The sequence below is a fragment of the Nocardia anocheti genome, from assembly GCF_029675105.1.
Taxonomy (GTDB): domain Bacteria; phylum Actinomycetota; class Actinomycetes; order Mycobacteriales; family Mycobacteriaceae; genus Nocardia.
In genome coordinates this window covers 398,834-456,014 of sequence record NZ_JAQQFV010000003.1, presented here as the reverse complement: position 1 = coordinate 456,014, position 57,181 = coordinate 398,834, and the positions used below count along the sequence as shown (strand labels likewise).

At 69.7% G+C, this 57,181-nt stretch carries 53 protein-coding genes (2 of these 53 cut by a window edge); 29 read left to right on the top strand and 24 right to left on the bottom strand.

The annotated features are described in order from the left end of the window. The 5 genes in view from nuoK to QC180_RS09610 are tightly spaced (at most 1 nt apart) and all read left to right on the top strand, a layout consistent with a single transcriptional unit that may run on beyond the window. Positions 1-65: the 3' end of an NADH-quinone oxidoreductase subunit NuoK gene (gene nuoK, locus QC180_RS09630; RefSeq protein ID WP_278262294.1), read on the top strand. The gene continues 235 nt to the left of window position 1, outside the view; 65 of the gene's 300 nt are visible here — the last part of the coding sequence; its start codon lies off the left edge, out of view; it ends in the stop codon at positions 63-65. 1 nt (position 66) lies between these two features. Then, entirely contained in the window at positions 67-1,953 is a 1,887-nt protein-coding gene (gene nuoL, locus QC180_RS09625; protein ID WP_278262293.1) for an NADH-quinone oxidoreductase subunit L, read from the top strand. Next, a complete protein-coding gene (locus tag QC180_RS09620) occupies positions 1,950-3,563 on the top strand; it encodes an NADH-quinone oxidoreductase subunit M (RefSeq protein WP_278262292.1) in 1,614 nt (537 codons plus the stop codon). Before nuoL ends, QC180_RS09620 begins: the two co-directional genes overlap by 4 nt. Continuing rightward, entirely contained in the window at positions 3,560-5,182 is a 1,623-nt protein-coding gene (gene nuoN / locus QC180_RS09615) for an NADH-quinone oxidoreductase subunit NuoN (protein WP_278262291.1), read from the top strand. Before QC180_RS09620 ends, nuoN begins: the two co-directional genes overlap by 4 nt. Beyond that, positions 5,182-5,808: a class I SAM-dependent methyltransferase gene (locus QC180_RS09610; protein ID WP_278262290.1), complete on the top strand. Its 627-nt coding sequence runs from the start codon at positions 5,182-5,184 to the stop codon at positions 5,806-5,808. The genes nuoN and QC180_RS09610 overlap by 1 nt, the downstream gene beginning before the upstream one ends. A gap of 16 nt (positions 5,809-5,824) precedes the next feature. On the opposite strand, the gene QC180_RS09605 is transcribed toward QC180_RS09610, so the two are convergent. The 5 genes from QC180_RS09605 to QC180_RS09585 form a co-directional block, all read right to left on the bottom strand. Continuing rightward, positions 5,825-7,300 carry a three-helix bundle dimerization domain-containing protein gene (locus tag QC180_RS09605; protein ID WP_278262289.1) on the bottom strand — a complete coding sequence of 492 codons (1,476 nt, stop codon included), beginning with the start codon at positions 7,298-7,300 and terminating at the stop codon, positions 5,825-5,827. Positions 7,301-7,522: 222 nt separating this feature from the next. Continuing rightward, complete coding sequence (locus QC180_RS09600; protein WP_278262288.1) at positions 7,523-8,062, bottom strand: DUF308 domain-containing protein; 540 nt, start codon at positions 8,060-8,062, stop codon at positions 7,523-7,525. After that, positions 8,059-10,488: an excinuclease ABC subunit UvrA gene (locus tag QC180_RS09595; protein ID WP_278262287.1), complete on the bottom strand. Its 2,430-nt coding sequence runs from the start codon at positions 10,486-10,488 to the stop codon at positions 8,059-8,061. Before QC180_RS09595 ends, QC180_RS09600 begins: the two co-directional genes overlap by 4 nt. Before the next feature lie 14 nt (positions 10,489-10,502). After that, entirely contained in the window at positions 10,503-11,702 is a 1,200-nt protein-coding gene (locus tag QC180_RS09590) for a GNAT family N-acetyltransferase (protein WP_278262286.1), read from the bottom strand. Between the two features lie 51 nt (positions 11,703-11,753). Beyond that, complete coding sequence (locus QC180_RS09585) at positions 11,754-13,217, bottom strand: S8 family peptidase (RefSeq protein WP_278262285.1); 1,464 nt, start codon at positions 13,215-13,217, stop codon at positions 11,754-11,756. Positions 13,218-13,460: 243 nt separating this feature from the next. Here QC180_RS09585 and QC180_RS09580 point away from each other — a divergent pair, with 243 nt between their 5' ends. Further along, positions 13,461-15,170, top strand: coding sequence for a glycoside hydrolase domain-containing protein (locus tag QC180_RS09580; RefSeq protein ID WP_278262284.1), 1,710 nt, complete (start codon positions 13,461-13,463; stop codon positions 15,168-15,170). Position 15,171: 1 nt separating this feature from the next. On the opposite strand, the gene QC180_RS09575 is transcribed toward QC180_RS09580, so the two are convergent. The 4 genes from QC180_RS09575 to QC180_RS09560 form a co-directional block, all read right to left on the bottom strand. Beyond that, entirely contained in the window at positions 15,172-15,357 is a 186-nt protein-coding gene (locus tag QC180_RS09575; protein WP_278262283.1) for a hypothetical protein, read from the bottom strand. 49 nt (positions 15,358-15,406) lie between these two features. After that, a complete protein-coding gene (locus QC180_RS09570; protein WP_278262282.1) occupies positions 15,407-16,042 on the bottom strand; it encodes a hypothetical protein in 636 nt (211 codons plus the stop codon). 67 nt (positions 16,043-16,109) lie between these two features. Next, the gene (locus QC180_RS09565; protein WP_278262281.1) at positions 16,110-17,042 is read right to left on the bottom strand and encodes a coiled-coil domain-containing protein; all 933 of its coding nucleotides are present in this window, start codon (positions 17,040-17,042) and stop codon (positions 16,110-16,112) included. A gap of 506 nt (positions 17,043-17,548) precedes the next feature. Next, positions 17,549-18,130, bottom strand: coding sequence for a VOC family protein (locus tag QC180_RS09560; RefSeq protein ID WP_278262280.1), 582 nt, complete (start codon positions 18,128-18,130; stop codon positions 17,549-17,551). Between the two features lie 80 nt (positions 18,131-18,210). On the opposite strand from QC180_RS09560, the gene QC180_RS09555 reads away from it, so the two are divergent. Then, the gene (locus tag QC180_RS09555; protein ID WP_278262279.1) at positions 18,211-19,194 is read left to right on the top strand and encodes a helix-turn-helix transcriptional regulator; all 984 of its coding nucleotides are present in this window, start codon (positions 18,211-18,213) and stop codon (positions 19,192-19,194) included. 60 nt (positions 19,195-19,254) lie between these two features. Continuing rightward, the gene (locus tag QC180_RS09550; protein WP_278262278.1) at positions 19,255-19,710 is read left to right on the top strand and encodes a tautomerase family protein; all 456 of its coding nucleotides are present in this window, start codon (positions 19,255-19,257) and stop codon (positions 19,708-19,710) included. A 13-nt stretch (positions 19,711-19,723) separates the two neighbouring features. Here the strand turns inward: QC180_RS09550 and QC180_RS09545 are convergent, their stop codons facing one another. Further along, positions 19,724-20,518 (bottom strand): amidohydrolase family protein, encoded by a 795-nt coding sequence (locus QC180_RS09545; protein WP_474646413.1) that lies wholly within the window; start codon positions 20,516-20,518, stop codon positions 19,724-19,726. Between the two features lie 73 nt (positions 20,519-20,591). Between QC180_RS09545 and QC180_RS09540 the strand changes: the two genes are divergently transcribed. From QC180_RS09540 to QC180_RS09525, 4 genes are all read left to right on the top strand, one after another. Continuing rightward, positions 20,592-21,167 carry a TetR/AcrR family transcriptional regulator gene (locus QC180_RS09540; protein ID WP_278262276.1) on the top strand — a complete coding sequence of 192 codons (576 nt, stop codon included), beginning with the start codon at positions 20,592-20,594 and terminating at the stop codon, positions 21,165-21,167. 71 nt (positions 21,168-21,238) lie between these two features. Then, entirely contained in the window at positions 21,239-22,768 is a 1,530-nt protein-coding gene (locus QC180_RS09535; RefSeq protein ID WP_278262275.1) for a MutS-related protein, read from the top strand. Further along, a complete protein-coding gene (locus QC180_RS09530) occupies positions 22,759-24,237 on the top strand; it encodes a MutS-related protein (protein ID WP_278262274.1) in 1,479 nt (492 codons plus the stop codon). The genes QC180_RS09535 and QC180_RS09530 overlap by 10 nt, the downstream gene beginning before the upstream one ends. Positions 24,238-24,374: 137 nt before the next feature. Continuing rightward, on the top strand, positions 24,375-24,881 hold the full coding sequence (locus QC180_RS09525; protein ID WP_278262273.1) for a DUF6183 family protein: 507 nt from the start codon (positions 24,375-24,377) through the stop codon (positions 24,879-24,881). A 231-nt stretch (positions 24,882-25,112) separates the two neighbouring features. Here QC180_RS09525 and QC180_RS09520 read toward each other — a convergent pair whose 3' ends face one another. The 3 genes from QC180_RS09520 to QC180_RS09510 form a co-directional block, all read right to left on the bottom strand. Next, entirely contained in the window at positions 25,113-25,487 is a 375-nt protein-coding gene (locus QC180_RS09520) for a squamosa promoter-binding protein 15 (RefSeq protein ID WP_278262272.1), read from the bottom strand. Beyond that, the gene (locus tag QC180_RS09515) at positions 25,484-29,017 is read right to left on the bottom strand and encodes a carboxylesterase family protein (RefSeq protein WP_278262271.1); all 3,534 of its coding nucleotides are present in this window, start codon (positions 29,015-29,017) and stop codon (positions 25,484-25,486) included. Before QC180_RS09515 ends, QC180_RS09520 begins: the two co-directional genes overlap by 4 nt. A 75-nt stretch (positions 29,018-29,092) precedes the next feature. After that, positions 29,093-30,046, bottom strand: a complete 954-nt coding sequence (locus QC180_RS09510) for a TauD/TfdA dioxygenase family protein (protein ID WP_278262270.1) — start codon at positions 30,044-30,046, stop codon at positions 29,093-29,095. Positions 30,047-30,107: 61 nt separating this feature from the next. On the opposite strand from QC180_RS09510, the gene QC180_RS09505 reads away from it, so the two are divergent. Both QC180_RS09505 and QC180_RS09500 read left to right on the top strand, forming a co-directional pair. Next, the gene (locus QC180_RS09505) at positions 30,108-30,692 is read left to right on the top strand and encodes a helix-turn-helix domain-containing protein (RefSeq protein ID WP_278262269.1); all 585 of its coding nucleotides are present in this window, start codon (positions 30,108-30,110) and stop codon (positions 30,690-30,692) included. A gap of 33 nt (positions 30,693-30,725) precedes the next feature. Beyond that, entirely contained in the window at positions 30,726-31,670 is a 945-nt protein-coding gene (locus QC180_RS09500) for an aminoglycoside phosphotransferase family protein (protein WP_347567314.1), read from the top strand. Here QC180_RS09500 and QC180_RS09495 read toward each other — a convergent pair whose 3' ends face one another. Next, positions 31,671-32,792, bottom strand: coding sequence for an acyl-CoA dehydrogenase family protein (locus QC180_RS09495; protein ID WP_278262268.1), 1,122 nt, complete (start codon positions 32,790-32,792; stop codon positions 31,671-31,673). 90 nt (positions 32,793-32,882) lie between these two features. Between QC180_RS09495 and QC180_RS09490 the strand changes: the two genes are divergently transcribed. Then, complete coding sequence (locus tag QC180_RS09490; protein ID WP_278262267.1) at positions 32,883-33,581, top strand: winged helix-turn-helix transcriptional regulator; 699 nt, start codon at positions 32,883-32,885, stop codon at positions 33,579-33,581. 4 nt (positions 33,582-33,585) lie between these two features. Here QC180_RS09490 and QC180_RS09485 read toward each other — a convergent pair whose 3' ends face one another. Continuing rightward, a complete protein-coding gene (locus QC180_RS09485; protein ID WP_278262266.1) occupies positions 33,586-34,143 on the bottom strand; it encodes a hypothetical protein in 558 nt (185 codons plus the stop codon). Between the two features lie 103 nt (positions 34,144-34,246). On the opposite strand from QC180_RS09485, the gene QC180_RS09480 reads away from it, so the two are divergent. The 3 genes from QC180_RS09480 to QC180_RS09470 are packed head-to-tail and all read left to right on the top strand — an operon-like array spanning position 34,247 to position 36,277. Further along, positions 34,247-34,474: a hypothetical protein gene (locus QC180_RS09480; RefSeq protein ID WP_278262265.1), complete on the top strand. Its 228-nt coding sequence runs from the start codon at positions 34,247-34,249 to the stop codon at positions 34,472-34,474. Positions 34,475-34,531: 57 nt separating this feature from the next. Beyond that, complete coding sequence (locus QC180_RS09475) at positions 34,532-35,737, top strand: site-specific integrase (protein WP_278262264.1); 1,206 nt, start codon at positions 34,532-34,534, stop codon at positions 35,735-35,737. A gap of 45 nt (positions 35,738-35,782) precedes the next feature. Continuing rightward, on the top strand, positions 35,783-36,277 hold the full coding sequence (locus QC180_RS09470; protein ID WP_278262263.1) for a GNAT family N-acetyltransferase: 495 nt from the start codon (positions 35,783-35,785) through the stop codon (positions 36,275-36,277). Between the two features lie 9 nt (positions 36,278-36,286). Here the strand turns inward: QC180_RS09470 and QC180_RS09465 are convergent, their stop codons facing one another. Then, a complete protein-coding gene (locus QC180_RS09465; RefSeq protein WP_278262262.1) occupies positions 36,287-36,769 on the bottom strand; it encodes a nitroreductase family deazaflavin-dependent oxidoreductase in 483 nt (160 codons plus the stop codon). Positions 36,770-37,060: 291 nt separating this feature from the next. On the opposite strand from QC180_RS09465, the gene QC180_RS09460 reads away from it, so the two are divergent. Both QC180_RS09460 and QC180_RS09455 read left to right on the top strand, forming a co-directional pair. After that, positions 37,061-38,383 (top strand): family 1 glycosylhydrolase, encoded by a 1,323-nt coding sequence (locus QC180_RS09460; protein WP_278262261.1) that lies wholly within the window; start codon positions 37,061-37,063, stop codon positions 38,381-38,383. 68 nt (positions 38,384-38,451) lie between these two features. Further along, positions 38,452-39,174: a TetR/AcrR family transcriptional regulator gene (locus tag QC180_RS09455; RefSeq protein ID WP_278262260.1), complete on the top strand. Its 723-nt coding sequence runs from the start codon at positions 38,452-38,454 to the stop codon at positions 39,172-39,174. 7 nt (positions 39,175-39,181) lie between these two features. Here QC180_RS09455 and QC180_RS09450 read toward each other — a convergent pair whose 3' ends face one another. The 4 genes from QC180_RS09450 to QC180_RS09435 all read right to left on the bottom strand — a co-directional run bounded on the left by QC180_RS09450 (position 39,182) and on the right by QC180_RS09435 (position 42,482). After that, complete coding sequence (locus tag QC180_RS09450; protein WP_278262259.1) at positions 39,182-40,180, bottom strand: AurF N-oxygenase family protein; 999 nt, start codon at positions 40,178-40,180, stop codon at positions 39,182-39,184. Positions 40,181-40,310: 130 nt separating this feature from the next. Then, positions 40,311-40,904: a hypothetical protein gene (locus tag QC180_RS09445; RefSeq protein WP_278262258.1), complete on the bottom strand. Its 594-nt coding sequence runs from the start codon at positions 40,902-40,904 to the stop codon at positions 40,311-40,313. Between the two features lie 113 nt (positions 40,905-41,017). Continuing rightward, entirely contained in the window at positions 41,018-41,749 is a 732-nt protein-coding gene (locus tag QC180_RS09440) for a TetR/AcrR family transcriptional regulator (RefSeq protein WP_278262257.1), read from the bottom strand. A 10-nt stretch (positions 41,750-41,759) separates the two neighbouring features. Continuing rightward, positions 41,760-42,482, bottom strand: a complete 723-nt coding sequence (locus QC180_RS09435; protein WP_278262256.1) for a MerR family transcriptional regulator — start codon at positions 42,480-42,482, stop codon at positions 41,760-41,762. Positions 42,483-42,582: 100 nt separating this feature from the next. Here QC180_RS09435 and QC180_RS09430 point away from each other — a divergent pair, with 100 nt between their 5' ends. Then, positions 42,583-44,310 (top strand): GMC oxidoreductase, encoded by a 1,728-nt coding sequence (locus QC180_RS09430; RefSeq protein ID WP_278262255.1) that lies wholly within the window; start codon positions 42,583-42,585, stop codon positions 44,308-44,310. A 68-nt stretch (positions 44,311-44,378) separates the two neighbouring features. Here QC180_RS09430 and QC180_RS09425 read toward each other — a convergent pair whose 3' ends face one another. Then, complete coding sequence (locus QC180_RS09425) at positions 44,379-46,463, bottom strand: MMPL family transporter (protein WP_278262570.1); 2,085 nt, start codon at positions 46,461-46,463, stop codon at positions 44,379-44,381. A 92-nt stretch (positions 46,464-46,555) separates the two neighbouring features. On the opposite strand from QC180_RS09425, the gene QC180_RS09420 reads away from it, so the two are divergent. Next, on the top strand, positions 46,556-47,062 hold the full coding sequence (locus tag QC180_RS09420; protein WP_278262254.1) for a MarR family winged helix-turn-helix transcriptional regulator: 507 nt from the start codon (positions 46,556-46,558) through the stop codon (positions 47,060-47,062). Positions 47,063-47,075: 13 nt separating this feature from the next. On the opposite strand, the gene QC180_RS09415 is transcribed toward QC180_RS09420, so the two are convergent. Together QC180_RS09415 and QC180_RS09410 are read right to left on the bottom strand one after the other, a co-directional pair. Further along, on the bottom strand, positions 47,076-48,218 hold the full coding sequence (locus QC180_RS09415; protein ID WP_278262253.1) for a DUF8017 domain-containing protein: 1,143 nt from the start codon (positions 48,216-48,218) through the stop codon (positions 47,076-47,078). 302 nt (positions 48,219-48,520) lie between these two features. Further along, positions 48,521-49,465, bottom strand: coding sequence for an IclR family transcriptional regulator (locus tag QC180_RS09410; protein ID WP_278262252.1), 945 nt, complete (start codon positions 49,463-49,465; stop codon positions 48,521-48,523). An 84-nt stretch (positions 49,466-49,549) separates the two neighbouring features. Between QC180_RS09410 and cysD the strand changes: the two genes are divergently transcribed. The 6 genes from cysD (at position 49,550) to QC180_RS09380 (ending at position 56,164) form a co-directional block, all read left to right on the top strand. Then, the gene (gene cysD, locus QC180_RS09405; RefSeq protein ID WP_278262251.1) at positions 49,550-50,455 is read left to right on the top strand and encodes a sulfate adenylyltransferase subunit CysD; all 906 of its coding nucleotides are present in this window, start codon (positions 49,550-49,552) and stop codon (positions 50,453-50,455) included. Further along, the gene (gene cysC / locus QC180_RS09400; RefSeq protein ID WP_278262250.1) at positions 50,455-52,308 is read left to right on the top strand and encodes an adenylyl-sulfate kinase; all 1,854 of its coding nucleotides are present in this window, start codon (positions 50,455-50,457) and stop codon (positions 52,306-52,308) included. Before cysD ends, cysC begins: the two co-directional genes overlap by 1 nt. Then, on the top strand, positions 52,305-53,522 hold the full coding sequence (locus tag QC180_RS09395) for a hypothetical protein (RefSeq protein WP_278262249.1): 1,218 nt from the start codon (positions 52,305-52,307) through the stop codon (positions 53,520-53,522). The genes cysC and QC180_RS09395 overlap by 4 nt, the downstream gene beginning before the upstream one ends. After that, complete coding sequence (locus QC180_RS09390; RefSeq protein ID WP_278262248.1) at positions 53,519-54,304, top strand: SDR family oxidoreductase; 786 nt, start codon at positions 53,519-53,521, stop codon at positions 54,302-54,304. Before QC180_RS09395 ends, QC180_RS09390 begins: the two co-directional genes overlap by 4 nt. Positions 54,305-54,315: 11 nt before the next feature. After that, entirely contained in the window at positions 54,316-55,449 is a 1,134-nt protein-coding gene (locus QC180_RS09385; RefSeq protein ID WP_278262247.1) for a sulfotransferase family protein, read from the top strand. Positions 55,450-55,543: 94 nt separating this feature from the next. After that, on the top strand, positions 55,544-56,164 hold the full coding sequence (locus QC180_RS09380) for an HD domain-containing protein (protein ID WP_278262246.1): 621 nt from the start codon (positions 55,544-55,546) through the stop codon (positions 56,162-56,164). Positions 56,165-56,168: 4 nt separating this feature from the next. Here QC180_RS09380 and QC180_RS09375 read toward each other — a convergent pair whose 3' ends face one another. After that, entirely contained in the window at positions 56,169-57,056 is an 888-nt protein-coding gene (locus QC180_RS09375; RefSeq protein ID WP_278262245.1) for an alpha/beta fold hydrolase, read from the bottom strand. 81 nt (positions 57,057-57,137) lie between these two features. Between QC180_RS09375 and QC180_RS09370 the strand changes: the two genes are divergently transcribed. Further along, a protein-coding gene (locus QC180_RS09370; RefSeq protein ID WP_278262244.1) for a winged helix-turn-helix transcriptional regulator crosses the window boundary here: on the top strand, positions 57,138-57,181 show its beginning. Its footprint extends 586 nt past the window's final position; the window shows 44 of its 630 coding nt (coding positions 1-44); it begins with the start codon at positions 57,138-57,140; its stop codon lies off the right edge, out of view.

Here is a 57,181-nt window from a genome sequence, read left to right as displayed (position 1 = left end):
TCATGACGATCTTCCGTGCCCGCCGGTCGACCTCGGTCGACACCGCCAACCTGCTGAAGTTCTGACATGGGTACCGCAACGTTGTGGCTGCTGCCCGCCCTGCCGCTCGCGGGCGCGATCGTGCTGTTGCTGCTCGGGCACCGCGCCGACCGCTGGGGCCACTACCTGGGCACCGTGGCCTCGCTGGCCTCGTTCGCGATCGCCGTGGTCGCCTTCACCGAGATGCTCGGCCGCGCCGACGCCGACCGCGCGATCCACCTGCAACTGTTCGAATGGGTGCCGACCGGGGCGCTACGGGTCGGTTTCGGCCTGCAACTCGATCAGCTGTCGATCTGCTTCGCGCTGCTCATCACCGGTGTCGGCTCGCTGATCCACCTGTACTCCATCGGCTACATGAGCCACGACGAGGGCAGGCGCCGGTTCTTCGGCTATCTCAACCTGTTCCTGGCCGCCATGCTGGTGTTGGTCCTGGCCGACAACTTCCTGGTGCTCTACCTCGGGTGGGAAGGCGTCGGTCTCGCGTCCTATCTGCTGATCGGGTTCTGGTACCACAAGCCGTCGGCGGCCACCGCGGCCAAGAAGGCGTTCGTCGTCAACCGGGTCGGGGACATGGGCCTGGCCATCGCCATGATGACCATGTTCGCGACGTTCGGTTCCTTCGACTTCCGCACCGTGTTCGCCGCGACCCCCGGGGCGAGCGAAGGCACCCTCACCGCGATCGGGCTGCTGCTGTTGCTGGCCGCCTGCGGCAAATCCGCGCAGGTGCCGCTGCAATCCTGGCTCGGTGACGCCATGGAGGGCCCCACCCCGGTCTCGGCGCTCATCCACGCCGCCACCATGGTCACCGCCGGTGTCTACCTGATCGCGCGCGCCAACCCCATCTACGACCTGGCGCCCAACGCCCGTCTGGCGGTACTCGCCGTCGGCGCGGTGACGCTGCTGTTCGGCGCGATCATCGGCTGCGCCAAGGACGACATCAAGAAGGCGCTGGCCGCCTCCACCATGAGCCAGATCGGGTACATGATCCTGGCCGTCGGCCTCGGCCCGGCGGGCTACGCGTTCGCGATCATGCACCTGCTCACCCACGGCTTCTTCAAGGCCGGACTGTTCCTCGGCGCCGGTTCGGTCATGCACGCCATGGACGACGAGACCGACATGCGCCGCTACGGCGGGCTGCGCACGTTCATGCCGATCACCTTCGTCACCTTCGGGCTGGGCTACCTGGCCATCATCGGAGTGCCGCCACTGTCCGGGTTCTTCTCCAAGGACAAGATCATCGAGGCGGCCTTCGACCACGGCGGCGGTGTCGGCATCCTGTTGGGCACCGTCACGCTCGTCGGCGCGGGCCTGACCGCGTTCTACATGACCCGCGTCATGCTGATGACCTTCTTCGGGGAACGCCGCTGGCGACCCGACACCCACCCGCACGAGGCACCCGCCGTGATGACCGGGCCGATGATCCTGCTCGCGTTCGGTTCGGTCTTCGCCGGTGGCCTGTTCGTGTGGGGTTCCTCGCTGGTGAACTGGCTGGCCCCGGTCGTGGGCACCCATCACGCCGAACCGGTGATCCCGGCCGCCGTCGTCACCGGGCTGGCGCTGACCGTGGTGGTGATCGGCGTCGCCGTCGCCTACCGCGCCTACGCCGAGACCACCGTCCCCGAGACCGCGCCCGAGAAGGTGAGCGTGCTGACGACGGCCGCGCGCAAGGACCTCTACGGTGACGCGGTCAACGAGGCGGCCTTCGAGCGGCCCGGCAAGTATCTGACCCGGGCGCTGGTGTTCCTCGACGCGCGCGGTGTCGACGGGATCGTCAACGGGACCGCCGCCGCGATCGGTGGCCTGTCCGCGCGGATCCGCACGGTGCAGACCGGTTTCGTGCGGTCCTATGCCCTGTCCATGTTCACCGGCGCGGCCCTGGTGGCCGCTGCCCTGCTGGCGGTGAGGTTCTGGTGAACTCGTTTCCCTGGCTGACGACGCTCTGGCTGGCCCCCGCGGTCGGCGCGGCCGCGATCCTGGTGGTCCCCGCCGGACGGCGCACCGTGGCCCGCGCGCTGGCCCTGGCGGTGTCGATCGGAGTGCTCGCGCTGGCGGTCGTCCTCGCGGTGCGGTTCCAGCCCGGCGGCGACCAGTACCAGTTCGTCGAAGCCCACGAATGGATTCCGGCGTTCGGCGTCGGCTACACTCTCGGCCTCGACGGCATCGCCACCGCCCTTGTGCTGCTCACCGCGGTGCTGCTGCCGCTGCTGATCCTGGCGGGCTGGCACGACGACCGCGCCGCCGGTGACGGCCGCAAGACCGTGCACCTGTACATGGCGTTGATGCTGCTGGTCGAGTCGATGGTGCTGATCTCGTTCCTCGCGCTGGACGTGCTGCTGTTCTACATCTTCTTCGAGGCCATGCTCATCCCGATGTACTTCCTCATCGGCGGTTTCGGACCCCGCACCGACGACGCGGCGGTCCGCGCCCAACGCTCGCGCGCGGCGGTGAAGTTCCTGCTGTACAACCTGTTCGGCGGACTGATCATGCTGGCCGCGGTGATCGGGCTCTACGTGCTCACCGCGCGGGCCGGGCTCGGCACCGACTCCGCGGGCACCTTCGATCTGCGCCTGATCGTCGCCGCGGTGCAGGATGGCAGCCTGGGCGGCAGCGCCGCGGTCCTGGACCTGCTGTTCCTCGGCTTCCTGTTCGCGTTCGCGGTCAAAGCGCCGCTGTGGCCGCTGCACACGTGGCTGCCCGACGCGGCGGTCTCGGCGACCCCGTCGAGCGCGGTGCTGATGATGGCGGTGGTCGACAAGGTCGGCACGTTCGGCATGCTGCGCTACTGCCTGCTGCTGTTCCCCCTGGCCTCGACGACATTCGCGCCCATGGTGATCACCCTGGCCGTCATCGGCATCATCTACGGCGCGCTGCTCGCGATCGGCCAGACCGATGTCATGCGCCTGATCGCCTACACCTCGATCTCGCACTTCGGGTTCATCATCCTCGGCATCTTCGCCATGACCAGCCAAGCCCAGTCCGGCGCCACCCTGTACATGGTCAACCACGGACTGTCCACGGCGGCACTGTTCCTCATCGCCGGGTTCCTGGTCTCGCGGCGCGGCACCCGGATGATCGCGGACTTCGGCGGGGTGCAGAAGGTCGCGCCGGTCTTGGCTGGCACGTTCTTCATCGCCGGTCTTGCTACGCTGTCGCTGCCGGGGCTCGCCCCGTTCATCAGCGAATTCCTCGTCCTCATCGGCACCTTCAGCAAATACAAGGTGGCCGCGGTGGTGGCGACGGGAGCCCTGGTGCTGGCCGCGATCTACGTGCTGTGGCTGTATCAGCGGATGATGACCGGCCCGTTGAAGCAGGGCAACGAGCACCTGCGCGATCTGGTCCCCCGTGAGCTGGCCGTCGTCGTACCGCTGCTCGTGGCCCTGCTGGTGCTCGGCTTCTATCCGAAACCGATCCTCGACCTGGTGGATCCCGCGGTGGGGCACACGCTGTCGACGATCGGTCAGCACGATCCCGCGCCGACAGTTCCCGCCCCTGAGGCGGCCCAGCCCGCAGGTGGACACCGATGAGGACCGACTTCGTGACCAGCACCGAGCTCGCCGCCACCCTGCCCGCGCCGAGCATCGAATACCACCTGCTCGCACCGATGCTGATCGTGTTCGGTGTCGGTGTGGTCGGCGTGCTCGTCGAGGCGTTCGTGCCCCGCACAGCACGGTATGCCACCCAACTGCTGCTCGGGCTCGGCGGTGTCGTCGCCGCGCTGGTGTCGGTGGTGCTGCTGTCGGGATCGCGGGCCACCGCGGTGGTCGGGGCGGTCGCCGTCGACGGGGTGACACTGTTCCTGCAGGGCACGATCCTGCTGGTCGCGCTGCTGGGGCTGCTGCTGATCGCCGAACGCGGCGCGGTGCCGCGCGCCAGGAGCGGGCCGGGGACCTGGAGCCGGGCCGCGGCCACCCTCGAACGCGGCGTGGACGCGTTCACGCCGCAGGCCTCGGCGGTGCCGGGCAGTGCCGACGAACTGGCCGCCGTGCGCGCCGGAGTGTCGACGACCGAGGTGTTCCCGCTGACCATGCTGGCGCTGGGCGGTCTGCTGCTGTTCCCCGCCTCCAACGACCTGCTGACGATGTTCGTGGCGCTGGAAGTGCTGTCGCTGCCGCTGTATCTGCTGTGCGGGCTGGCCCGGCGCAGGCGGCTGCTGTCGCAGGAGGCGGCGCTCAAGTACTTCCTGCTCGGCGCGTTCTCCTCCGCGTTCTTCCTCTACGGTGTCGCGCTGCTGTACGGGCAGACCGGGACGGTGTCGCTGGCGGGCATCGGCGCGGCCCTGGATCAGCGGCCCGAGGACGCGACCCTGGCGCTGCTCGGTATCGGCATGCTCGCGGTCGGGTTGTTGTTCAAGATCGGTGTCGTGCCGTTCCAGGCGTGGGTGCCCGACGTCTACCAGGGCGCGCCGACCCCGATCACCGCCTTCATGGCCGCGGCCACCAAGATCGCCGCCGTCGGCGCGACCATGCGGGTGCTGATGGTGGCCGTCGGCGCGCTGCGCGACGACTGGCGTCCCGTGCTGGCGGCCATCGCGGTGGCGACCATGGTGGTCGGTGCGATCATGGCGATCACCCAGTCCGACGTGAAGCGCATGCTCGCCTACTCCTCGATCGCGCACGCCGGGTTCCTGCTCGTCGGCCTGGTCGCCGCCGACGGTGCCGGGGTGGCCGCGGTGCTGTTCTATCTGCTGGCCTACGGCCTCGGCACGGTCGCCGCGTTCGCGGTGGTCACCCTGGTGCGCGACTCCTCCGGTGACGAGGCGACCGCGTTGTCGCAGTGGGCCGGGCTGGGCCGCCGATCCCCCTGGCTGGCTTCGGCGTTCGCGCTGCTGCTGCTCTCGTTCGCCGGTCTGCCGCTGACCAGCGGTTTCGTCAGCAAGTTCGCGGTCTTCGCCGCCGCGTCCGGCGCCGGATACACGCCGCTGGTCGTCATCGGCGTGATCTGCAGTGCCATCGCCGCGTTCTTCTACGTCCGGGTGATCGTGCTGATGTTCTTCACCGACCCGCCCACCGACGCTCCCACCGTCACCGCGCCGTTCGCGACCACGCTCGTGATCGCCTTCGGCGCGGGCGCCACCGTCCTGCTCGGTGTCTTCCCGCAACCGGTTCTCGACCTGGCCGAACGCTGCGCGCTGTTCGTCCGCTGATGACCACCGGAGACGATCGTCCACCGACCAGTCACGAACGCGCGAGCGGGCAGTCGTGGGCGGCGTCCTACCTGCCCGGCCCGGCGCCGTGGGACATCGGCGCGCCGCAACCGGCGGTGGTCGAGTTGATCGCGGCGGGGGCGTTCACCGGTGACGTCCTCGACCTCGGCTGTGGAACCGGCGACAACGCGGTGGCGCTGGCCGCGCATGGCTCGCGCGTGCTGGGCGTCGATGTCGCCGAACCCGCCCTGGACATCGCCAGGGGCAAAGCCGCCGAGGCGGGACTCGACATCGAGTTCGCCCTGGCCGACGCCCTCCGCCTGGACCGGCTGGACCGCCGCTTCGACACGGCCCTCGACTCCGCGCTGTTCCACACCTTCGACCCCACCGAACAGGCCACCTACGCGGCGAGCCTGGCCACCGTCACCGCGCCCGGCGCCACGCTCTACCTGATCTGTTTCAGCGACACCGGCCCGAACCCCGGCCCCCACCCGGTCAGCCGATCCGCCATCACCGCCGCGTTCACCGCACCCGACTGGCAGACGGTCACCGTCGAACCGTCACACCTACGCACCCGGTTCGATGACGCGAGCCCCGCCTGGCTGGCCACCATCCACCGCCGGTGACGGCGGCCGCCGGGGATCAGTTGTAGGAGGCGGCGACTCCGTCGAGCAGGTGTTCGAGGGTGTCGTAGGCGGGGGCGTCGACGACGTCGATCAGGTTCGTCGGGACGGGCACCGCGCGGTCGGCGGCGACGGCCGCGAACTGGGCGGTGTCGCCGGTGCGGAAGCCGTGTTCGGCGGCCAGCCTGCGCAGGTCGGGGTTCTCGGTGAGCAGCGCGCCGATCTTGTCGCCGGTGGCGGTCAGCGGCACCAGGGTGTGGGTGGACAGCACCGTCGGCGTTGGATAGGTGAGGACCATGTCGGGGGTGACGCGTCCCTTGCCCGCGGCCTCGACGTACTGGGCTTCGTAGATGCAGACCAGCGGTGTCGGTCCCATCCCGTTGGCCAGGTACTGGTTGAACGGGCCCTCGCTGCTGTTGTCGGTGTAGCCCTGGGCGAGGAACAGTTTCGACAGGGCGGGCAGCACGTGCGCTTCGGCGGTGGCGCCGCGCACGATGGTGTGATCGTTGGCCACATAGCTGGCGATCGACAGGTACATGGCCGCGGAGTTGGAGCTGCGCGGGTCGGTGGTGGAGACCAGGATGTTCTTGGCGACCGGGTAGGTGGTGTTGCCGGGTAGGTCGTCCCACTGCACGCCCCCGGCGGTCAGCTCCAGATACCTGTGCATGTCGAAGGTGGCGACCGGGCCGGGCACGATCACCCCGGCAGCGGTGAGCAACTCGGCGATCGGGCGGTAGGTGGCGATGGCGATCGGTGAGGAGAACGGCGTGTACTTGGTGGTGATGCCCCGCTGACGCTGGACGCGTTCGGCGGCCGGGCTGCTCGACGGGAACGCGAAATCGTAGCGGGACAGGTCGACGGTGGTCGCGATCTGCCGTGACCCGGCCGGTTCCACCTCCACCCGCACGCCGTGTTCGGCCAGCACCCGCACCACGTTCTCGTCCTGGAAGAACGCGACCTTCTCCGACCCTACGACACCGCGTACCACCGTGAGCGCGGCCGGTGCCGCCGCGGGCGCGGGGTCTGAGCTCGGCCACAGCACCGCACCGGCGACGACGGCGGCGACCACGCCCGCCGCGCCGACCGACAACGGCAGCACCGCCCGCCTGCTCACCGCCCGCCGATGCTCGCCGCCGGAACTCTGCCGCGCCGGTTCCGGTTTCGTCAGCCGGACCGTCGCCGGGGCCGGGACCCGCACCGTCGGGTCGGGATCGGCCAGTTCACGGCGCACGATGCGCTCGACGAGGATCGGCACGAATTCCCGGATCGGGGTCCCGTCGAATCGGGTATGCGCGGCGCCCACCGCCGAGGTCACCTGCTCGACGGGCACGTTCTCGGACAGATCCTCGACCAGACTCTCGGTCATGCGCCGCATCGCCAGCTCTTCTCGCTGGGCGACATCGACGGCGGGGCCGGAGGTTTCGCGCGACACCACATTCTCCTGGGCTCGGATCGGCTGCGGACGCGGCGCGGCGACCGGGACACCCGTGCGCACGCCGCGGGCCACGCTACCGGCGCGCAGCACAGTCGCCCTAGCCGTGAACGCCCGGGCACACAGAGTTCAACACCCGCTCCGCTACCCGCAACGTCACGTTGCCCGACCGTTCGTGTTCGACGCCGAAATATGCTCCGCTGGTGCGTGATTCGAGTATTCATCTGGCGGTGCCGGGGCGCTCGGTCACGCCGAGGCGTGGGTGTTCACTGCATTCGAGCGAAGTCAGGGCTCGGTGACCGGCTCGCGGAGCCGCGAACCGCCGGTCAGTAGTTCGAGGGCCCCGATGACCAGCAGCGCGCCCCCGGCGAGGGTGGCCAGCCCGGTGACGGTCTGGAATTTCATGGCGATCACCACGATCCCGATCGCCGCCGTGCCCACCCCGCACAGTTCGTGCAGTGGGCCGCCGACGAGCCCGTCGTCCCAGGCCGCCACCAGCGCCTGCACGGTGCCGCGCACCGCCCACCCGAGCCCGATCCACAGTGCCAGCAGCTCGATCGTGCCGCCGCTGAAGGCCAGCATCGACAGCACGAGGGTGAGGGCCGCGCTGACCACCACCAGCACCCGCAGCGCGACCGCGATCCGGGCGAGCAACGCCAGATACGCCTGCATGGCCGCGCTCACCAACAGCGAGGTGCCGAACACCAAGGCCAGCGTGGTCGTGCTGCGGCCCGGCCACAGCAGCAGCGCGAGCCCGAGCGCGAACGAACAGCCTCCGGCGACCAGCATCGCCTGCCGGGTGCTGTCGCGCGGAACTCCGCTCACGCCAGATGTTCCCGCAGGTACGGCGCGGTCCGACTGTCCGGGTCGGCCGCGACCTGGCCGGGCGTTCCCCGCGCCACGATCCGACCGCCCTGCGCACCGCCGCCGGGACCCATGTCGATCACGTGGTCCGCCCGGGCCACCACCGTCATCTCGTGTTCCACCACGACCACGCTGGCCCCGGAGTCGACGAGCGAATCGAGCTGGGTGAGCAGCACATCGGTGTCGGCGGGGTGCAGACCGGTGGTGGGTTCGTCGAGCAGATACACCGTGTTGCCGCGCCGCACCCGTTGCAGTTCGGTGGCCAGCTTCACCCGTTGCGCCTCCCCGCCCGACAGCTCCGTCGCGGGCTGACCCAGCCGCAGATACCCCAGGCCGACATCGGCGAGGGTGGTCAATGCCCGGGCGACGGCCGGAATGTCGGCGAGGAATTCCGCGGCCGCGTCGACCGTCAGATCCAGCACCTCGGCGATGGTGGTGTCGCGGTAGGTGATCTCGAGGGTCTCGGGGTTGTAGCGGGCGCCGTGACAGTCCGGGCACGGACTATAGGTGCTGGGCAGGAACAGCAGCTCGACGGTGATGTATCCCTCGCCCTGACAGGTCGGGCAGCGGCCCTCGGCGACATTGAACGAGAACCGGCCCACCCCGTACCCCCGTGCCCGCGCCTGCGGGGTGTCGGCGAAGAGCTTGCGGACGGTGTCGAACAGGCCCGTGTAGGTGGCCAGGTTCGATCGCGGGGTCCGTCCGATCGGCGCCTGATCGACCTCCACCACCCGGCTCACCGCCGGATCGGCCTCGGCCGTGCGCGACACCGCGTGCAGCAGTGTCGATTTGCCCGACCCGGACACGCCGGTGATCGCGGTGAACACCCCCAGCGGCAGGTCGACGTCGAGATCGACGAGGTTGTGGCTGGTGATCCCGCGCAACGCGAGCACACCGGTGGCGGTTCGGGGCGCGCGCGGTGGACGCGTGATCTCCCCGAACAGGTACGGGCGGGTCACCGAGTCGGCCACCACCCGCAGACCGTCGACCTCCCCGCTGTAGAGCACCCGTCCCCCGTGCACGCCCGCACCGGGCCCGATGTCGATCAGCCAGTCGGCGTGGCGCACCACGTCCAGATCGTGCTCGACGAGAAAGACGCTGTTGCCTGAGTTCTTGAGCCTGCTCAGCACTGTGGTCAGGGCGGCGGTGTCGGCGGGATGCAGTCCGGCCGAGGGTTCGTCGAGGATGTAGACCACGCCGAACAGTCCCGACCGCAGCTGCCCGGCCAGCCGCAATCGCTGCAGCTCGCCGCCGGACAGGGTCGGGCTCTCCCGGTCGACGCTGAGATAGCCCAGGCCGAGTTCGATCAGCACATCCAGCCGGGAGGTGAGGTCCTGGGTGAGCACTGCCACCGCGGTAGTGCCCGCCGTGTAGGGGCGCAGGACGTCGGCGAGTTCGCTGATGGGCAGCTCGGCCAGTTCGGCGATGTTGTGTCCGGCGAAGGTCACCGCCAGCGCTTCGGGTTTGAGGCGGCGGCCACCACACAGCGGGCAGAGCGCGGTGTGCAGAAACTCCGCCGCGCGAGCGCGCGTGGTCTCGCTCTTGGACTCGGCGTGCGCGCGCAGCAGCAAGCGTTCGGCGCTGGTGTAGGTGCCCTGGTAGGGGCGGTGGATGCGATGCGGTTCGCGTTCGGGTTCCACGGTGACGACGGGCTTGTCGGGGGTGAACAGGATCCATTCCCGGGCGGCGGGGGCGAGTTCGCGCCACGGCCGGTCGATGTCGTAGCCGAGGGCGGCGAGCACATCACGCAGATTCTTGCCCTGCCAGGCACCCGGCCACGACGCGATCGCGCCCTCGCGGATGCTCAGTGACGGGTCGGGCACCATCGACGCCTCGGTGGCCTCGTGCACGACACCCTGTCCGTGACAGCGCGGGCAGGCGCCCTCGACGGTGTTCGGGGAGAACGCGTCCGAGTACAGCCGGTTGGTGCCCTCCGGATAGTGGCCCGGCCCGGTTCTGGCCGGACCGGGCGGGTAGTCGCCTTCCCGGGACATGAGCATGCGCAGGGTGTTCGAGATCGCGGTCACCGTGCCGACGGTCGAGCGCGACGACGGCGCCGAACGCCGCTGCGCGAGCGCCACGGTCGGCGGCAGGCCGGTCACCTCGTCCACATCGGGCGCCTCGACCTGGTGCAGCAACCGCCGGGCATACGGCGCCACCGACTCCAGATAGCGGCGCTGCGATTCCGCGTACAGGGTGCCGAAGGCCAGCGACGACTTCCCCGAACCCGAGACCCCGGTGAACGCGACCAGCGCGTTGCGGGGCATCGCGGCGCTCACGTCACGCAGATTGTGGACCCGGGCGCCACGCACCCGAACCGAAGGATCGACCTCGTGCGAATCCACAGCTATCGAGATTACGCGTTCACCTGCGGCCCGCGCGGACATACACGCAGGTCCGGCTAGAAGAACCAGCCCAGTTCGGGTGCCCGTTCGGTGGCGAACGCCGCGTCGAACGCCCGCAGCGCCGCCGCGTTTCCGACCTCGATGCGGTGCGCGGCCGCCAGCGCGCGGGCCCGGTGCCCGCCGAAGTAGAGCGCGCCGAGCACGTTGATGTCGAAGCCGAGCTCGGCGGGTCGCGTCGTCGGCGAGCATTCGGCCGCACCGTCACGAACGCGCAGAGCGAACCGGCCACCGGCCGCGCGGAACGGATCGTGGACCTCGATCACGGTGTCGAGATCGCCGTCGTAGCCGCGCGCGGTCAACGCGGCGGGAACATCCATGACCCGCGCCCACAAAGCGTCACCGCGGTTGGTCACCCGGACCGTGCGCGGGTCGGTGAACAGGTACGGCAGCGGATCGTCCTCGGCGAGCACGGCTTCCACCCGGTCGACCAGATCCAGGCCGAGCAGCACCCGCCACAGCGCCGCGTGCGCGGGCGGGGTGACGGCCCGTATCTCGGTGACCGTCGCCACCGATTCCTGCCCGTCCCGTCGTCGCTGATACAGCGCGTACCCGTCGGGATGGGTCAGCACGAACACCGACGACGCTCCCGACCGGCGCCCTTCCGGATCGGCGAACACCATCGCCCACTTCGCCTCCGGCCTCTCCTGCGCACCCGAGGTGCGGTGTTGCCAGCGCTCGTAGACCGCGCGCATATGCGGGGCGGCCTCGTCGAGGGTGGACATGGCGACCCCGCCCGGATCGGGTGTGGTGGGGCGGAAGGCGACACGGCGGCGGTCGAGGGAGACCGCGAGGTCGGTGACGGTGGGGTCGTAGCCGAATCGTCCGTAGATCGTGCCCTCGCTGGCGGTGAAGATCGTCAACGGCAGGCCGTCGGCCTCGGTCCTGGCGTGCTGGGCCGTGTACAGCGCGCGCAGCAGACCGCGACGCCGGTGGGTCGGGGCCACCGCCACCGCCGACACCCCAGCGGCGCGGACCGTTCGATCCCCCGGCACGGTGACCGTCATGGTGATGTCGACGGTGTGGCCGACGACCCGGCCCGCGTCCACCGCCACCAACGACCGCTCCACCGGAAACAATCGCTGCCGCAGCCCGCGTTCTTCGGCGTCGAGCCTGCCGCCGAACGCGGTGGCCAGCAGCTCGCCGATGCCGTCCTGATCGCCGGTCGCGGCCGGTCGCACACTCGTTCCCGATGCCATGCCCCGTACCCTCCCACGCGACACCGACAGGCACACCTGATTTTCGCCGCCTCAGCTACCGCCGCCGCGCTCGACCATGGCCCGTACGTCGGGCAGTGCGCCGATGCGTTGGGTCACCGGGCGCGCGGGCGCCTCGGTCTGCGGGGAACCGGTCGCGCGCAGCAACGCCCGGATCTGCTCCGGTGTCGCCCGGCCGCCGGTGCGCGCCCGGATTCCCTGGTAGGCGGCGACGGCGCCGACCACGATCGGGGACGCGCTGGAGGTGCCGCTGAACTCGTCGGTGTACCAGAGGTCTTCGTCGGGGCCGCCCTGCAGATCGCCGTAGCCGGTGGTGGTCACCTCCCGTCCCCACCCCTGCACGTCCAGGCGCGCACCGTAATTGGAGAAGGCCAGCCGCGATCGCGCCGGACCGTGGTCGCGACCGTGCAGACCCGGCGGCGGCGCGCCCGCGCCGACCACGACGGCACCGGAGTCGACCGGACCGCCCCGGAACGGATTACGCCAGTCGGCTGGGAACTCCGCCGGGCGGGCGTCGTAGATCGGGTCGTCGAAGTTCTCGCCACCGTTGCCCGCGGCCTCCACCACGACGATGCCACGTCCGACCGCGTACCGGACGGCCGCGAAGTCGTCGGGCCACCATTCCACCGCGATGTAGCCGCGCTGATCGGCGGTGGTCCGGTAGCCGAATCGTGGGCCGGGTCGGTGCAGTTCGATCAGCAGCACGTCACCGGGGTCCAGGGCGTCGGCGGCCGAGCGGATCGCGGTCGCCGAGCCGATCCCGAAGATCGACACGGCCCGGATGTGGGCCTCCGGCGCGATGCCGGTGATCCCGAACGCGTTGAGATCGCCGCTGATCTCGCCCGCGACGGCGGTGCCGTGATTGCGCCAGCCGAGTTCGTCGGAGGCGTTCCCGCCGATCACGCCGCCCTGGTTCTGGCGCAGGTCCTCGTGGGTGAACCGCCACGCGCCCTCCACGTCGATCACCCGTACCCCGGTGCCGAGTCCGCCGGGCCGGGTGTGGGCCCAGTGGGCGTCGACACCCGTGGGCGCCGCGTCCAGATACGCCTGGCGGGACCGGAAATCGGGTGTCACCGGCGGAGCCTCCTGGGTGACGACGGCGGCCTCGGCCAACGGGGCGAGCGGCGGCTCGGCGGGCGGTTTGACATACGCGGCGGCGACGGTGTCGTCTGCACGCAGCCGGTCCGCGAGTTCCCCGAGATCGCCCACCGCGCCGCGCACGGTGAAATACCGCAGGTATTCCCCGGCGGCCGGTGCCTGCGGCGTGTGCGCGAGCCGGTCGGCCAGCCGGTTGTCGGGTCCGAAGATCGGTTCGAGACGCGCTGTCCCGGGCAGGATCTCGTCGATCCGGCCACGCACGGACCGGCTCTCGCGCAGCGCGCGGGCGGTGATCGTGGGCCCGGGCGGCACGGTGAGGACGACCAGTTCGCCGGGAGCGCCCGCGGCGGCCCGCGCGCCTGGTCGCTGCTGCTTGCGGGGTCGAGCGGTGGAGGCCATGGGTATCAGTGAACAGTGCCCGGCGCGCCTCCGCTACGGTTCATCCGCAACGCGGGCCACGACACGCCGTACCGGGGTCCCGTGTGGAGGTGTGTCCGTCGCCCGGCGCCGGGTACGCCAGTGTTCGTGAGTGAATCATGATGCGCGCCTATGGCTTTCACCTAGAATTGCCGCAGGGTGAGATCCTCGGTCACCCGGCGTGAACCAGACCATCGGAAAATGCCGTCTCGCAGGGGGTCAACCATGTCTACCGCTGTCGATTTCGCCGCCCGCCTCATCGATCCCGCGGCCATCGCCGCCGCCGGGCACTCGGCAGTCCTCGCCTACGTCTCGCCGTCCCGGTCGGGCGCGAACTTCGGCGCCAAACCCATCACCGCCGACTACGCGCGCGCCCTGGCCGCCGCGGGCCTGCATGTCGTCTCCATCTGGCAGTACGGCAAACCCGGCGACGCCACCCCCTCGGACTGGACCACCGGTTTCGACGGCGGCAGGCGCATGGCCGAACAGGCCCGCGCCACCCACCTGAGCCTGGGCGCCCCCGCGCACGCGCCGATCTTCTTCGCCGTCGACGAGGACATCTCGCTGTCGCAGTGGAACAACACCGCCGTCGAGTTCTTCCGCGGTGTCAACGCCGTGCTCGGCACCGCCAATACCGGCATCTACGGGCACTCGCGGGTGTGCGCGTGGGCGATCGAGGACGGTGTGGTCGGTGGCCGCGGCGGCTTGAGCTGGGTGTGGCAGACGCGCGCCTGGTCGGGCACCGAACGCGAACCGCGCGCCGTGCTGTACCAGCGGGTGATCGACACCCCCAGCAATCCGGGCCCCAAGATCGACGGCACCTCCGTCGACGTCAACGACATCCTGGCCGACGACTTCGGACAGTGGGCCCTGGACCGCACGGTCACGATCCCGCAGTTCACCGAGATCGACCGCCTCGGGCCCTCGCACTCCCCGCGCAACGGCGTCCGCATCACCAATTTCATCCTGCACACCCAGGAGGGCAACGGCACCGCCGAATCCCTGGCCGCCTACCTCAACAACCCCGCCAACGGCGTCTCCTACCACTACACCCTGCGCGACGGCGTGCTCGTGCGGGTGGTTCCGGAGGAGCTCGCCGCCTGGTCGGTCCTGTCCGCCAACCCCTTCACGGTGAACCTGTGCTTCGCGGGCAGCCGGGTGGCCTGGTCACGCCAGCAGTGGCTCGCCATCGACGCCGACCTGCGTGTCGCCGCCTACATCGCGGTGCGCAGCGCCCTGCGCCACGGCTACTCGACCGCCGTCATCGCCCCCGAATACCGGGTGGCCGACGGCATCACCGACCACAACTATGTGACCGAAGCGCTCGGCATCGGCAGCCACACCGACGTCGGCCCGAACTTCCCCTGGGACGTCTTCGCCGCCCACGTCGCCGATTTCGCCGGTGCCAGCCCCAACGCCATCGACGCCAGGGCCGCCGCGTCACCGTGGCTCGGGCAACGCCGCACCGACGGCGAGATCGCCACCCCCGACGGGATCGGCCGCTTCGCCGAATTCGACAACGGCTACGTCTACTGGCATCCCGCCACCGACGCGCACGCCATCCCGACCGCGATCATGACCAAATACGCCGAACTCGGCTGGGAGGCCGGGCCGCTCGGCTACCCGATCGCCGAACACACCGAACTGCCCGACCCGCGCGGCACCGGCCCTGGTCTCGCGCAGGCGTTCCAGGGCGGGATCGTCTACCGGCGCGCTGGTCGCCCCGCCTACCGGGTACACGGCGCGATCGGCGCGCGTTGGGCGGCCTCCGGGTACGAGAACGGGCCGCTGGGGTGGCCGATCTCCGAGGAGGTCGGCCACGACGACGGCATGTATCAGGAGTTCGAGTTCGGACGGATCTACTGGGTCCCCGAACAGGTGGTCGCCCTGCGCACCTCCGGCGACCCCGACACCCCACTTGCCCGCCCGGCGTGACCTACCCCAGCAGCAGAGCCAGGACGGTGGCCGCGACACCCAGGAGCAGGGCCGCGACCACCACCAGCGCGACGATCCGCGTCCGCGACGACGGCCCCTGGTAGGTCGGCTCCTCGTTCAACATGTCCGCGAGGTCGACAGCGGCGAATTCACGGGTCGTTTCCAGGGGTCCGGGCTGCTCGGTCATGAGCGCACAGGCTAGTCGAGGGCACGGCCGCGGGTGACCGATACCCCGATCATGGGGTGCGGATGGTCGCTGGCAGGTTCAGCGCACGAGCCAGGGCGGCGGTGACCGGCCCCGCCTGGTCGGACAGCTGCCGCTCGGCCCACTCCTGCACGAGACCGAGAAACCCCAGCAGGTCCCGTTCGGCGCCGTCGAGCAACTGCCGGAGTTCGGTGGCCGAGACCTCGATGACCGGGCTGTCGCTCTGCTCGCCGTCGGTGGTCAGTCGGACTGTGTCACCGCAGCGTTCGGCGCGCGGGTCGGGATCGTGACCGAACCAGACCGGGACGCTCCCCTCGAGAACCCGATACCAGCCATGCCAGTCCTCCAAGCCGCTGCAGCAGCCCGGTACGAACACGACGCCCGTGGTGGTGTCGGTGACGCGTAAGCCACCGGGGATGTACAGGGCGTCGACGGTGAGCAGGCCGTGCAGGAAGGAGTCGACCGGATCGGCGGGCCGAGATGGGCGGCCGTCGTGTTCGGGATCGATGTCGTTGCCAGCGGCGATGTGCTTCACCGCGGTCCCCACCTCGGCGGGCGTGAGTTCGCCGCTGAGCACCAGGAATCCGTACGTGCGGACCTCGGAGACAGGCCAGAGCGCGAAGCCGTCGGACGGGAAGATCTCCAGGATGGGTTGCAGCGTGATCACCTCGGGAAGTTTCCCGCACTCCCCGAGGTGGCGCCATCGTATTTCGGGGCACCGGGAGCCCCGGCGTTCACGGCTGCGGCACAGCCGTTCTGGTGGCGGTGAGCAGGTCGTCGAGGCGACGCTCGGCCCGTTCGGCGCGCGCGAGGGTTTCCTTGCGGACCTCGTCCAGTGCGGCCAGACGTTCGGCGGCTTCGGTGCGGGCCTGATCGAGCGCGGCGGCTGATTCGAGACGTCGTTGTTCGGCGTCCGCGCTGGTGGTGCGGCGTAGTTCGGCGAGTTCCAGGCGGGTCTGGTCGAGTTCGGTGCGGGTGGCGTCGAGTTCGGCGCGGGCGCGGCGCCATTCCGCCCGGGCTTCCGCGGCGGCTTCCACCCGTTCGGCGGCGGCCTGTTCGGCGCGTTCGGTGGCACGGTCGGCGTCGGCGGCGCGCTGGACGGCGAGGTCGCGTTCGGCGGTGACGGCCGCGATCCTGGCTTCGGCGTCGCGGCGGGCGTGGGCGATCTCGGTGTCGGCGCGCTGTTCGGCCCGGCTCACGGCCTCGGCGGCGTCGCGCTGGGCCGCGGCGATGTCGTCGGCGGCGTTCTGTTGCGCGGCACGAATATCGGCTTCGGCTTCGCTGCGGGCGGTGAACACGTCGTCGGCGGCCTGTTTGGTGACCTGATCCACCGAGGCGAGCACCTCGTCGCGGGCCGCGAGCGCTTCGGCGACTGCCTGCTCGGCTTCTTCGGCGGCGGCCACCGCGTCCTGGGCCACCGATTCGGCGAGCTCTCGGGCCGCCTCGGCTTCTCGACGTGCCTGTTCGGCGGTCACCGCGGTCATTTCGGCTTCGGCGATGCGGCGGGCGGCGTCGGCCTGCACGGCCTGCACCTGCGCTTCGGCGACGGCGGGATCACCGAGGGTCTGCAGTTCGGCGACCGCGGCTGTGAGCGTGGTGCCCAATTGTTCGGCCAGGCCACGGAACTGACCGAGCAGCTCGTCGGCGCGCAGCCGTGCCACGGTCACCGGACCTGTTTGCGTCACAGTGACGTTTTCGGGCTTGGCCTCCGACTCCTGTTGGAGCCGTTGCCTTTCCCGCCACGCCCGCCATCGCGTGTGGTCGGGATGGTCGCAGTACTCGGAGGGGCGACCCGGGCCGCCGCCACGGGTGATGGGACGGGCACAGCCCGGATAGTTGCAGACGCTCGACACGGGAGAATCGTAACGTTGGTTTCGTCAATCTCTTACGTTTCAGACGAAACGAAATCCGTGTCGGCCCTTCAGGAGTCAGATCCGCTCCCCTGCATCCTGACCGCCGATAAGTGAACATTATCGGCGGTCAGGATTCGCAGCTCGCTCCGTCGACCTCGATTCATTTCCGTTTTCGTTTGGTTTCAGCCAACGCAACGTATCCGCGACGGAACAGGTCGAAAACTGTGGTCGGTGGTACAGCCGTTCCAGAACAGCTTGATTGCCGAAGATCCTGGCGAGCGACGGTCCGAGCGCGGGCCGCAGGGCCTAGGGGCGACCGGTCAGCGGGTACGCGGATCCCGCAGCGACGCCATCGCTTCCATGAGCGAGGAGTGAACGGCGGTCAACTCCGGTGTCGCGAACGAGTCCCAGGACTCCCCTGCGCCGTCCTCGGTGGAATCCGCCTGCCCCCAGCTGTCTGCGCCGGGGCCGTCCGTCGAGGTCTCATCCCAGGACGCGTTCTCCGGATTGTGCTTGTACACCCACCACAGATGGCCGAACGGGTCGGCGAAGCGGGAGAGTACGTCGCCCCAGAAGTCCGTCGGCTCGGTCACGATCCGCGCACCACGCGCGGCGGCGCGTGTCAGGGTGGCGGCCGGATCGTCGACGTAGACGCGGATGAAGGATGGCGTATACGGCCAGTCCGGTTTGCGGTCGGCGATCGTCAGCGTCGAATCGCCGATCCGCAGCTCGGAATGCAGGATCAGGCCGTCGGTATCGGCGGTGCGCGCCTCGGGGACCTCGATCGCCCCGAACACGTCGACCAGGAAGTCGAGCAGACCTGCCGCGTCATCGGTCCAGATGAAGGGGTCGACCGTCGCGGATCCGGCGGGCGCCGGAGGAACTGCGGGGGTGGTGGACATGGTGTTCCTTTCGGTTGATGCCCCCAGATTCCTCGCAGTTGCGGACAGGATGTGGCCACAAGTGCGCCTAGCCTCGGGACGTGTCCACCAGCACTCGCACTCTCGCGCTCCTCGGTCTGTTGCAGAGCCGTCGCCACTGGTCCGGTGCCGATCTCGCCCGTCGGCTCGAGGTCAGTGAGCGGACCCTCCGGCGTGATGTGCTCGGTCTGCAGGAGATCGGCTATCCGATCGTCACGACGCGCGGAACCGGCGGCGGCTACCAACTCAGTGCCGGTGCCTGCCTGCCGCCCCTGGTCCTGGGCGAGGAGGAGGCCGCCGCGACGGTGCTGGGGCTGAAGGAGATCGCCACCGGTGTTCATCCCGCCTCCGCGGAAGCCGCGATGAGCGCGATGGCCAAGATCGTCCAGGTCCTTCCCGCGCGCATCCGTCGCCGGATCGATAGTCTGCGGACCGTCGCGACCACCAGCGGCGAGGGATACCGCCGAGCCGGGATCGACGATGTCACCGCGTTGACCACCCTCGCCCTCGCGTGCCGCGACGCCGATACCGTCGCGTTCACCTACCGGGGTAGCGACGAGGCCGCTTCGCCTCGCGCGGTGCAACCGCATCAGATCGTCACTGTCGAAAGCCGCCTCTACCTGGTGGCCTGGGATCTCGATCGCACCGACTGGCGCACCTTCCGCGTCGACCGGATCGCGCGACCACGCCGCACCGGCGCACGATTCGCGCCGCGCCGCCTGCCCGGCGACGATCCGGTCGACTATGTCCGCGACCGGATCGGGTCGATGCCGTCGAGGTACCGGGTGCACGCCACCATCGAGGCCCCCGCCGAACGCGTCCGCGCCGAAATCGTCCACTACGGCACCGTCGTCGCCGTCGACGCCGGATCGTGCGAGGTCCATATCGCCGCCGAATCCCTGGACTGGGCGGCCTTCTGCCTCGTCTCGATCGGCGCACCGTTCATCGTGCACGGACCACCCGAAGCGACCGAGCTCATGCAGGACTGGGGATCCAGGCTCCTCACCGCCACACGAGCGGCCGGAAATGGGCTCGCTTCCCAGTGAATCTTCTAGGTTCTATGCAATACTGCATAGCATATCGCGTACGAACACGAGGAGTTCTCCATGCCGATGATCGATGTCACCGCCGTCCGCGGTTCCGTTCCCGAGACCGTCCGCCCCCAGCTGCTCGACGAGCTCGCCACGATCCTGCTGCGCTGGGAAGGCGCCCCCGACACCGAGTTCTTCCGCGAGATCACCTGGGTCTACTTCCACGAGATCGAGGCCGAGCAGCTCGCGGTCGGCGGCCGCGGCGGAGGCAGCCCACGCTTCCGCGTCGAGATCACCGTGCCCGCGGGCGCGCTGTCGGCACGCCGCAAGGAAGGGCTCATCGCCGACGTGCACACCGCCGTCGTCACCGCGGTCGGTCTCGACCCACACAGCGCGCAGGCACTCCACGTGTGGACACTGATCCGCGAGATCCCCGAAGGCAATTGGGGTGCCGCGGGCGCCGTCGTCCAGTTCGAGGCACTGAAGGCGACCTCTGCCGCCGAGCGCGAAAAGTCGCCCACCACCGCCTGAACCGAGGGGCGCCTCAGGGCGTGCGCGGGTCGCGCAGGTAGAACGCGGCGGCGTTGTCCCAGAAGACCGCCGAGACCTGATCCGGGTCGAGGGCTTGTTCGATGATCGCGAAGTCGATGTTCTCGAAGGGCCTGCGTGCCCGGGTCGACGGCAGGTCGGTGCCGACCATGAGCGCGGTGGGATCCACACCCATGATGGCCTCGATCGCGGCGGCCGGGTCCAGGTCGATACGGCCGAAGCCGGTCGCTTTGACCTTCACACCGTGTTCGACGAGTCGGAGGAGGTCGTCGAGTCCGTCGGCGTGGAGTCCGAGGTGATCGATACTGACGGCGGGCAGGGCGGTGAGACGGTCGGCGAGGTCGGCGGCCGCGCGGGCGTCGATGTAGAGCTCGGTGTGCCACCCGGCCAGGTCGTGGACGCGGTGGGCGAGGCGGTCCAGGTCGTCGATACCGGCCGATCCCCCGCGGCGCACATTGAACCGCACCGCCCGCACGCCCGCCTCGTGCAGGGCGAGGATCCGCGCGTCGCTGGTCTCGGCGGGAATCTGGGTCACCCCGACATAGGAGGGGCCAAGCACTCGCAGCGCGTCGATCAGATAGTCCTGGTCGAAAGCCTGGAACGACCCGGACACCACCGCACCTCCGGCGATGCCCAGTCCGGTGATCCTGGCCTGGTAGTCGCGCACCGTGAACGGGTCCGGCAAGTATCCGTCGTTCTCGACCAGCGGGTGGGCGGGATCGATGATGTGCAAGTGGGCGTCGAACACCGACCGGTTCACGTAGGGGTTCCTTTCACCCTCCCGGTCCATCGGCCAGGAGCAGGGACTATGCGAGGTAGCATAGCGGCGTCCGGACCGTTGATCTGTCAGGAGTGCCATCGCCGTGGGAGCCCGCACCAACACTCGCCAGCGGATGCTGCACAGCGCCATCGAGCTGCTGCGCGAGCGGGGCGCGGCCGGGGTCACCATCGATGCCGTCCTGGCTCGCAGCGAGGCGCCTCGCGGATCGGTCTACCACCACTTTCCCGGTGGCCGCGCGCAGATCATGACCGAATCGCTGACATTGGCCGGTGACACCATCGGCGCCATCATCGACCAGTCCGCCGCGCAGAGCTCGGTCGTGACGCTGCGGCAGTTCGGGCAGTTCTGGAATGCCCTGCTCGAACAGTCCGATTTCGGGGCTGGCTGTCCGGTGGTGTCGGTGGCGGTGGGCAGTTCGCCCGAGGACGAACATCTGCAGCCGTCGGTCGCGGCGATCATCCAGCGCTGGCACGCCGGACTCGTCACCGCGATCGAGACCGACGGGGTCGAACCTCAACGGGCGCGGCGGCTGGCGACGATGGCGATCGCGGCGGTCGAGGGCGCGGTGATCCTGTGCCGGGTGAACCGGTCGACGGCGCCGCTCGACGAGGTCATCGATGAACTCGAGATCGTGTTCGGCGCAGCCCTGCCCGCGTGATCCTTGACGATCGCGGCGCCGCTCCCTAGCGTGCGGGGCGGATGGCGACGGTACAGCCGAGGAGGGCGTCGATGCGCGCGGACAGCGTGGTCTGGCCGAGGGAACCCTCGACCGTCGCGGTGATGGTCGTCGACGACGCGACCGTCACCGATCTGCGGCTCGACCAGGTCATCGCCGCGATCGTCGGTGGGCCCGACGATTTCGGGCTCGCCGCGTTGCTGCGCCGCCCGGTCCGCGACCTCGACACCGTGCTGTTCCGCCAGGAGGTGTTCGCTGATCTGGCCGACGTCGAGATCCGCAGGGTCTTCGACGATTTCACTGCCGGAATGCGGCGGGTTCGGCGGCGTATGGCCGGTGCGGCTGGGCTCCAGCATCCGCGTCAGCGGCAGCGTTGGCATCTCGACGCGGCCGCCGACTATCTCCGCGCACTCACCACGATGGCCGAGGTACTGCCCGCGCTGCCCCTCTCGTCACGGGCCTTGCGCCGGTGGCGCGACACGGTGACCGAGGCGGTCGCTGGCCCCGATATCAGCGCCCTCGCCGGGGATGTGCGCGCGACCCGCGAAGCCCTCGCCGCTGTCCGCTACAGCGTCCGCATTCTCGATACCGACACCATCGAAGTCGGCCCGGACGACAGCGACACCGACTACAGCACCACGATTTCCGACCTGCTCGCCCGTTTCGGTGCCGGTCCCCCGCCTCCCGCGCATCCGCAACCGGAGTGGCCGGACATGAACCAGATGGAGGAACAGATCCTCGACCGGGTCGCGGGCCTGTTCCCCGAACCGTTCGCCCGCCTGGCCGATTTCGCCGACCGGCACGCACGGTTCCTCGCCCCCGCTGTCGTGACCTTCGACCGCGAGATCCACTTCTATCTGCGCTATCTCGACTTCGCCGCCACCGTCACCGCGCCGCTGTCGCTGCCCACCGTGGTCGGTGACGGTGCCGATCTCGGCGCGGATGACGCCTTCGACCTCGCGCTGGCCAGCAAACCGGGCGGCGCGCCACAACCGTTGGTGTGCAACGACTTCACGCTGTCCGGACCCGAACGCGTCCTGGTCGTCACCGGGCCGAACCAGGGTGGGAAGACCACCTTCGCCCGCATGGTCGGCCAACTCGCCTACCTGACCGCGCTCGGCTGCCCGGTCCCGGCCCGCTCAGCCCGCCTCCCCCTGTTCGACCGGCTGACCACCCACTTCGAGCGCGCCGAACAGGCCACCGACGCCGACGGACGCCTGCTGGCCGAACTCGACCGTGTCCGCGACACGCTCGACCACGCCACCGCCGACAGCCTGCTCATCCTCAACGAGAGCTTCAGTTCGACCAGCACCGTCGACGCCGTCCGCATCGGCGGACAGGTCCTGGACAAGATCCTCGCCGCAGGCTCGATGGCCGTGTGGGTGACCTTCTTCGACGAACTCGCCGCCGCCCGACCGGAAACGGTCAGCATGGTCGCGGCCACCGACCCCGACGACCCCGCACGCCGAACATTCCGGATCGAACGCCGCGCCGCCGACGGCAACGCGCACGCGGTGGTTCTCGCCGAACGCTACGGGCTCACCTACGATCTCGTGACCGCCAAGGTGACCGCATGCGAGTGAACCTGCTGCACCCCGCGGGCCGGGAGCCGCGTCCCGCCGTCAACGGTGATCACGTCGTCGCCGATCTGGGCTTGGAGTCGCTGTTCACCGCGATGGCCGACGGCGACCAACTCATCCTCGGCACCGTCCGCGCGACAGTGCCCGCCACCCTCACCGACCCCGAGGTCATCGCCTACCGCCACGCCGTCCTGGCCGACTGCACGGCCCAGCCCGACGCGATCCGCGAGCTCTACCGGATAGCGGTCGCGCCGACCCGCATCCGCCGTTGGCCCGCGGGCGAGGGACGGCGCGCGGGCGGCAAACTGGTCCTGTCGCTGCCACCGTTCACCGAACTGCTCACCTGCCTGCGCCAACTGCGCGCCCACTGCCGCGCACACACCTTCACCTCGGCGGGTCTGCGCGCCCTCGTCGACACGGTGACCGAGCATTTCGACGACGACTACCTCGACACCGTCGACCAACACCTGACCGCCCTGCATTTCGACCACGGCATCCACCTCGGTGCGAGCCTGGGCATCGGCAACAAGATCACCGACATCGTCGTGCGTGAACCCCTGCCCGCCCGCCGGACCCGGTTCGGGCTGCGTTCCGGACGCGCCGCGTTCCACCCGATCGAGGACCCCGAAGCCCGTGCCAACCCGACCCTCAACCCGATCGTGCAGCTGCGCAACCGCGCCCTGGCCGACCTCGCCGACGTCGTCGGCTACGCCGCCGACCACATCCACGACTTCTTCCAACGGCTCCGCACCGAACTGGCCTTCTACGTCGGCTGTCTGAACCTGCACGACCGACTGGGCAGCATCCCGACATGTCTGCCGACCGTCCACCCGGTTGGGGAGCTCCGCCTGCGCGCTACCGGACTCCGCGACCTCACCCTGTCCCTGACCGGCCGCGACGTGGTCGGCAACGACCTCGACGCGACCGGCCGCACCCTGCTGGTCGTCACCGGCGCCAACAACGGGGGCAAATCGACGTTCCTGCGCAGCCTCGGCACCGCCCAGATCATGATGCAGGCGGGCATGTTCGTACTGGCCGAAAGCTACGAATCCGAGCTCCGCACCGGCGTTTTCACCCACTTCGTCACCGACGAGGACCGCACCATGACCTACGGCAAACTCGTCGACGAACTCGTCCGCATGCGCGCCGTCATCGACCACCTCACCCCCGGCGCGCTGCTGCTGTCCAACGAATCCTTCGCCTCCACCAGTGAACGCGACGCCACCCACATCCTCACCCCGCTCGTCGAAGCCCTCGTCGACACCGGCGTCAAACCCGTCCTCGTCACCCACCTCTACGACTTCGCCCACCACCGTCACCACGCCGCCCACCCCACCGACCTGTTCCTGCGCGCCGGACGCACCCCCGACGGCCACCGCACCTACCAGCTCACCCCCGGCGCGCCGGAACCCACCAGCCACGCCGACGAGATCTACCACCAGGTCTTCCCGCCGAACCCGGCTGCGCCATGAGAATCCGCCCGCCGCTGCGGTTCCGTACGCTGGGGCCGTGCACGCCGAGATCGACCGGATAGTCCAGGACCTTCCCTGCCTCGGCGTCCGAGCAACGCATCGACGAACGGCTGGCGCTCGACGATGTCGGATTCGTGGTGGCACTCGCCCGTGCGGTCGCGACCGCGCACGGCGGCGACCACCTTTTCGTCGCGCAGTGTCTGCGGGCGATTCTGGCGCGGCCGGTGTCGGGGAAGGTCTCGGCAGCGCTGGAAGTCGTGGCGGTGATGCGCCCACCGAAAGCCCGAGCTCGCCACATCGCCACCTGCCTGGCCGGATCGCTGAATCACGAGGAGGCGGTGGCTGAGTCGACTCCCGCCGACGTCTGGTCGATTCTGTTCGCCGCGGCGGCCGACGGTGGCGCCTACAACACCGGCGAGGGCGCCGCATATGGGCGCCTGTACGCATGGCGGTCACTCGGTGCACTGTGCGGCGCCAGCGAATTCGACACCGTCGACCACATCGCGCGGCTAGCGGCCGATGCCCGGTGGCTCGCCTTCGCCGCCACCACCGCATGGTTCGAGCGGGTCGCCTGGGATATCGGTATTGCCGCGTTGACGCCCGAACCCGGCGTGACGGTTCTGGCCGCCACCGACACCGACTAGATGTCGCTGTTGTCAGCCGTTCGTCGACGGTTTCGGCCGAAGGCGCGCGCGGGCGAACCCGATTTCACGCCACCCCGCCGCCTCGAACCCCAAGCAGCCCCGACAGCGGCGACACCCCCGCCGCCTGGCCGTGCACCGGCAGCGCACACCTGGCCCTTCCGGCGCACATCGTGGCCCGCTGAGCACCGGGCGGCTCCGTGGTCGAACACCTCGACACCGGGCACTGCCGCCTCATCCTCCGGATTCCAGCGGGGATACCGGCGCGTACTGGCGGAGTTCGCCGTCGCGCAACATCCACAGGCGGAAGAATTCTTCGTACTGGTCTTTGACGAAGACCTGCACCGCGTGCGGGATCTGCCACGGCAGACCGGCCGCGCGGCGAAGCACCGCGGCCAGGTCGGCGCCGTTGAGAGCACCCGCCCAGATGATGCACTCCGGATGCTTGTAGCCGCCCCATCCGTGGTTCTCGCCGGTGATCTCGGTGAGAGAACCGATCGGGCGACGAGTGTTCGGTGCCAGCTCGGTTCTCAGCGATTCACTGAAGGTTCTGACGGTGGGTATGTCGTCGTAGGCGACCGACACCATGATGTTGGCGACGTGACTCATCCTGGTTCGCCCACCTGGATACTCGCGAAGTTCTCCACCTCGACCGGGGTGATTCCTTCGTCGGTGGGGAGCGGGAAGTCGAAGACCTGGGCGTAGAAGCTCAGTTCGGAGTCGAGGGCGGTGCGGATGTTCTCGGCTCGGCGGAAGCCGTGCTGTTCGCCGTCGAACAGGAGGTAGGCGACGGGGATTCGGCGTTGGCGTAAGGCGTCGACGATCATTTCGGACTGGTTGGGTGGGACGACGGCGTCTTCGCTGCCCTGGAGCACGATCAGGGGGCTGCGGAAACGGTCGACGTGGTGGATGGGGGAACGCTCGCGGTAGCGGTCGCGCTGGGCGGGGTAGGCGCCGATGAGGCCGTCGAGGTAGCGGCTTTCGAATTTGTGGGTGTCGGCGGCGAGGGCTTCCAGGTCGGCGACGCCGTAGTGGTCGGCGCCCGCCGAGAAGGGCGTGTCGGGGTGGGCGAGGGCGGCCAGGGTCGTGTAGCCGCCTGCCGAGCCGCCGCGGATGGCGAGTCGGTGCGGGTCGACGCGGCCGGTATCGGCCAACCATCGGGCAGCGGCGAGGCAGTCGGCGACATCGACGATGCCCCAGGCCTCGTGCAGCAGTTCGCGGTAGGCGCGGCCGTAACCGGTGGAGCCGCCGTAGTTGACGTCCACCACGGCGAAACCGCGGCTGGTCCAGTACTGGGTAGACGGCGCGAGCACCGGCAGGGCCTGCGAGGTCGGACCGCCGTGGATCATGACCAGCAGTGGCGGCCGTTCGCCGTCCACCCCGCGATGACGGGCGCTGGTCGGCGGGTAGAACAGCGCGTGCGCGGTGCGCGGGGAACCGGCGAGATCGGTCGACGGGAACGAGATCGGTTCGGGGACCGAGACGTCGTCGGCGGCGAGACCGAGATCGCGGGGTGCGCGCAGCGTTTCGAGTTCGAGTGACGGACCGTCGAAGGTCAGGCGATAGACGCCGAGTTCCGTGGTAGGCGTGCCCGCCGTGACCACCACCGCGTTCTCGGCGGCGCGCACGACCGCGAAGATCGCCGAGAAGGGCAGGTCCAGCTCGGTGACCGAGCCGTCGCGGTGACGCACGGCCAGCTTGTCGTAGCCGTCGCGCCACCGGGCGAACACGATGCCGTGGTCGGGGCCGAGCACCGCGTAGCGGGCCGAACCCAATTGCCACGCGGGCACGCCGATCTCGGCCCTGGTCTCGATGACGGCCTCGACCTCACCACCGGGTGTCCACCGGTAGAGGTTCCACCAGCCGCTGCGGTCGGACAGGAACAGCAGCGAGCCGTCGTCCTGCCAGCGCGGTTCCTGCACCGACTCACCGGGGCCACCCGCGACGACGGTCTCCGCGCCGGTCGACAGGTCGCGCACGCGCAGGACGGTGTCGTCCCACGGCATCGACGGATGGTCCCAGCTCACCACGGCGAGCGAGGTCCCGGTCGGGTCCAGGCGCGGCGCGACCACGAAATCCGGGCCACTGACCAGGACCTCCGGCTCCGAAGGGCGGTCGGCGGACAGGCGCACGATCTCGTTGCGCACGTCGACCGCGCCACGTCCATCGACCGGATGCCGCTCCCGGATCGCCACGATGGTCGACCCGTCGGGCGCGAACGCACCGTCGCCGTACCGGTCGCCGCGTGACGCGGCGGGCTCGGGGGTGAGGGCGACCGGCGCACCGTCACGCTCGAGCCGGTACAGGCGCTGATCGGCCCAGTTCACGAAGAAGAGCGCACCGTCGCGCACCCACCAGGCGGCGCCGCCGTACTCGTGCACGGCGGTGCGGGCATCCATTCCCGAGGGCAGCAGGTCGGTCAGGGTTCCGTCGGCGGCGCGACGCACGATCTGGGTGCGGCCGCCCTCACTGGGACGGCCCTCCGACCAGTACACATCGGTGCCGTCCACACGCACCTCACCCAGGCGTACCGCCGCGGCGACAACGCTTTCGGAGGTGATGGAGGTCGGCCAGGACCCAAAGGGCAGCTCGGTGATCGTCACCCCGGTCAGGCTAGTCGGCTCCGGTGACACCGGCGGGTCGGTATCGCCAGCGGGTACGAGGGGCAGGGTGTCGAACTCGATGTCGCTCCAGATCCTGCGGGAGATCTCCTCGGGGTAGGTCAGTGTGACCGGTTCGGCGGTGTAGACGCGGGTGCTGCGCCGGGCGGGATCGTACGGCGGCCAACCGGGATCACCGCTGGTCGCGAAATTCACCCAGTCTTCGCGCATCCGGCGACCGAGCCGGACGGCTTGTTCGGCGGCATCCGGGTAGGCCGCGGGGTGGTGGCGGATGTCGTCGGCGGTGAGGGTGCCGAAGACGAGTAGCACGTCGAGGCTGTGGGAGGCGTCCTCGTCACTGTTGAAGGCCCAGCGGAGTTCATAGGTCCAGGTCCGACCGCCGGTGTGCGCCTCGGCCAATTTCAGGCTCGGCATCCTGAACAGCCAGTCGGCGTGGACTAGTTCGACCAGCTGTGCCGAACTGGCGTCAGGGTGAGCGGCGCGGTACACGTCGTGGTCGAGCGACGGGGCGAGAACGTCCAGCGCCGCACGCACATCCGCGTCGGTGACCGCGCGCCCGTGATCCCCGGCGAACAACCGGTACTCGTCGCGAGTGTGTCCGACGAGCAGGTCGATTTCTCGCCCAGCGCCCGTGGCGAGTGCCCGCCAGGGAGCCTGCGGAAGCACCTCACCGTCGACTACCGGAGAGAACGGTGTGGGAGTCGTCGTCATCGGACCCCAGATATCGGCGTAACCGGCCATTTTCGCGATGATCGTTGCCGTCGCGTCGACCAGCGCTTGTGGTGGCGTCGAGGCCAGGCTCGTGACAGAAGCGGTGGCTCCGGCTTCCGCCGCGATCGCCGTCGAGACGGCACCGGCCAACTCCGGAGAGAAGTAGGTACCCGGCAGGCTCTGAACGATCGCACGCCGGAACAACCCCGCGGCCGACGGCATCGTGACCAGCGCTGCGAGACACCCCGCCCCGGCCGACTGCCCGAACACGGTGACGGTGCCGGGATCGCCACCGAAGGCGGCGATGTTCTCCTGCACCCAGCGCAAAGCGGCGATCTGGTCGAGCAACCCACGGTTGTCCGGCGCACCCTCGATATGAGCGAAGCCCTCGAATCCGGTGCGGTAGTTGACGCTCACCACCAGCACACCGCACGCCGCCAACGTCGCCGCGTCGCAGTGCGGATTCGCCGTGGTCCCTTCCAGATAGGCACCACCATGGACCCACACCATGACCGGCAGCCCACCGCCGCCCAGGTCTGGCGACCAGATATTCAGCGACAGACACTCATCGGAACCGTCATCGACAACCCCGGCCACCGCGGACATCACCGCACCGCGATGACCCGCCTGCGGCACAGCCGGGCCGAACGAACCCGCGTCGCGCACACCCTCCCACGGCGCCACCGCGACCGACGCCCGAAACCGCAAGGCGCCGAACGGTGGACGCGCGTAGGGGATGCCGCGAAACACCGCGAGCGAGTTCTCGACCCGGCCGCGCACCACCCCCGTTGACGTACGAACACACACCGCTGTCCCCACAACCCACCCCCTGGAATCGCTTCGTTTCCAGGAGGCTACCGGCGGGCACCGACAGGTTCGGGATCAGCGGGTCGGGCGGGGACCGGTGATCGAGGCGCGTTCGACGATGCGACGCTGCGGCCAGTAATCGCTGGCCGCGTAGTGCTGCACGGCGCGGTTGTCCCAGAACGCGACGGTGTCGGGTCGCCACTTCAGGCGCACCTGATGTTCGGGGTAGTCGGCCTGGCGGGCCAGCCGGTCGATCAGGGCGCGGCTGCGTTCTTCGTCGTAGCCGACGATGTGATCGGTGAAGATCCGGTTCACATACAGGTGCTTGCGGCCGGTCGCGGCGTGGGTGGCGACCATTGGGTGCTGTACCGACGGATTCTGACGGCGCATCTCGGCCTGCTGTTCGGGCGAGGCGCGGAACCCGAACGCGCGGGTGAAATCGTGGACGGCGTCGAGGGTGTCGATCTCGGCGCGGGTGTCCTCATCGAGCGAGTCGTAGGCCGCGTACATGTCGGCGAACAGGGTGTCACCGCCGATCGGCGGCACCTCCACCGCGTGCAGGATCGCTCCCAGCGAGGGGCGCTCACGCCAGGTGACATCGTGATGCCAGGCGTTCTCGACACCGACCATCTCCGAGCCCTTCTCGAATCGGACGAGCTCGGGCTGCTCGGCACTGGCCGCGAGCGCGGGATGGATCTCGAGGTCACCGAAACGCTGCGCGAACCCGACATGCTGGGCCGGAGTGAGCGGCTGATCACGGAAGAACAGCACCTTGTAGTCGTGCAGCGCCTGCCGCAGTTCGTCGATGACCTCGGCGGGCTGGGTGACGGTCAGATCGATCCCGCTGATCTCCGCACCCAGGGTGGCGCCCACCTGCTCGGCGTCGAAATGCTGCCACCGCAGCGCGCCGAGCCGTTCGCGTTCGGCGCGCAGATGCGAGAACGGGCCGACGGAGATGGAATAGCCGGGCAGCGGGAACGGGCGCACGGCGGGACTCTCCGGTGCTGCGACCGCGGTGGATTCGGACATTCGGCTCTCCTCGTCTCATGTAGTCGTATGACTACAGTGCGTTGAGGACTACCGTAGTCACATGACTACAGGCCCGACGACGAATCGAATCGACCCGATTCCAATTCCCACCGGCCGCGACGCCGTGCGCTCGGCCCTGCTCCACCACGCCGCCGACCTGTTCGCCGAACGCGGTCCCGCCGCCACCTCGGTCCGCGACATCGCCGACCGCGCCCGCGTCAACCACGGCCTGGTCTTCCGCCATTTCGGCGCCAAGGAGAACCTCGTCGCCGCCGTCCTCGACCACCTCGGCGACCTGCACGGCCCCGCCGCCGACCTCACCGGCACCACCCCCACCGACCCCGACACCCGCAGACATCTCACCGTGCTCGTGCGCTGCCTGCTCGACGGCTACCCCGTCGGCCGACTGCAACAACGCTTCCCGATCATGACCGCCCTGGTCGACCGCGCCGCCGCCGCGGGCGCCGACGACCGGACCGCCGCACTCGCCGCCGCCAATGCCGCCGCGCTGATGGTCGGCTGGGAAATGCTGGGCCCGTTCCTGCGCGCCGCCACCGGCCTCGACGACCTCCCCGAGGACGACCTGCGCCGCGACGTCACCGCCCGCGCCGCCCGCATGCTCGACGACCCGACCGAAAACCCCTAGAACCCCACAGGCCCGCATGACACGATCGCCGTCATGCCCATGACCACCGACCAACTCGCCGCCCGCACCGCACGCGCCGTCACGGCCGCCGTCGACGCGGGCCGCGAACTCGGGATCACCGTGCACGACCCCGTCGTCCTGCACGACATCTTCTCCGTCGTCGTCCATCTCGCACCCGCGCCGGTCGTGGTGCGCGTACCCACCGTCCTCGCACCGGGCAGCGACCTCGACGGACTGGCCCGCCGACAGCGCACCGAACTCGACGTGGTGAGTTGGCTCGCCGCACAGCAGGTGCCGGTGATCGCGTCGAGTCCGCTCGTCCCCGCCGAACCCGTTCGGCGCGAAAGCTTCTCGATGACGTTCTGGCAGTACGTCGAGCGCGACCCCTCCGCCGAACCGGACTACATCCACCACGCCGCACTCGTCGCCGACCTGCACCTCGCCCTGCGCCACTACCCCGGCGAACTCCCGTTCCTCTCGGCCGCCGAACCCCACACCATCGGCCCCTCCTTCGACGCCATCGCAGAAACCCCGGACCTCCTACCCGCCGCCGACCTCACCCGGGCCCGCCGCGAATGGGAACTCCTCGAACCCCTCGTCACCTCCCGCGCCGCCTTCGACGCCGAATTCCCCGGCATCGACATCCAACCCCTGCACGGTGACGCCCCCGCCTACAACCTCGTCACCACCCTCGACGGCGCGCTCTACGCCGACTTCGAACTCACCACCCTCGGCCCCGTCGAATGGGACCTCGCCGCCTTCGGACCCGACGTGGCGGCGGCCTACGACATCGCCGCCGACCGCCTCGGCCTGCGTCGCCTCGACCAGCGCGTGCTCCGGTTCGTCGAAGCGGTCGGCATGGCCCGCACCATCGCCTGCCTGGCGCTGGTCGCCGAGCAACCCGTCCTCGGCGACGCCCTCGCACCCGCGATCGACCACTGGCGAACCCAGCCGTTCGCCGGTGGACTGTTCGACTGATCAGCCGATCGGGCTGTGCCCCAGCAGCACCCGGCCACCGAAACGGGTCTGCTTGGCCCGCGGCAGCGGATGGAACTGCACACCGTGCACATCGCGGTAGAGTCGTTCCAGATCGCAGGTCCGCGAATAGCCCGCGCCGCCGGTGGTTTCGATCGCCAGCCGGATCGTGGTGATCAACGCGTCCGCGGCCACGGTCTTGCGACACAACGTCCGCGACGCGTACTCGTCGGTATTGGGGAACATCAGGTCCTGCGAATCACCGAACATCGCCGCGATCAGATCCGCGGCAGTGGTGTAGGCGTTGAGCATCTCGCCCGCCGACTGCACGGTGTGCGGCTCCGAACGGCCCGCGAGCAGCCGCGCGGTCAACTCCACCGCGGCATCGGCGACACCCAGATACGCCGACAGCACCAGCGGCAACGCCGCCCCGATCACCACATTCAGCACCGGCGGCCACACCCCGACCGGACGGATCATCGACACCGCCGCGTCCGGGACGAACACGTCCTCCAGCACCACCGTGTGCGAACCGCTCGCCCGCAAACCCAAAGCGTCCCAGGTCTTGTCGATCCGTACACCCGGCGCCGACATCGCAATCGCGCAGTGCACCACCTCCTCGCCGAAGCGGACGCTGGTCACCAACACGTCGCCGACCTCGCAGCCACTCGCGGGCGCCTTGCGCGCACTCACCCGGTAGCCGCCCTCGACCCGCTCGGCCTCACCATTGGAATCGACCCAGTCCGAGGCGCCCGTACTCACCAGGATCGCCCCGGCGGCCACTTTCGCGAACACCGCCGAGGCGTCCACGCCGTGCTTGTGCCGCCACACCTGCGCGGCCACCAGATGCGCGTGCATGGCGAAGGCCACCGCCGTCGACGGGTCGTGCCTGCCGAGCTCACGCAGAATCGCGCCCATCTCCGCATGGGTCGCGCCCCCGCCACCGAACTCGACGGGCACCAGGGCCGCCGACAAGCCGCTCGATCGCAACCGGTCGAACGCGGCGACCGAGATCTCGCCGGAGCGGTCCCGCTCGGGGACCTCGGGACGCAGGGATTCGCCGATCTCGCGGGCCAGGGCGACGCGGTCGACGACGGACGTGGAGTCAGAAATCGTGGAAGTCATGTTTCGAACGTAGAAAGCGCCGCGATAACCAGATAGTCCAGAAAGTGGACCCACCCGGTACAAGAAATAGACCCCGTCGACGAGGTGACCATGACCGACCCCACCGCAGGCTACGGCCAGTACTGCCCGATCTCGCGCGCCCTCGACGTGCTCGGCGAACGCTGGTCGCTGCTCATCCTGCGCGATCTGTTCGTCGGCACCACCCGCTTCAACGACCTCGCCCGCGGCCTGCCCGGCCTGTCGCGCAGCCTGCTCGCCAAACGCCTGCGCCAATTCGAACGTGCCGGTCTGCTCGAGAAGATCGGCACCGAACACCTGCTCACCGAGGCGGGCAGCGCGCTCGAACCGATCCTGTTCGGCCTGGGCGAATGGGGTGCGCGCTGGACCTTCGGCGCGCCCCGCGAGGACGAACTCGACGCCACCCTGCTGGTGTGGTGGATGCACCAGCGACTCGACACCACCGCCCTGCCCGGCCGCCGTCAGGTCCTGCAGATCAGGTTCACCGACGACGTGCGCCGATTCTGGATCGTCATCGAGGCGGGAATCCCGTCGGTCTGCGAAACCGACCCCGGCTACCCGGTCGACGTCACCGTCGTCGCCGATGTCGCCGGACTCTACGAAGTGTGGCTGGGCCGCATGCCACTCGCGCACGCCCAGCGCACCGGTCGCGTGCAGTTCCACGGCCCGCCCGCGCTCACCCGACGGATGCCGATGGTGCTCCAGCTCAGCCCCGTCGCGGACTATGTGCGCGAGGCCGCGCTACCCGAACCGGCCGCCCAGGCGTGCTGAACGCTCACCCGAGCTCGTCGGCCTGCCCCTCGGCCACCCGCATCGCCCACGCGTAGAGGCGCACCGGATCACCCAGCGTCGCGGCGGCCGCGGGCCGGGCCAGCACTCCGGCCGCGGCGGACAGCAGGTCGAACAGACCCAGGTTCACCCAATCCCAGAGCATGCTGTCGAAGTTGTACGACAGCATCGCCCGTTCCACCCGCTGCCGGATCGCCACGATCTGCGCCGGTGACAGGCCAGCGCGCTGCAAACGCTGCTCGGTCTTCCGCTCGTGCTCCGGGTCGAAGGTCGTATCCAGGAACGGTTCGAGCAGATCGGACCACACATCAGGACGCTGGCGCACCGGGATCGTGTTCGCCTCACAGAACGCCACGAGCTCCGCCTCGTCCACCCGGGGCAGGAACAGGGTCTCCCCGCGCACAGTGCGGATTTCCGGCGGCCAGCCACGCGGATCGACGTCACGGATCTCGGCGGCCGGGACCACGCCCTCGGGATACACGGACGCGCCCGCGAAAGGGTAGTTCGCGAAACGGATCTCGCCATCGGCGAGGACGAACAGCATCGATCCATGATCGGTCAGAACCTCGCGGCGCAAAACGTGGCGGTCATCACTCCAGGGCCTATCATGTTGGCAACGGCCGCAATCAAAACGTTATGGTCGGGGCATGGTACGTACCGGAGCAGCAACCACCGACCCGGACGAACCGAATGTTCCTCTCCCCCAGCAGCATCCGGCACGTCTCGAACTCGTCGGCGAAACGCCCGACACCACCGACACCGTCGACGACCACTTCCCCCGGCTCGGCGACACCAGCTTCCTCACCACCGCGGCCCGGCACCGCCTCGCCGCCTACATCCACACCCAGCTCGCCGAACTCGCCGAACTGCCCTGACCGCGGTGTCGGCGACTAGGATCGACCCGTCGGCACACTGAAACAGCCAGGAGGGGCGTGGACGGCGACGCGGCGGTCGTAGTACCCGAACAGGTCCGCACCGAACTGCGCCGGGGAGTGCGCAGCGTCCTGGTCGACACCGCCGCCCTGCGCCTGGTCCGCGAACGATTCGACGACCAGCAGGCCGGGGCCCTCGGCCGCTACCTGGAAGCCTCGCAATCGGCCAACACCCTGCGCGCCTACCGCACCGACTGGATCGCCTGGGCGGGCTGGTGCCAGGCCGAACACCGGCAAGCGCTACCCGCCGACCCCCTCGACGTCGCCGTCTACCTCGCCGCCTGCGCCGACACCCGCCGCGACAACGGCAGCTGGGCCTTCAGCCCCGCGACCCTGGACCGCAAGTCCGCCGCCATCGCCGCCGTGCACGCCGCCAACGGCCTGCCCTCGCCGACCCGATCCGACGTCGTCCGCCTCACGCTGCGCGGCATCCGCCGCACCCGACGCACGCCACCCACCCGCAAACGGCCGGTCCTGCTGCATACCCTCGACCAGCTGCTCGGCGAACTCCCCGCGCCGGGGTGGCCCACCGAACCCGCCCGCCGTCGCGACCGGCTCGCCCTGCTGATCGGCTTCGCGGGCGCGCTGCGCCGCAGCGAACTCGCGGGACTGCGGATCAGCGACGTCCATGTACGCACCGACCACGCCACGGGCGAGCCCCTGCTGATCGTGCACCTGCCGACTACCAAGACCGACCCCACCGGCGCCGCCGAACAGCGCGTCGCCCTGCCACGCGGCACCCATCCCCGCACCTGCCCCGTCTGCGCCTACGCCGACTGGGTCCGGCTGCTGGAGATCCACGCCGACGGCGGCGACCTCGCGGTCCGCGCCTGGACCGGCGAGCACCCACCGGCCGACACCGCCATCCACCGCTGCCACGGCTTCACCGGCACCGCGTTGAGCACCGACCCCGGTCGCGCCCTGCTGCCCAGCATCAACCGGCACGGAGCCATCGCGCCCACCGCCCTGTCCGGACGCGCCGTCGCCGAACTCGTCAAACGGTATGCCGCCCGCGCGGGCCTGGACCCCGACCTGTTCTCCGGCCACTCGCTGCGCGCCGGATTCGCCACCCAGGCCGCCCTCGGCGGCGCCAGCGACCGCGAGATCATGCGCCAGGGCCGCTGGGCCAACCCCCGCACCGTGCACGGCTATATCCGCACCGCCAACCCCCTCGACGACAACGCGGTCACCAAGCTCGGCCTCTGAGCGCGAGCCATCCTGTCCACCGAGAGTTTCAGAGGTACACACGTCATGGATCTCGAGTCGGTTCGTATCCACCAGCTCGGCTCCGAGGACTGGCGCCGGTTCCGACGGATCCGACTGCTCGCGCTGGCGGAGGCCCCGTACGCGTTCGGGTCCACGCTGGCGTGGGCTCAGGATCGCACCGATCAGGACTGGCGCGATCTGCTCGCCGTCCGCACCCAGTTCCTCGCCAGCACCCAGGATCGGGATCTCGGAACCGTCGGCGCGGTCGACGAGAACGGTGTGATCCACCTGATCTCGATGTGGGTGGCGCCCGAGGCGCGCGGCAGCGGGGTGGCCGGGCTGCTCGTTCGCTCCGTCATCGACTGGGCGTCGGTGAGCGGCTACGACGAGATCCGGCTAGAGGTGTCCGAGGGCAACGACAGCGCCGAACGCCTGTATCACCGGCACGGCTTTCGGCGCACCGGTGTCGCGGGGGCCGTCTCGGAGCAGGATCCACGGCAGGAATTCGAGATGCGGCTGACGCTCCCGCGATCGGGATAGCCGCGACCGTCAGAGAATGCGGTCCAGCCGGAAGATACGGAATTCGCGGCCGCCGGAACGCTGGAACTCCATCTCGTAGCCGGGCCAGAACTCGACCACCAGGTCCCAGACCCGTTTGCGTTCCACGCCGGTGATCTCGGCGACCGTCACCGGGAACGAGGCGCTGCCGTCGAAACGGGCCGAGGCAGTGCGGGCCGCGCGCAGGTTGGCCGACCAAGCCGGATGCTCCGGGCGGCCCCAGTTCGACCCGACGAGATAGAAGCCGTCGCCGTCGGGCACGCACAGCAGCGAGGTCGTGCGCGGCTGGCCCGACTTGCGGCCCACCACGGTGATCTCGATCGACGGCAGCCCGGCCAGATCGAGCACACCCCACCTGCCACCGCTGAGCGAGCGCAACAACCGCTCCGCGGGCAAGACGACACCGGCCCCACGCATCACCCACGGCTGTTCGGCGAACACGCGCGCGATGCCCGGCAAGGGATTCCACACCATCCTCGAATCCTGGCTCGAGCCAGACCATTGCACCCACTCACAAGGCGTACGTGAGAGGCAACTCACCCCCTCCCCTCCTTGATGAGAGCGTTGTGGCGGTGAGGACATGTGTGGGTCTGGTTATGGGGGGCAGCAAGGGTGAGATACATGTCTAAATGCGCATATCTACGTAACTAGATGTGATAACTGGAAGTGCTCGATGACGGCGCGCCTGGGTTCCTCCCTCATTCCCCGCCCTCGATACCCCACACTGAAGCGCACTCCCCCGTCCTTCGAACTGCCAGGAGTGTCATGCCCTCCCCCAGCGGTCGCCGCATCCTCGCCACGGTCGCCCTGACCGCCGCGGCGCTTCTCACCACCAGCACCTCCCCCGCGCTCGCCCGCCCACCCGCACCCGAGCAGTTGGCACCGATGCCCGCCGAATTCCTCTGGGGCGTGGCCGCTTCCGGCTTCCAGTCCGAAGGTGACGCGCCGGACAGCAATTGGCGCCGGTACGCGGAGTCCGGCAGCACCGAGGACCCCTATCTGAATTCCGTGGACTTCCGCCACCGGTTCCGCTCCGACATCGCTCTCGCCGCCGAACTCGGGGTGCGGGTCTATCGCGTGGGTATCGAATGGGCGCGGGTGCAACCGCGGCCCGGGATCTGGGACGAAGAGGGTCTCGCCTTCTACGACGAGGTCGTGGACGCGATCGTCGCGGCGGGCATGCGCCCGATGCTCACGCTCGATCACTGGGTCTATCCCGGCTGGGCCGCCGACAGGGGCGGCTGGCGTGACTCGGAGATGGTGGCGAACTGGCTGAGCAACGCCCGGCGCGTGGTGGACCGTTTCGCCGACGCCGACCCGCTGTGGGTGAGTTTCAACGAACCCACCATGTACCTGGTCAACGAACTTCGCCACGGTGGCATCGGCCCGGCCGATCTGCCGGTGATGGCCGAGCGGATCGCCCAGGCGCACAACAGCATCTACGACTACATCCACACCGTGCAGCCCCACGCGAAGGTCACCAGCAATGTCGCCTATATCCCGGCGGTCGACGACGCGATCAGCGGGACGCTGCTGGATCGGATGGCACCGCGGCTGGACTACATCGGCATCGACTACTACTACGGCGTCTCCCCCACCGACCTGCGCGTTCCCGACTTCGACCAGCTCTGGACCATGCCGCTGCAAGCCGAAGGTATCTACTACGCCCTCGACCACTACGCGCGCCGCTTCCCGGGCAAGCCGCTCTACATCATCGAGAACGGCATCCCCACCGAGAACGGTCTCCCGCGCGCCGACGGATACACCAGAGCCGACTCGCTGCGCGACACCGTGTACTGGTTGCAGCGGGCTGTGGCCGACGGGATCCCGGTGATCGGCTACAACTACTGGAGTCTGACCGACAACTACGAATGGGGCTCCTACACACCACGATTCGGCCTCTACACCGTCGACGTACTGACCGATCCGACCCTGACCCGCCGACCCACCGACGCGGTCGCGGCCTACCGGCAGATCACCGCCGCCAACGGCGTCACGCCCGACTACCGGCCCACCCGGCCGGTGGCCGTGTGCTCCCTGGTGGACGCGCCACGCAGCTGCACCGACCCGGTGACCGTGCCCCGCTAGCGGCGACAACCGGCCCGCCCGAGCCGATCACGAAATCGGCGGGGCGCGTGTCCTCTACACTCGGGCGGATGTCGAGCGCAACGTCACGCCCGTCCAGCGCCGTGAGCGGCAGGCAAGCCCGATGGCAGCCGCACAATGACAGCCGCCGCGAACGCATCGTGCTGTCGGCCATCGAATTGCTCGAGGGGACACCGGCGGGCGGCGAGGTGTCGATCGTGCAGATCGCCGAGAACGCGGGTCTCGCGAAATCGGTGGTGTACCGGCAGTTCGCCGGGCGCGACGAGCTCGATCGACGTATCCGTAGCGAGATCGCCGATCGTTTCGCCTCCGACATCGAGGACGCCCTCGACATCGGCGACGGCTCGATCCATCAGATCCTGGTGCGCACTGTGGGCGGGGTGGTCACCTGGATCCAGGATCATCCGCGCCTGCACGAGTTTCTGCGCACCGGGCCTTCGGAGGCCGACCCCGACGTCGACGCGATGACCGCCCTCATCGCGTCGATCGCGGCCTCGACCCGAGCCCTGATCACCGGCCTGGCGGGGGTGGTCGGCGTGGCCGACGACGGCTCGGCCGACACGATGACCTTCGCCATCGTGTCGATGACCGAGGCCACCGTCACCCGCTGGGCGGGCGATCCCGATCCGACGCTCACCAGGGACCAGCTGATCGAGGAAGTCGCCGACTACGCCTGGCACGTCGTCGACGGCGTCGCCCGGCGCCACGGGCTCACCCTCGACGCCGAGCAGCCGTTCACCACGGTCCTCAACCAGCTGATGTCGGGCAACTGAGCGGCTCTCAGGCCACGCGGTGCCCGTGCCGTTCGGGCTCGCTGCGGTAGCGCGAGGCCGGACCACCCACACCGAGCGCGTTCCACAGCCGCTTGGCCACCGGATTCATCAGGCCCAGATCGTCGGCGAGCTTGCGCATGTCACCGAAGTAGCCCGACAGGATCCGCCGCGAGTGCTCGGACTTCCAGAACGCCTGCTCGATCACCTCGCGCGGAATGTCGAACTCGCGCGCGAACGAACGCGGCGGTGCCATGATCTCCCCGGCCAGCCAGCGCATGGCGATCGGGAACGCCACCGAACAGGCACCTCGGTTGAACTTGCCCATCCGCGCGACGTGCACCGCCAAGAACTCACCGGCGAAGGAGATGTGCCTGGCCTCCTCGGCGATGTGGATCTGCATGGTGCGCAACACCATCGGGGGCATCCGCTCGCCCTCGCGGATCACCGCCTTCTGGTAGTGATCGATCGGTTCCTCGCCACCGAGGATGCCGATGAACAGGATCGCGTAGGCGTAGCCGCCCGCGACACCGATCAGCGGCGAGAGCGCCCGGAACAGCGGCCGCATACCGGGGACGTCCACGCCGATGCGGTTCACCAGCTCCTGGAACATCTGGATGTGGTTGCACTCTTCGGTCATCTCGTGCATGCAGTAGCGGAATTCCGGCGAGCCGTTGGGCAGCTTCATCGCGTACTGCATCATCCCGCGGATGAGGATGCTCTCGAAGGCCGCACCGACCTTGATCGCGTTGGCGGTGCGCCACTTGCCGATCGCGATCTGCCGTTCGAGCGGCTGATCGCGGTACCACTGGGTGGCGCCCAACGGGTCGACGTCGGGGGACAGTGCCCACCGTGGGTCGTTCGGGTCGATGGCGAGCTCGGGCGAATCCCAGTCGATGTCGAGGTAGGGATCGAAATGCCGGTCCACCGACCCCTGGGACAGGGTCGCCAGCGCATCTCGGTACTCCTCGGTGATGAGTCCGCCGCGGCTCGATTCGGTCAGCGTCATCGGTGCCTCCTCGGTTCGCGTCCGGGTGGGCGCGCTGTTAGCGCCGTCACACCGGTGCTACCGAGAATAACTGAGACTTAAGGTCCCAGACAACCCCCGGCGCCCGGCGAGTCCACATCGAGACGAGCGGCTACTCGACGAGCAGAACCACCAGCTGACGGGCCATTTCGGCGTCACCGGGCCCGCCGAGCCAGATCAGCGGACGTCGGGGGTCCAGCCGGTCCAGCGCATCGGGCAGAGACCCGAAGACGCGGTCGGCCCGGACCACGCACACCTGCGGCACCGTTTCCGACACCGCAGGCGCCCCGTCGACCTCGAGTGCCAGCGAACCGCCGGAGGCTTCCCCCGCGACCGCGTCGCGCACGACGGCGTCCCCGCTGCCCGCCGAGGCCGCGCCGCCGTGCACGACCCGATGTCCCGGCGCGCTGGCCCAGTGATCGAGCCAGGCCGGACCCGGCTCCACGGCGGCCTGGACCGAGGTGACGCTCATGCCGTAGAGCACATCCGCCACGGCGGCGGGCAGTCCGGCCAGGTCGACGGTGCGGACCAGTGATCCGTGCGCGCGCAGGCGGTCGGCGAAGCGGGCGAGCACGGCGGCGCGTTCGGCCGGATCGACATCGGCGGCGGCGCCGGAGGCGCGCCGCATGGGCACCCGGCGCTCGTCGTCGGGTAGGTCGAGCAGCCCGTCGCGGACGCGGCGCAAGATCTCCTCGCGAGAATTCACTCGGGCACTCCCGTTCGTTGGCGGCCATCGCCGCCGGTCCTACATTCCTCACCCCACATACCGCGGGAAATACCTTTCCCGCTACCGTACCGATCGGTCGGGTAGATCCGGAATCACCTCGCCGGTCCCCGCCGATCCCCGCCCCCGTCACCGAATCCGAGCAGGTGACACAGCTGATCGACCTGCCGATCGAACACCTCGGCGCGGTCGGCGAAGGTGTCGGCGCCGTACATGTCGAACACGTCGAAGTTGACCGCGCCGAACAGGGTCGTCCAAGCCGTGAGCGCGGCGGTCATGAGGCCGTCGGGCACGGTCAGGCCGAACTGTTCGCGGATCGTGGCGAAGTCGGCGGCCGTGCGCGGCGAGAGCGCCGGTTCGGGCGCGGGTGGCGTGAGCAGGCCAGCGCGGTGAGCGTCGTCGATGATGGTCAGCAGCGCGCCGATCACCCGGATGCCGGGGGCGACGGTGTCCTCGGAGGGCGCGGCGTAGCCGGGGACCGGGGAACCGTAGAGCAGGCCGTACCACGCCGGCTCGGCCAGCGCCCAGGTCCGCACCGCGCGCGCGGCCGTGCGGAAACGGACGGCCGGGTCGGCGGGGGCCTCGGCCAGCGCGGTGTCGACGGCGTCGCCGAGGGCGTTGTAGCCGTCGACCACGAGCAGGGTCAGCAGCTCGTCGCGACTGCGCACGTATCGGTAGATCGCCGAGGACACCATGCCCAGGTCGCGGGCCACCGCGCGCAACGACAGCGCCGCGGCGCCCTGGGAGGCCAGGTGCTCGCGGCCGACGCGCTTGATGTCGGCGATGGTCTGGGCGCGGGCACGGGCGCGGGGGCCGGGAGAGCTCATCCCCCGATCATCACCCACCGGTGGCACCGGACAGATCGCGGCGCTGGATCGTGTCGTCCTCCCCCGCGGCCCGCTGGATCTCGGCGGCAAAGGTGGCGCCCGCGACGCCCCAGGCCATGGCGAGCAGCCGGTCGCGGAAACGGTCCAGGTCGACGGCGACGCCTTCGCCGCCGTAGCCTCCGGCTCCCGCCGCGTCGCGCACGGTGCGGACGACGTCGTCGGCCAGGGTGGCGAGCCTGCCGTGGATCAGGGTGCGCAGCACGCCGCTGAGCGCGATGTCGATGCCGACGTCGTAGAGCACCAGCGCGGCCTCGAGCATGGTGCGGTCGTGCACGTACCAGCGATCGTCGCGGCGCTCGAGGTAGCCCGCGGCGACGAGTTCGGTGAGCGTGTCGCCGTCGCGGTCGACCAGCAGCGCCGTGAGTTCGGCGTCGTCGATCGTGGCGGCGTGTGCCTCGGCCGGGCCGACGCGCGGGTCGAACAGCGAGCGCCAGTCGCCGGTGGCACCCGGCTGGGGTTCGGCGTCGAACACCTCGCGGATCGCGTCGAGCCGTAGCCCGCGGGCCTGCATGGCGACGATGTCGCGTAGGCGGTCCAGATGCTCGTCGGTGTACACCACTTCCTTGCCCGCGCGGCCGGGTTTGGGCAGCACGCCGAGCGAGTGGTAGTAGCGGATCGTGCGCGCCGCGACGCCGCTGATGTCGGCGAGCTGGGCACGGGTGTATCGGGGCACGCGACCAGCATAGAGAGCCGAGGGTTACCTACGTTGACAGTCCATACTGTCGGCGTTAGCGTTACCGGCGTCACTGTTGACACGACCGAGGAGCTCCTCTATGTCCGAGCGGACCACCGATTTCGACGTCTTGATCGTCGGTTCAGGATTCGGTGGCAGTGTCACCGCGCTGCGACTGGTCGAGAAGGGCTACAAGGTCGGCATTCTCGAGGCGGGCCGCCGTTTCGCCGACGACGAACTGCCCAAGACCAGCTGGGACCTGCGCAAGTTCATCTGGGCGCCCAAACTGGGCTGTTTCGGGATCCAGCGCATCCATCCGCTGCGTGATGTGCTGATCCTCGGCGGCGCCGGGGTCGGCGGTGGTTCGCTGAACTACGCCAACACCCTCTACGTCCCGCCGGAGCCGTTCTTCCGCGACGCCCAGTGGCGTGAGATCACCGACTGGCGCGAAGAGCTGACCCCCTACTACGAGCGCGCGAAGAAGATGCTCGGTGTCGTGCAGAACCCGCACATGACGCCCGCCGACGAGATCTTCAAGTCCGTCGCCGAGGACATGGGCGTCGGCGAGACCTTCGTACAGACCCCGGTCGGCGTGTTCTTCGGCGAGCCGGGCAAGACCGTGGACGACCCGTACTTCGGCGGCGTCGGCCCGCAGCGCACCGGCTGCGTCGAATGCGGCGACTGCATGGTCGGCTGCAAGTTCGGCGCCAAGAACACCTTGGTGAAGAACTACCTGTACCTCGCCGAACAGGCCGGGGCACAGGTCATTCCGATGACCACGGTGAGCGCGCTGCGCCCGCTGCCCGACGGTTCCTGGGATGTCGCGACCGAGCGCACCGGCGCCTGGGTCCGCAAGGACCCCAAGACCTACACCGCCAAGCAGGTCGTGCTGGCCGCGGGCACTCTCGGCACCCAGAAGCTGCTGCACGCCATGCGGGACGAAGGCGCGCTGCCCGACATCTCCGACAAGCTGGGCCTGCTGACCCGCACCAACTCCGAGTCCATCGTCGGAGCGGCGACCAAGACCCTCGCGCCCGGCCAGGACTTCACCAAGGGCGTGGCGATCACCTCCTCGATCCACCCCACCCCCGACACCCACGTCGAACCGGTGCGCTACGGCAAGGGCTCCAACGCCATGGGCCTGATGCAGACGCTCATGGTCGACGGTGGGGGCAAGATCCCCCGCTGGCTGCGCTTCCTGGGCATCGTGCTGCTGCATCCGCTGCTGATGCTGCGGTTCCTGAGCGTGAAGAACTGGAGCGAGCGCACCATCATCTCGCTGGTGATGCAGCACCTGGACAACTCGATCACCACCTACACCAAGCGTGGCCTGTTCGGCAGGCGCAAGCTGACCTCCAAGCAGGGACACGGCGAACCGAATCCGACCTGGATTCCCGCGGGCAACGATGTCACCCGCCGGGTGGCGGAGAAGATCGGCGGCGTCGCCGGTGGCACCTGGGGCGAGGTGTTCAATGTCCCGCTGACCGCGCACTTCCTGGGCGGCGCGGCCATCGGCGCCGACCGTGAGCACGGCGTGATCGACGCCTACCACCGGGTGTTCGGCTATCCGACGCTGAGCGTGGTCGACGGTGCCGCGGTGTCGGCGAACCTGGGTGTGAACCCGTCGCTGACCATCACCGCGCAGGCCGAGCGCGCCGCCGCGTACTGGCCCAACAAGGGCGAGGTGGACACCCGGCCCGAGCAGAGCGCCGGATACTCGCGGATCGCGCCGGTCGCCCCGGTGCGGCCGGTGGTGCCCGAGGGCGCGCCCGCCGCGCTGGTGCTGCCGATCGTGGAGATCCGCAGCACGGAGAAGTCCGCGGGCTGAGTCGACCGCACGGCCCCGCTCCTGGTTCGCACCGGGAGCGGGGCCGTCGTCGTTTCCGGGACCGTGTGTCAGACGGTAGGGTCCGTCACCGCCCCGCGAGGTTTCGTGGGCCACCAGACCTTGTCGCCCAGCAGCGCGAACAGGGCCGGGACCACCAGGGTGCGGACCACGAAGGTGTCCAGCAGGATGCCGAGGCCGACGACGATGCCCAGCTGGGTGAGGGTGATGAGCGGCAGCACGCCGAGCACACAGAACACCGCCGCGAGAACCACACCGGCGCTGGTGATCACCGCGCCGGTGGACGCGACCGCGCGCACCATGCCCCGGGTGGTGCCGTGGGTGGCCGCCTCCTCGCGCGCCCTGGTCACCAGGAAGATCGTGTAGTCCACGCCGAGGGCGACCAGGAACAGGAAGCCGAACAGCGGCACATTGGTATCCAGCGCCGGGAACCCGAAGACCGCGTGACTCATCCAGCTGCCAGCGCCGAGCGCCGCGAGCGCACTGAGCACCGTCACACCGACCAGCAGCACGGCCGCCGGGACGGCGCGCAACAGCACCAGCAGCACCAGCAGGACGACCGCCAGGATCAGCGGGATGACCAGCGCCTGGTCCCGCCGCGCGGCATCGCGGATGTCGAGGGCCTCGGCGTCGGAACCGCCGACGAGCGCGGACGCCCCTGGCACCGACCCCACCGCGCTCCGGATCGCCTCGACGGTCGAGAACGCCTCCGCCGAACCGGGTTCGGCCTCGAGCACCACCGACCAGCGGGTGGTTCCGCTGTCGGATTCTCCGTTCACCGTGGCGCGCGAAACGCCCGGCACCTCGTCGAGTGCGGCTTGCACGGGCACGGTGGCGGTGGTGTTCGCGATGACCGTGGCCGGATCGGCGGTGCCGGACGGGAAGTGTTCGGCCATGGTGCGCAGACCGTCGACGGATTCGGCCTCGACCCGGAACTGTTCGGTGCGCGAGAGACCGATATCGGTCGTGAACAATCCGGTCGCGAAGATCACCAGCACCGCCCCGGCGGCACCCGCGACCACGGCCGGACGCCGCACCACCCGCGTGGCCACGGCCGCCCACACGCCGCGTTCGGCGGGGTCCTCGCCGTCGGCGGCCGGGACGAACGGCCAGAAGATCCGGCGACCGCACAGCGCGAGGGCGGGCGGCAGCGCGGTGAGGACGAAGATCAGGGCCACGACGAGTCCGGCGGCGGCGAACGCGCCGAGGCTGCGGGTATTGGGCAGCAGGGCGAGCAGCAGCGTCAGCAGGGCCAGCACGACGGTGATATTGCTGGCCACGATCGCGGGTGCGGCGTGTCGGACGGCGGCGCGCAGCGCCAGGCGGTGATCGGTGTGGCGGTGCAGTTCGTCGCGGTAGCGCGAGACCAGCAGCAGCGCGTAGTTCGTTCCGGCGCCGAACACCAGCACGCTGGTGATGCCCGCGGTCGAGCCGTCGAAGGTCAGGCCGGTCAGGTGAGCCAGGGCGGTGCCGACGCTGGTCGCCACGCGGTCGGCCAGCCCGACGACGGTCAGTGGGACCAGCCACAGCACCGGGGAACGGTAGGTGAGGATCAGCAGCGCCATCACCACCAGGGCGGTCACGATGAGCAGCAGGGTGTTGGCGCCGGAGAACGAATCGGCGATATCGGCACCGAAGGCCGGTCCGCCGGTCACCTGCACCCGCAGGTCGGCGGGCAGATCGGTGGTGACGGCGGTGCGCAGCGCGTCGACGCGGTCGGTGAGGGCGAATCCGTTGAGGTCGGCGGAGATCGGGATCGGGGCCAGTGCCGCGTGGGCGTCGGGGGCGGGGAAGAGGCGGGGTCGTCCCTCGGTCGCGGGGACGTCCGCGCGGTCGAGGGCGGCCTCGAGGGCCGTGAGATCGGCGGGGGTCAGGGTGCTGTCATCGGTGCGGGTCGCCACCAGGATCGCGGCCGACTCCCCCGCGTTCGGGAACTCGTCCGCCGCGGCGGCCGCCTTCGCCGCTTCCGCCGACGACGGTAGCGAGACCGGCGCCTGGCCCGCGCTGTCGTTGCCGCCCGCCAGCGCGATGACGGCCATCGCCGCCGCGACCACCGCCAGCAGAACGGCCCACGATCGCCGACCGGTGACCAGCCCGGCGAACCGGTCCCATCCCTGTTCCTCGCTCACTCGCATCACGCGGTGAACTATTTCAGATACTTAACTAATCGGCAATGCCGGGGCCGTCACCGGTTAAGCTCACTGCCGGAAGCGAGAGGAGGCAGCGGGTGGACGCCGCGAACACCGAGCCGGACGGCCGGACCGAACTGGAGACCGGGATCGCTCGCGATCTGCGCGCGCTGACCGCGATCTCCGAGCAGATCGGGCACGTCTTCGCCCGCTCGAACAATCTGCGCCCCAACGATTTCCGCGCGTTGACACACATCGCGACGGCCGAGGCCGAAGGCGCGCCGCTCACCGCGGGCCAACTCAGCAAGCTCATGGGCGTGTCCGCGCCCGCGGTGACCTATCTGGTCGAGCGCATGATCGAATCCGGTCATCTCGCGCGGATCCCCGACCCCACCGATCGGCGACGGGCCCACCTCGGCTACACCGAGCACGGCATGACAGTCGCCGCCGGTTTCTTCGGCCCGCTCAGCGCACGCACCCGGGCCGCGCTGGCCGAGCTGCCCGACGCCGATCTGGCCGCCGCGCACCGCGTCTTCACGGGGATCACCACCGCGCTGCGCGAGTTCTACGCCGAGCTGCCGGACGCGGGCAGCTCGGCGCAGTAGCCACACCGAGCAGCTACACCAAGCGCAGGCTGTCGATCATCGCCCTGGCCTGGTCGCGGGGCAGTTCGCCCGAGGTGCCACGGTCGATGAGGATCGCCAGGGCCAGCACCGTGCCCGCGGCGTTCTTGAACGCGAAGGAGTAGACCGAGTACGAGTTGGCGGTGCAGCCGGGCGCCGAGGGTGTCCACGGGCCGCCGCCCTCCACGAACTGCCCGACGACTCCGCTGGCGGTGGTGAGCGCGGTGGGCACCGTGCGGCCGTGGTGGGTCGAGCTCGAGTACCCGCCCTCGGCCGCGACGGTCGCCACCTTGGTGGCCGCCGCTGCCAGATCGGTCTCGTCGACCGTGGTGACCCCGGCCAGGCCCCGGTACGCCGAGCCGGGGCAGTAGTCCTCGCCCTCGAAGGTGCGGCCGCGACCGGAGATGCTGCCGCTGAGGCTGACGAAGTCCATCGTGTCCGCGGCCGAGGCGATCGACCAGCTCGCGGGCACGTCGTAGGCGACCCGATAGGCCGGGATGAGCACACCCTGCGCGCCCGGTGAGACCGGCGCGGTGGTGGTCCCGGTCAGCGGCGCGGTCGTGGTCACCGTCGTGGTCGCGGCGACGGTGGTCTCGTCGGGCTCCTTGCCGCCGAGGACGACCGCGAGCGTGACCACCACAACCAGCGCCACCACCACGCCGACGACCGCGACGATCACCCCGGTATTGCTCTTGCGCGGCGGCTGCTGGGGCGCGTAGCCGTAGGGCTGCTGGCCATAGGCCGGGCCGAACTGCTGCTGGCCTGGCTGCTGCGGATAGCCACCCTGATAGCCGGGCGCCGGATGACCGTATCCCGCAGGAACATTCGGGTTCCCGTACCCCTGCGCGGGCTGCGCGAACTGCCCCGAACCACCCGGTGCCATGGGCTGCGGCGCCTGACCCGCGCCGTAGAGCACCGTCGAATTCGCGCCCGGCTGCTCGGGCGGCGGGAAGGTCGGTTGAGCGAACTGCCCCGACCCGGCAGGTGCCATCGGCTGGGGAGCCTGGCCCGCGCCGTACAACACGGTCGAATTCGCGCCCGGCCGCTCCGGCGGCGGGAAACCTGGCTGGGCGAACTGCCCGGACCCGGCTTGCGGCGGAGCCGTCGGCTGCGGGGCCTGGCCCGCACCGTAGAGCACCGTCGAGTTCGCACCTGGCTGGTCGCCCTGGGGTGGCGGGAAGGTGGGCTGGGCGAACTGCCCTGATCCGGGCGGAGCCGTGGGCTGTGGGGCTTGGCCAGCGCCGTACAGGACAGTCGAATTCGCGCCCGGTGGTGGGGTGGGTGGTTGGCCGGGAGGGGTGCCCGGTTGCTGCTCCGGTGGTGGCTCCGAGAATCCGGGCGCTTCCCACCACCGATCGACATTGTCCGCCACGAGCTGTTCCCTCCTCATCACCTGCCCGACAACGCGTCGGCCAGGGTCCCCTTTCAGCCTAAACGGCGTCACCCGAGAACGGGTCCCCCGAGCGTCACTTCACCGGCGACCACCGGCGCGCCCACGCGGATGCGTTCGGCCGCGGCGACGGTCGCCGCGCCGAGATCGCTCAGCGCGCGACTCGACAGCCGGGTGTCCGGGCAGGCGACCACCGAGGCGACGACGCTGCCGCGCTCGTCGCGGATCGGCGCGGCGAGGGTCACCACGGCGTTCTCCGCGCCGAGTTCGGCGGGCAGGTAGTCGATGGTGATCAGCTCGGTGATGACCGAGCCGAGCTGGGCGCGCAGGGCTGCGGTGATCGGTGAATCACGCAGTCCCGCCAGCGCTTCCAGCATCGGCGTGGAGTCGTCGACGAGCCGTTCGACCGAATAGCCGCGGCTGCGGATCTCGGCGAGCACCTGCGTCAGGCGGGCACGGTGGGCCGGGTCGGCGAGCGCCAACCAGTCCCGCTGCTCGGATTCCGGTGCCCAGGCGACGAACTCGCGGCACACCGGCGGCGCGAGCGGCAGCCGACGACCGGGCCGGATCCAGCCCGCCGACGGGTCACCCACGACCTCGGTGACCACGATGCTCGTGCCGTCGCGCTCGGCGAGGAACACCGGCACCCCGGCCTGTTCGGCCAGCCCGCGCAGGTGTGGCGCGGCGGTATGGCGCAGCGGGAAGGCGGCCTCGGCCCGGCGGGCGACGGTGAGCAGCCGCAGGCCGACGCCGTAGCAGCCGTCCTCGTCGCGCACGGTCCAACCGTCGGCGCACAGCTGGGTGAGCACGGCGTGCGCGGTCGCCCGGGACAGTCCGGCCTCACGCACGATCCGTGCCAGCGACAACCGTTCGGTGGCATGGCGCGAGAGCAGCTCGATGACCTTCACGACCCGCTGGGTCGGCGGCGAGGCGGCACCCGGATCCGCCGTCACCTCTTGACCGGCGCCCTCGGCCCGGCTTATCGTCGGTGTCACAATATCGAACAATAGCGTCGAATATTCGACATCGCAAGCCCGTGGCTGGATCAGCCGCTTGCGCGAACGAAGTAGGTGAAACGAGTGCGGACGGGGTACGAGCTGTCGCACCTGGCGGCCCTGGAGGCCGAATCGGTGCACATCTTCCGGGAGGTGGCGGCCACCTTCGAACGACCGGTGCTGCTGTTCTCCGGCGGCAAGGACTCGGCGGTGCTGCTGCACCTGGCCCGGCGCGCCTTCTGGCCAGCGCCGCTGCCGTTTCCGCTGCTGCACGTGGACACCGGCCACAATTTCGACGAGGTGCTCACCTTCCGTGACCGCACCGCCGAACGCACCGGCGCGCGCCTGCTGGTGGCGCGGGTCCAGGACGACATCGACGCGGGCCGGGTGGTGGAACGCCCCGGCGGCACCCGCAATCCGTTGCAGACCACCACCCTGCTGCGCGCCATCGGCGAGCACCGCTTCGACGCCGTGTTCGGCGGCGCGCGCCGCGACGAGGAGAAGGCGCGCGCCAAGGAGCGGGTGTTCAGCTTCCGCAACCGGTTCGGGGAATGGGATCCGCGCGCCCAGCGACCCGAGGTCTGGAACCTCTACAACGGCAGGCACCAGCCGGGCGAGCACATCCGGGTGTTCCCGCTGTCGAACTGGACCGAGCTCGACATCTGGGAGTACATCGATCGCGAGGCCGTCGAACTGCCCACGCTGTACTACGCGCACCGGCGCACCGTGGTCGAACGCGACGGCATGCTGCTCTCGGCGGGCCGGTTCGTCACCCCGCGCCCCGGCGAACGCGCCATCGAAACCACCGTGCGCTTCCGCACCGTCGGCGATGCCACCTGCACCGGCTGCGTCGAGAGCGAGGCCGACACCGCCGCGAAGGTCATCGCCGAGACCGCCGCCACCCGGCTCACCGAGCGCGGCGCCACCCGCGCCGACGACCGGATCTCCGAGACCGGCATGGAAGACCGCAAGCGAGAGGGCTACTTCTGATGAGCCGCAACCTATTACGCCTGGCCACCGCGGGCAGCGTGGACGACGGCAAGTCCACCCTCATCGGCAGACTGCTGCACGACTCCAAGTCGCTGTTCGACGATCAGCTCGCCGCGATCGAGCGGGTGAGCATCGAACGCGGCGGCGCGGTGGCGGATCTGGCGCTGGTCACCGACGGGCTGCGGGCCGAACGCGAGCAGGGCATCACCATCGATGTCGCCTACCGTTATGTCACCACGCCGCGACGCAAGTTCGTCATCGCCGATACGCCCGGGCACGTGCAGTACACGCGCAATATGGTGACCGGCGCGTCCACCGCCGATCTCGCGCTGATACTGGTCGACGCGCGCGCCGGGGTCTCCGAGCAGACCCGCAGGCACGCCTTCCTGGCCACGCTGCTGGGCGTCCCGCACCTGGTGGTGTGCGTGAACAAGATGGACCTGGTCGACTGGTCGCAGGAGCGATTCGAGGAGATCCGCGCCGAATTCGCGACCTTCGCCGCGAAGCTCACCGTCGGCGATCTGAGCTTCGTGCCGGTCTCGGCGCTGCTCGGCGACAATGTCGTCGAGGGCTCCGCGCACATGCCCTGGTATCCGGGCCCGCCGCTGCTGCGCCACCTCGAGGACGTACACATCGCCTCGGACCGCAATCTCATCGACGCGCGCCTGCCGATCCAGTACGTCATCCGGGCCCAGCACGGCCTCGACCACCGCGGCTACGCAGGCACCGTCGCGGGCGGCATCTTCAAACCCGGCGACGAGGTGGTGGTACTGCCCGCCGGACACACCTCCCGGGTGCGCGAGATCTGGGGGCCCGGCGGCAGCAAGGTCGACGAGGCGTTCACCGGCATGGCGATCTCGCTGACCCTCGACGACGACATCGACATCGGCCGTGGTGATCTACTGGCCCGCCCGGGCAATCGCCCGCAGCAGGGCGCCGACCTCGACGCGATGGTGTGCTGGTTCTCCGAGACCACCGAACTGCGTCCGGGCGCCCACTACCTGGTGCGCACGGCGGCGCAGATCTCGCCCGCCGAGGTCACCGCCATCGACTATCAGCTCGACGTGAACACGCTGCACCGCCGCGAGGACGTGGACACGTTGTCGCTCAACGACATCGCCCGGGTGCGGCTGCGCAGCAGGCAGCCGCTGCTGTTCGACCCGTACCGGGAGAACCGGCGCACCGGCAGCTTCATCCTCATCGACCCGGTGACCGATCAGACCGTCGCCGCGGGCATGGTCACCGGCCGCGACACCGGCACGCACCCGTCCGCCGCGACGGTGGTCTGGCACCGGTCGGCGGTGGGGCGCGCCGACCGGGCGCACGCGGGCGCGACGGTCTGGCTCACCGGGCTGTCGGGGTCGGGCAAGTCGACGATCGCGGTCGAGGTGGAGCGCGCGCTGGTCGCGGCGGGACGGGCCGCCTACCTGCTCGACGGCGACAATCTGCGGCACGGCCTCAATGCCGGACTCGGGTTCTCGGCGGCCGACCGGGACGAGAACGTGCGCCGCGTCGCCGAGGTCGCCGCACTGTTCGCCGATTCGGGGGCGGTGGCGATCGTGTCGGTGATCAGCCCGTTCGCCGCCCAGCGCGCCGCGGCGCGCACCACCCACGCCGATCGGGACCTGCCGTTCCACGAGGTCTTCGTCGACACGTCGCTGGCCGAATGCGAGCGCCGTGATCCCAAGGGTCTCTACGCCAAGGCCCGCGCTGGCGAACTACCCGGCTTCACCGGGATCGGCTCGCCTTACGAGCGTCCCGAGCACGCCGATCTGGTCGTCACCCCCGATCTGGGCTCCCCCGCCGAGATCGCCGCCCACATCCTCCGAGAGCTAGGAATCGCAGACCGTTGACCCACTCCAGTACCGCCACCGAAGCCGGGAGCACCACGCCTCCGGCGTCGCTCACCGCGCCCTTCACCGCCGCAGTGGCCCAGGCCGAGCAGCTCATCGCGAACGCCGAATTCGTCCGTAGCGACGCCGATCTCGCCGAGGGCTACGACTATCTGGCCGCCAGTGTCGCCGCCTGCCTGCGGCTGTCCGGCGCGCACGGCACCAGCCACCCGTATTTCGTGTCCTCCACCGGCCCCTACGCCAAGATGGGCCTGGACAATCCGGACACGCTCTACTATCACGCGAATATCGAACCCGGCGCCGAGTACGTGGTCAGCGGCGTGCGCGGCAGCACCGTCGACCTCAGTTTCCAGGTCCTCAAGGGCGACTACACCGCGACCGAGGTCCCCGGCGGCGAGGACGCCTTCGACGACCGGCGGATCCCGATCGCCGAGGACGGCAGCTTCTCGATCCGCTTCGGTCCCGCCAAGAGCGACGCCGGGCCCGACTATTTCGCCCTCGGCGAGGGCGCGTCGATGCTGGCCGTGCGCGAGGTCTACGGGGACTGGACCGAACGCAAGGGCTCGATCCGGATCGAACGCGTCGACACCATCGGCACTGCCCCGGTCGAACCGGACCTGGCCCGGATGCGCAAACGCTACAGTGCCGCCGCCAAGATGCTGCTCACCCGCGTGCACACCTGGTTCAACTTCCCCAAGTGGTTCTACCTGGACCTGCCGGTGAACACCCTCACCGCGCCCCGCCTCACCCCGGGCGGGCTGAGCACCCAGTATTCGTCGGTGGGCCACTTCGACCTGGCCGACGATCAGGCGCTGGTGATCACCGTGCCGAAATCCGATGCGCCGTACCAGGGTTTCCAGCTGGGCAGCCTCTGGTACATCTCGCTGGACTACGTCAACCACCAGACCAGCCTCAACCACACCCAGGCCCAGGTCGACCCGGACGGTCTGATCCGCATGGTGGTGAGCAAACAGGACCCGGGCCTGGCCAACTGGATCGAGACCACCGGCCGCACCCGCGGCATCCTCCAGTTCCGCTGGCAGCGCACCGACCGTCCCCTGACCGAGGCCGACGGCCCGACGGTGACGCTCGTACCGTTCGACGAGATCGCCGAACACCTCCCCCACCTCGACCACAACCGGATCGACGCCGCCGGATGGCGCGACCGGATCAGCGCCCGGCAGCGGGCTTTCGCCGAAAGGATGCTCGGATGAGCGGGGCACTGCTGGACGGAAAGGTCATCGTCGTCTCCGGCGTCGGCCCGGGACTCGGCCGATCGATCTGTCTCGAGGCCGCGGGCGCGGGTGCGACGGTGGTGCTGGCGGCGCGGACCGCATCGCGGCTGCTCGAGGTGGCCGCCGAGATCGAGGCCGCCGGGGGCGCGACGCTGTGCGTGCCGACCGATATCACCGACGACGCGGCGGTCCGGAATCTGGTGGCGAAGACCGTCGAGACGTTCGGGCGGGTGGACGCGCTGGTGAACAACGCGTTCTCGGTGCCGTCGATGAAACCGCTGGACCGCACCGACTTCGACCACATCCGGTCGAGTCTCGACATGACGGTGCTCGGCGGATTGCGGATGACCCAGGCGTTCGCGCCCGCCCTGGCCGAGGCCAAAGGTGCTGTGGTCATGATCAATTCGATGGTCGTGCGGCATTCCGAACCGCGCTACGGCAGCTACAAGCTCACCAAGGCGGCGCTGCTGGCCATGTCGCAGACCCTGGCCACCGAACTCGGCGCCAAGGGCGTGCGGGTCAACAGTGTGCTGCCCGGCTACATCTGGACCGATCAGCTGAAGTGGTACTTCACCCAGGTCGCCGAGAAGTACGGCATCACCGTCGAACAGGTCTACGAGCAGACCGCGTCGAAATCGGACCTGAAGCGGCTGCCCGAGCCCGAGGAGATCGCCAGGGCCGTGGTTTTCCTCGCCTCGGACTGGTCCTCGGCGATCACCGGCCAGACCCTCGACGTCAACTGCGGCGAATACCACAACTAGGAGCTCTTCCGATGACCGTGCGCACCGATGTCGGCACCGTGGCCGACCTGCACGCCTCCGCCACCAAACTCACCGGTCTCACCGATTTCGGGGCCGACGACTACACCGAGGCGTTGCGAGTGCTGCTCGACTCGTACCGCGACGAGGCCGGACTCACCGAACTCGGCAGCAAGATGTCGCGATTCTTCCTGCGCGGCACGCTCGTCGCCCGCGCGTTGAGCGAGGCCGCCTGGGCGGCCAACCCCGGTTACGTCGACACGCCGGTGACCAGGCCGATCTTCGTCACCGGTCTGCCCCGCACCGGCACCACCGCCCTGCACCGGCTGCTGGCCGCCGACCCGGCCAACCAGGGCCTCGAGATGTGGCTGACCGACTTTCCGCAGCCGCGGCCACCGCGCGAGACCTGGGACAGCAATCCCGCCTACCAGCAGATCGACGCCGGACTGCGCCAGCACCAGGTGCAGAACCCGGAATTCATGGGCCTGCACTACATGAGCGCCGCCGATGTGGAGGAATGCTGGCAGCTGCTGCGCCAGTCGGGAACCTCGCATTCCTACGAATGCCTCGCCTACGTCCCCAGTTACGCGCAGTGGCTGTCCGACCAGGACTGGACCCCCGCCTATGCCCGGCACCGCCGCAATCTCCAGCTCATCGGTATGAACGACACCCGGCGCTGGGTGCTCAAGAACCCCAGCCACCTGTTCTGCCTGGACGCGTTGCTCGCGGTCTATCCGGACGCCGTCGTCATCCAGACCCACCGCGACCCCGCCACCATCATCCCGTCGGTGTGCAGCCTCAACGAGCACGCCACCCGCGGCTGGTCCACCGTCTTCACCGGCGAGACCATCGGCCGCACCCAACTCGACCTGTGGTCACGCGGCCTGCGCGAATTCACCGAGGCCCGCACCCGCCACACCGACGCCACCTTCCTCGACGTCGACTTCGACGACCTGCGCGCCGACCCCTTCGGCGTCGTCGACCGCATCTACACCGACATCGGCACCGATTTCACCCCCGAGGCCCGCGCCGCCATCACCGCCCTCGACAACGAAAGCCGCACCGGCGCCCGCAAACCCACCCACCACTACTCCCTGGCCGACTACGGCCTCACCGAGGCGATGGTCACCGAAGCCTTCGACCACTGAGCAGCAACGATCCCGAACGTCCGCGTCGTCGTCGGCCTCGATAACGCGGACGCTCGGGTCGCGAACCCGAACTCGTGCCGACTACCGTGATCGCATGATCTCGAGGGCGCTCGACCACGCACTGACCGCCCAACCCGAGCTACCCTTACGCCCGCTACCCGACAGCGCCCTGGCGATCATTCGGTCGCTCGACACCCCGCCACGACTGGCCGCGCACTTGCGCGCGGTTCACGACGTGGCGTGCCAGCTGGTCGACTGGCTGCGAACCACCTACGCCACGGTGCGATTCGACCCCGACGCGGTCCTGTTCGGCGCCGCCACCCACGACATCGGCAAGGTCCTGCACCCCGCCGAACTGTCCGGCCCCGGCTCAGCCCACGAAGTCGACGGCCACCGACTCCTCCTCGACCATGGAGTACGCGAAAGCGCCGCGCGGTTCGCGAGAACCCATGCCGCGTGGACCGAACCCGACATCGGCATGGACGACCTGCTCGTCAGCCTCGCCGACAAGATTTGGAAGGGCAAGCGGGTTCCCGAACTCGAACAACTCATCGTCCAGCGTGTGGCCGCCGTCAGCGGGCAAGAACCCTGGCAGGTGTTCATGACGCTCGACAACGAACTCGACCGTCTCGCGGCCGACGCCGACCAGCGCGTGGCCTACCAGGCGACCTACTCGATCGCGACACAGGCGACGGGATCGGTACCGCGAGACTGACCGGTCACTGCGTGGATGCGGTCCAGTCGCGGATCGCGGTGACGAATTCCTCGGGGGCGTCGGACTCCACATAGGTGCCCGCGCCCTCCACGATCACGGTCGTGTGGTCGGCGAACGTGGCTTCCAGACGCTCGCGCTCCTGTGGGCGGAAGGCGATGTCGGCGTCGCCCCAGACGATCAGTGTCGGCAGGTGTGCGATGTCGGGCAGCCCGGCCTCGATCTCGGCGAAGAATTCCCGACTGGCCAACACCTGACCGGGCAGCACCGCCGAGGCCTGTCGCCGCTCCGGAGTGTCCAGCGCCTTGCTGTAGTGCGCCATCTCGGCCGCGGTGGGCTTGCGTCTGCGATGGCCCGTGGGGATGAAGGCGCGCACGAGAAGGTTGAACCGCCGCACCAGGAATCGGACCGGCGGCCCACCGACGAGGCGACCGAACGCCTCGAAGTGCGCGACCCCGTTCACCGGCCAGGCCCACGTATTCGCCAGAGCCAGCCGATCGAAGACACCAGGGCGCCGCTGCGCGACCGCCAGGCCGATGATGCCACCCCAGTCCTGCCCGACCAGCGTGACCGCTTCCAGACCGAGGGCGTCGACGAACCCGGCGACCACGTCGGCGTGTTCTTCGGGCAGATACCGGTATCCCGCTTTCGGCGTCGACAGCCCGAAGCCCGGGTAGTCGAGAGCGACGCACCGGAAGTCGTCGCGCAGGGCGCGGATCACCTCGCGCCACAGAAACGACCACGTCGGATTGCCGTGCAGGAACAGCAACGTGGGGCCCGATCCCTCATCGACGTAGTGCACGGTGTGCCCGTCGATCTCGAGGAATCGGCTCTCGAAGGGAAACAGCTCGTCGTCGACCCAGCCGGGTCGCACACTCTCGGTGGTTCCGGCCATGATGGCCCCTCCAGGGCTCGGCAACAGGTATACTTGAGAATCTCACGTGCACTTGAATATTTCAAGCGAATGTAGGAACTGATGCGTAGTTACGGCCAGTACTGTGGGCTCGCCCGATCTCTCGA

What these genes read in the sequence shown, in the direction of transcription:
- nuoL (WP_278262293.1), top strand. Translation starts at nt 67, where the DNA reads ATGGGTACCGCAACGTTGTGGCTGCTGCCCGCCCTGCCGCTCGCGGGC.
- nuoN (WP_278262291.1), top strand. Translation starts at nt 3,560, where the DNA reads ATGAGGACCGACTTCGTGACCAGCACCGAGCTCGCCGCCACCCTGCCC.
- QC180_RS09610 (WP_278262290.1), top strand. Translation starts at nt 5,182, where the DNA reads ATGACCACCGGAGACGATCGTCCACCGACCAGTCACGAACGCGCGAGC.
- QC180_RS09595 (WP_278262287.1), bottom strand. Translation starts at nt 10,488, where the DNA reads ATGTCCGCGCGGGCCGCAGGTGAACGCGTAATCTCGATAGCTGTGGAT.
- QC180_RS09590 (WP_278262286.1), bottom strand. Translation starts at nt 11,702, where the DNA reads ATGGCATCGGGAACGAGTGTGCGACCGGCCGCGACCGGCGATCAGGAC.
- QC180_RS09585 (WP_278262285.1), bottom strand. Translation starts at nt 13,217, where the DNA reads ATGGCCTCCACCGCTCGACCCCGCAAGCAGCAGCGACCAGGCGCGCGG.
- QC180_RS09580 (WP_278262284.1), top strand. Translation starts at nt 13,461, where the DNA reads ATGTCTACCGCTGTCGATTTCGCCGCCCGCCTCATCGATCCCGCGGCC.
- QC180_RS09575 (WP_278262283.1), bottom strand. Translation starts at nt 15,357, where the DNA reads ATGACCGAGCAGCCCGGACCCCTGGAAACGACCCGTGAATTCGCCGCT.
- QC180_RS09560 (WP_278262280.1), bottom strand. Translation starts at nt 18,130, where the DNA reads ATGTCCACCACCCCCGCAGTTCCTCCGGCGCCCGCCGGATCCGCGACG.
- QC180_RS09550 (WP_278262278.1), top strand. Translation starts at nt 19,255, where the DNA reads ATGCCGATGATCGATGTCACCGCCGTCCGCGGTTCCGTTCCCGAGACC.
- QC180_RS09545 (WP_474646413.1), bottom strand. Translation starts at nt 20,518, where the DNA reads ATGGACCGGGAGGGTGAAAGGAACCCCTACGTGAACCGGTCGGTGTTC.
- QC180_RS09535 (WP_278262275.1), top strand. Translation starts at nt 21,239, where the DNA reads ATGCGCGCGGACAGCGTGGTCTGGCCGAGGGAACCCTCGACCGTCGCG.
- QC180_RS09530 (WP_278262274.1), top strand. Translation starts at nt 22,759, where the DNA reads ATGCGAGTGAACCTGCTGCACCCCGCGGGCCGGGAGCCGCGTCCCGCC.
- QC180_RS09520 (WP_278262272.1), bottom strand. Translation starts at nt 25,487, where the DNA reads ATGAGTCACGTCGCCAACATCATGGTGTCGGTCGCCTACGACGACATA.
- QC180_RS09510 (WP_278262270.1), bottom strand. Translation starts at nt 30,046, where the DNA reads ATGTCCGAATCCACCGCGGTCGCAGCACCGGAGAGTCCCGCCGTGCGC.
- QC180_RS09505 (WP_278262269.1), top strand. Translation starts at nt 30,108, where the DNA reads ATGACTACAGGCCCGACGACGAATCGAATCGACCCGATTCCAATTCCC.
- QC180_RS09500 (WP_347567314.1), top strand. Translation starts at nt 30,726, where the DNA reads ATGCCCATGACCACCGACCAACTCGCCGCCCGCACCGCACGCGCCGTC.
- QC180_RS09495 (WP_278262268.1), bottom strand. Translation starts at nt 32,792, where the DNA reads ATGACTTCCACGATTTCTGACTCCACGTCCGTCGTCGACCGCGTCGCC.
- QC180_RS09490 (WP_278262267.1), top strand. Translation starts at nt 32,883, where the DNA reads ATGACCGACCCCACCGCAGGCTACGGCCAGTACTGCCCGATCTCGCGC.
- QC180_RS09485 (WP_278262266.1), bottom strand. Translation starts at nt 34,143, where the DNA reads ATGCTGTTCGTCCTCGCCGATGGCGAGATCCGTTTCGCGAACTACCCT.
- QC180_RS09480 (WP_278262265.1), top strand. Translation starts at nt 34,247, where the DNA reads ATGGTACGTACCGGAGCAGCAACCACCGACCCGGACGAACCGAATGTT.
- QC180_RS09470 (WP_278262263.1), top strand. Translation starts at nt 35,783, where the DNA reads ATGGATCTCGAGTCGGTTCGTATCCACCAGCTCGGCTCCGAGGACTGG.
- QC180_RS09465 (WP_278262262.1), bottom strand. Translation starts at nt 36,769, where the DNA reads ATGGTGTGGAATCCCTTGCCGGGCATCGCGCGCGTGTTCGCCGAACAG.
- QC180_RS09460 (WP_278262261.1), top strand. Translation starts at nt 37,061, where the DNA reads ATGCCCTCCCCCAGCGGTCGCCGCATCCTCGCCACGGTCGCCCTGACC.
- QC180_RS09455 (WP_278262260.1), top strand. Translation starts at nt 38,452, where the DNA reads ATGTCGAGCGCAACGTCACGCCCGTCCAGCGCCGTGAGCGGCAGGCAA.
- QC180_RS09450 (WP_278262259.1), bottom strand. Translation starts at nt 40,180, where the DNA reads ATGACGCTGACCGAATCGAGCCGCGGCGGACTCATCACCGAGGAGTAC.
- QC180_RS09440 (WP_278262257.1), bottom strand. Translation starts at nt 41,749, where the DNA reads ATGAGCTCTCCCGGCCCCCGCGCCCGTGCCCGCGCCCAGACCATCGCC.
- QC180_RS09430 (WP_278262255.1), top strand. Translation starts at nt 42,583, where the DNA reads ATGTCCGAGCGGACCACCGATTTCGACGTCTTGATCGTCGGTTCAGGA.
- QC180_RS09425 (WP_278262570.1), bottom strand. Translation starts at nt 46,463, where the DNA reads ATGCGAGTGAGCGAGGAACAGGGATGGGACCGGTTCGCCGGGCTGGTC.
- cysC (WP_278262250.1), top strand. Translation starts at nt 50,455, where the DNA reads ATGAGCCGCAACCTATTACGCCTGGCCACCGCGGGCAGCGTGGACGAC.
- QC180_RS09390 (WP_278262248.1), top strand. Translation starts at nt 53,519, where the DNA reads ATGAGCGGGGCACTGCTGGACGGAAAGGTCATCGTCGTCTCCGGCGTC.
- QC180_RS09385 (WP_278262247.1), top strand. Translation starts at nt 54,316, where the DNA reads ATGACCGTGCGCACCGATGTCGGCACCGTGGCCGACCTGCACGCCTCC.
- QC180_RS09380 (WP_278262246.1), top strand. Translation starts at nt 55,544, where the DNA reads ATGATCTCGAGGGCGCTCGACCACGCACTGACCGCCCAACCCGAGCTA.
- QC180_RS09375 (WP_278262245.1), bottom strand. Translation starts at nt 57,056, where the DNA reads ATGGCCGGAACCACCGAGAGTGTGCGACCCGGCTGGGTCGACGACGAG.